The organism is Salinibacterium sp. SWN248 (assembly GCF_015864575.1).
Taxonomy (GTDB): Bacteria; Actinomycetota; Actinomycetes; order Actinomycetales; family Microbacteriaceae; genus Rhodoglobus.
On record NZ_JADYWW010000001.1, the window covers coordinates 1875364 to 1933034 of the forward strand.

General features: G+C 60.1%; 58 protein-coding genes (2 of these 58 only partly in view). 10 read left to right on the forward strand and 48 right to left on the reverse strand.

Features of this window, described 5'->3' with window-relative positions; genetic code table 11:
- From dnaE to I6E73_RS09075, 19 genes are all read right to left on the reverse strand, one after another.
- Positions 1-2726, reverse strand: partial view of a DNA polymerase III subunit alpha gene (gene dnaE, locus I6E73_RS08985; RefSeq protein WP_197125244.1) — the 5' portion only. It extends 793 nt beyond the left edge of the window; 2726 of the gene's 3519 nt are visible here — the first part of the coding sequence; its start codon is at positions 2724-2726; the stop codon falls past the left edge of the window.
- A gap of 67 nt (positions 2727-2793) precedes the next feature.
- The gene (locus I6E73_RS08990; protein WP_197124679.1) at positions 2794-3714 is read right to left on the reverse strand and encodes an RluA family pseudouridine synthase; all 921 of its coding nucleotides are present in this window, start codon (positions 3712-3714) and stop codon (positions 2794-2796) included.
- 141 nt (positions 3715-3855) lie between these two features.
- A complete protein-coding gene (locus tag I6E73_RS08995) occupies positions 3856-4671 on the reverse strand; it encodes a DivIVA domain-containing protein (RefSeq protein WP_197124681.1) in 816 nt (271 codons plus the stop codon).
- Positions 4672-4797: 126 nt separating this feature from the next.
- Positions 4798-5091: a YggT family protein gene (locus I6E73_RS09000; protein WP_197105530.1), complete on the reverse strand. Its 294-nt coding sequence runs from the start codon at positions 5089-5091 to the stop codon at positions 4798-4800.
- 44 nt (positions 5092-5135) lie between these two features.
- Positions 5136-5597, reverse strand: a complete 462-nt coding sequence (locus I6E73_RS09005; protein WP_197105529.1) for a cell division protein SepF — start codon at positions 5595-5597, stop codon at positions 5136-5138.
- A 36-nt stretch (positions 5598-5633) separates the two neighbouring features.
- The gene (locus tag I6E73_RS09010) at positions 5634-6320 is read right to left on the reverse strand and encodes a YggS family pyridoxal phosphate-dependent enzyme (protein WP_197124683.1); all 687 of its coding nucleotides are present in this window, start codon (positions 6318-6320) and stop codon (positions 5634-5636) included.
- A 5-nt stretch (positions 6321-6325) separates the two neighbouring features.
- Positions 6326-7483, reverse strand: a complete 1158-nt coding sequence (gene ftsZ / locus I6E73_RS09015) for a cell division protein FtsZ (RefSeq protein WP_197124685.1) — start codon at positions 7481-7483, stop codon at positions 6326-6328.
- Positions 7484-7660: 177 nt separating this feature from the next.
- The gene (locus tag I6E73_RS09020; RefSeq protein ID WP_307784269.1) at positions 7661-8662 is read right to left on the reverse strand and encodes an FtsQ-type POTRA domain-containing protein; all 1002 of its coding nucleotides are present in this window, start codon (positions 8660-8662) and stop codon (positions 7661-7663) included.
- The gene (murC, locus tag I6E73_RS09025; RefSeq protein ID WP_197124690.1) at positions 8649-10094 is read right to left on the reverse strand and encodes a UDP-N-acetylmuramate--L-alanine ligase; all 1446 of its coding nucleotides are present in this window, start codon (positions 10092-10094) and stop codon (positions 8649-8651) included. The genes I6E73_RS09020 and murC overlap by 14 nt, the downstream gene beginning before the upstream one ends.
- Positions 10091-11185, reverse strand: a complete 1095-nt coding sequence (locus tag I6E73_RS09030) for a glycosyltransferase (RefSeq protein WP_197105524.1) — start codon at positions 11183-11185, stop codon at positions 10091-10093. The genes murC and I6E73_RS09030 overlap by 4 nt, the downstream gene beginning before the upstream one ends.
- Complete coding sequence (gene ftsW / locus I6E73_RS09035) at positions 11182-12579, reverse strand: putative lipid II flippase FtsW (RefSeq protein WP_197124692.1); 1398 nt, start codon at positions 12577-12579, stop codon at positions 11182-11184. The genes I6E73_RS09030 and ftsW overlap by 4 nt, the downstream gene beginning before the upstream one ends.
- Positions 12536-14080 (reverse strand): UDP-N-acetylmuramoyl-L-alanine--D-glutamate ligase, encoded by a 1545-nt coding sequence (murD, locus tag I6E73_RS09040; RefSeq protein WP_197124694.1) that lies wholly within the window; start codon positions 14078-14080, stop codon positions 12536-12538. Before murD ends, ftsW begins: the two co-directional genes overlap by 44 nt.
- Positions 14065-15162: a phospho-N-acetylmuramoyl-pentapeptide-transferase gene (gene mraY, locus I6E73_RS09045; protein WP_197105521.1), complete on the reverse strand. Its 1098-nt coding sequence runs from the start codon at positions 15160-15162 to the stop codon at positions 14065-14067. The genes murD and mraY overlap by 16 nt, the downstream gene beginning before the upstream one ends.
- Positions 15159-16562 (reverse strand): UDP-N-acetylmuramoyl-tripeptide--D-alanyl-D-alanine ligase, encoded by a 1404-nt coding sequence (gene murF / locus I6E73_RS09050; RefSeq protein WP_197124697.1) that lies wholly within the window; start codon positions 16560-16562, stop codon positions 15159-15161. The genes mraY and murF overlap by 4 nt, the downstream gene beginning before the upstream one ends.
- 36 nt (positions 16563-16598) lie before the next feature.
- Complete coding sequence (locus I6E73_RS09055; protein ID WP_197124699.1) at positions 16599-18332, reverse strand: penicillin-binding protein 2; 1734 nt, start codon at positions 18330-18332, stop codon at positions 16599-16601.
- Positions 18333-18360: 28 nt separating this feature from the next.
- Entirely contained in the window at positions 18361-18969 is a 609-nt protein-coding gene (locus tag I6E73_RS09060) for a hypothetical protein (RefSeq protein ID WP_197124701.1), read from the reverse strand.
- Positions 18966-19919, reverse strand: coding sequence for a 16S rRNA (cytosine(1402)-N(4))-methyltransferase RsmH (gene rsmH, locus I6E73_RS09065; RefSeq protein ID WP_197110008.1), 954 nt, complete (start codon positions 19917-19919; stop codon positions 18966-18968). Before rsmH ends, I6E73_RS09060 begins: the two co-directional genes overlap by 4 nt.
- Before the next feature lie 99 nt (positions 19920-20018).
- A complete protein-coding gene (gene mraZ / locus I6E73_RS09070; RefSeq protein ID WP_129071303.1) occupies positions 20019-20450 on the reverse strand; it encodes a division/cell wall cluster transcriptional repressor MraZ in 432 nt (143 codons plus the stop codon).
- Between the two features lie 244 nt (positions 20451-20694).
- The gene (locus I6E73_RS09075; RefSeq protein WP_197105516.1) at positions 20695-21078 is read right to left on the reverse strand and encodes a DUF3040 domain-containing protein; all 384 of its coding nucleotides are present in this window, start codon (positions 21076-21078) and stop codon (positions 20695-20697) included.
- A 73-nt stretch (positions 21079-21151) separates the two neighbouring features.
- Between I6E73_RS09075 and I6E73_RS09080 the strand changes: the two genes are divergently transcribed.
- On the forward strand, positions 21152-22270 hold the full coding sequence (locus I6E73_RS09080; protein ID WP_197124703.1) for a polyprenyl synthetase family protein: 1119 nt from the start codon (positions 21152-21154) through the stop codon (positions 22268-22270).
- Positions 22271-22359: 89 nt separating this feature from the next.
- On the opposite strand, the gene I6E73_RS09085 is transcribed toward I6E73_RS09080, so the two are convergent.
- Positions 22360-22701: an Rv2175c family DNA-binding protein gene (locus tag I6E73_RS09085; RefSeq protein WP_197124706.1), complete on the reverse strand. Its 342-nt coding sequence runs from the start codon at positions 22699-22701 to the stop codon at positions 22360-22362.
- A 204-nt stretch (positions 22702-22905) separates the two neighbouring features.
- Between I6E73_RS09085 and I6E73_RS09090 the strand changes: the two genes are divergently transcribed.
- Both I6E73_RS09090 and pknB read left to right on the forward strand, forming a co-directional pair.
- Positions 22906-24366: a LysM peptidoglycan-binding domain-containing protein gene (locus I6E73_RS09090; protein WP_197124708.1), complete on the forward strand. Its 1461-nt coding sequence runs from the start codon at positions 22906-22908 to the stop codon at positions 24364-24366.
- Between the two features lie 58 nt (positions 24367-24424).
- Complete coding sequence (gene pknB / locus I6E73_RS09095; RefSeq protein ID WP_197124710.1) at positions 24425-26398, forward strand: Stk1 family PASTA domain-containing Ser/Thr kinase; 1974 nt, start codon at positions 24425-24427, stop codon at positions 26396-26398.
- Between the two features lie 115 nt (positions 26399-26513).
- Here pknB and I6E73_RS09100 read toward each other — a convergent pair whose 3' ends face one another.
- Positions 26514-27884, reverse strand: coding sequence for a class II 3-deoxy-7-phosphoheptulonate synthase (locus tag I6E73_RS09100; RefSeq protein WP_307783887.1), 1371 nt, complete (start codon positions 27882-27884; stop codon positions 26514-26516).
- Between the two features lie 141 nt (positions 27885-28025).
- A complete protein-coding gene (locus I6E73_RS09105; protein ID WP_197105512.1) occupies positions 28026-28709 on the reverse strand; it encodes a 1-acyl-sn-glycerol-3-phosphate acyltransferase in 684 nt (227 codons plus the stop codon).
- 161 nt (positions 28710-28870) lie between these two features.
- Between I6E73_RS09105 and I6E73_RS09110 the strand changes: the two genes are divergently transcribed.
- The gene (locus I6E73_RS09110) at positions 28871-30694 is read left to right on the forward strand and encodes a long-chain fatty acid--CoA ligase (protein ID WP_197124712.1); all 1824 of its coding nucleotides are present in this window, start codon (positions 28871-28873) and stop codon (positions 30692-30694) included.
- Positions 30695-30833: 139 nt separating this feature from the next.
- On the opposite strand, the gene I6E73_RS09115 is transcribed toward I6E73_RS09110, so the two are convergent.
- From I6E73_RS09115 to I6E73_RS09125, 3 genes are all read right to left on the reverse strand, one after another.
- The gene (locus tag I6E73_RS09115) at positions 30834-31325 is read right to left on the reverse strand and encodes a peptide deformylase (protein WP_197124714.1); all 492 of its coding nucleotides are present in this window, start codon (positions 31323-31325) and stop codon (positions 30834-30836) included.
- A 4-nt stretch (positions 31326-31329) separates the two neighbouring features.
- A complete protein-coding gene (locus tag I6E73_RS09120) occupies positions 31330-32655 on the reverse strand; it encodes a MinD/ParA family protein (RefSeq protein WP_197105509.1) in 1326 nt (441 codons plus the stop codon).
- Positions 32656-32763: 108 nt separating this feature from the next.
- On the reverse strand, positions 32764-36168 hold the full coding sequence (locus I6E73_RS09125) for a pyruvate carboxylase (protein ID WP_197105508.1): 3405 nt from the start codon (positions 36166-36168) through the stop codon (positions 32764-32766).
- 121 nt (positions 36169-36289) lie between these two features.
- On the opposite strand from I6E73_RS09125, the gene I6E73_RS09130 reads away from it, so the two are divergent.
- Positions 36290-37096 carry a ParA family protein gene (locus I6E73_RS09130; protein ID WP_197105507.1) on the forward strand — a complete coding sequence of 269 codons (807 nt, stop codon included), beginning with the start codon at positions 36290-36292 and terminating at the stop codon, positions 37094-37096.
- Between the two features lie 99 nt (positions 37097-37195).
- Here I6E73_RS09130 and I6E73_RS09135 read toward each other — a convergent pair whose 3' ends face one another.
- From I6E73_RS09135 to I6E73_RS09150, 4 genes are all read right to left on the reverse strand, one after another.
- Positions 37196-37744 carry a MerR family transcriptional regulator gene (locus tag I6E73_RS09135; RefSeq protein ID WP_197105506.1) on the reverse strand — a complete coding sequence of 183 codons (549 nt, stop codon included), beginning with the start codon at positions 37742-37744 and terminating at the stop codon, positions 37196-37198.
- 225 nt (positions 37745-37969) lie between these two features.
- The gene (locus tag I6E73_RS09140) at positions 37970-38668 is read right to left on the reverse strand and encodes a MerR family transcriptional regulator (RefSeq protein ID WP_197124716.1); all 699 of its coding nucleotides are present in this window, start codon (positions 38666-38668) and stop codon (positions 37970-37972) included.
- Entirely contained in the window at positions 38668-39177 is a 510-nt protein-coding gene (locus I6E73_RS09145; RefSeq protein WP_197124718.1) for an FHA domain-containing protein, read from the reverse strand. The genes I6E73_RS09140 and I6E73_RS09145 overlap by 1 nt, the downstream gene beginning before the upstream one ends.
- A 44-nt stretch (positions 39178-39221) precedes the next feature.
- Complete coding sequence (locus I6E73_RS09150) at positions 39222-39806, reverse strand: CDP-alcohol phosphatidyltransferase family protein (protein WP_197105503.1); 585 nt, start codon at positions 39804-39806, stop codon at positions 39222-39224.
- An 83-nt stretch (positions 39807-39889) separates the two neighbouring features.
- Here I6E73_RS09150 and I6E73_RS09155 point away from each other — a divergent pair, with 83 nt between their 5' ends.
- Both I6E73_RS09155 and I6E73_RS09160 read left to right on the forward strand, forming a co-directional pair.
- Positions 39890-40333: a hypothetical protein gene (locus I6E73_RS09155; RefSeq protein WP_197105502.1), complete on the forward strand. Its 444-nt coding sequence runs from the start codon at positions 39890-39892 to the stop codon at positions 40331-40333.
- Positions 40333-40740, forward strand: coding sequence for an RNA-binding S4 domain-containing protein (locus I6E73_RS09160; protein WP_197124720.1), 408 nt, complete (start codon positions 40333-40335; stop codon positions 40738-40740). Before I6E73_RS09155 ends, I6E73_RS09160 begins: the two co-directional genes overlap by 1 nt.
- Here the strand turns inward: I6E73_RS09160 and I6E73_RS09165 are convergent.
- The 8 genes from I6E73_RS09165 to I6E73_RS09200 form a co-directional block, all read right to left on the reverse strand.
- On the reverse strand, positions 40737-41624 hold the full coding sequence (locus I6E73_RS09165; protein WP_197124722.1) for a cytochrome c biogenesis CcdA family protein: 888 nt from the start codon (positions 41622-41624) through the stop codon (positions 40737-40739). The two genes, I6E73_RS09160 and I6E73_RS09165, sit on opposite strands and share 4 nt — an antisense overlap.
- Positions 41625-41626: 2 nt before the next feature.
- A complete protein-coding gene (locus tag I6E73_RS09170) occupies positions 41627-42388 on the reverse strand; it encodes a thioredoxin domain-containing protein (RefSeq protein WP_197124724.1) in 762 nt (253 codons plus the stop codon).
- A 256-nt stretch (positions 42389-42644) separates the two neighbouring features.
- Positions 42645-43130 carry an SRPBCC domain-containing protein gene (locus I6E73_RS09175; protein ID WP_197124726.1) on the reverse strand — a complete coding sequence of 162 codons (486 nt, stop codon included), beginning with the start codon at positions 43128-43130 and terminating at the stop codon, positions 42645-42647.
- 15 nt (positions 43131-43145) lie between these two features.
- Positions 43146-43541, reverse strand: a complete 396-nt coding sequence (locus I6E73_RS09180; RefSeq protein WP_197124728.1) for a helix-turn-helix transcriptional regulator — start codon at positions 43539-43541, stop codon at positions 43146-43148.
- Positions 43542-43622: 81 nt separating this feature from the next.
- Complete coding sequence (locus I6E73_RS09185) at positions 43623-44408, reverse strand: thioesterase family protein (RefSeq protein WP_197124730.1); 786 nt, start codon at positions 44406-44408, stop codon at positions 43623-43625.
- Between the two features lie 75 nt (positions 44409-44483).
- On the reverse strand, positions 44484-44750 hold the full coding sequence (locus I6E73_RS09190; RefSeq protein ID WP_197124732.1) for a Rho termination factor N-terminal domain-containing protein: 267 nt from the start codon (positions 44748-44750) through the stop codon (positions 44484-44486).
- A 190-nt stretch (positions 44751-44940) separates the two neighbouring features.
- On the reverse strand, positions 44941-46032 hold the full coding sequence (locus I6E73_RS09195; RefSeq protein ID WP_197124734.1) for an Rv2578c family radical SAM protein: 1092 nt from the start codon (positions 46030-46032) through the stop codon (positions 44941-44943).
- A gap of 52 nt (positions 46033-46084) precedes the next feature.
- Positions 46085-46648, reverse strand: coding sequence for a TetR/AcrR family transcriptional regulator (locus I6E73_RS09200; protein ID WP_197105493.1), 564 nt, complete (start codon positions 46646-46648; stop codon positions 46085-46087).
- 82 nt (positions 46649-46730) lie between these two features.
- Here I6E73_RS09200 and I6E73_RS09205 point away from each other — a divergent pair, with 82 nt between their 5' ends.
- Entirely contained in the window at positions 46731-47087 is a 357-nt protein-coding gene (locus tag I6E73_RS09205) for a sulfur reduction protein DsrE (RefSeq protein WP_197124736.1), read from the forward strand.
- A gap of 76 nt (positions 47088-47163) precedes the next feature.
- On the opposite strand, the gene I6E73_RS09210 is transcribed toward I6E73_RS09205, so the two are convergent.
- The gene (locus tag I6E73_RS09210) at positions 47164-47634 is read right to left on the reverse strand and encodes a hypothetical protein (RefSeq protein ID WP_231600611.1); all 471 of its coding nucleotides are present in this window, start codon (positions 47632-47634) and stop codon (positions 47164-47166) included.
- Between the two features lie 124 nt (positions 47635-47758).
- On the opposite strand from I6E73_RS09210, the gene I6E73_RS09215 reads away from it, so the two are divergent.
- Complete coding sequence (locus tag I6E73_RS09215) at positions 47759-48367, forward strand: GNAT family N-acetyltransferase (protein WP_307784270.1); 609 nt, start codon at positions 47759-47761, stop codon at positions 48365-48367.
- A gap of 32 nt (positions 48368-48399) precedes the next feature.
- Here the strand turns inward: I6E73_RS09215 and I6E73_RS09220 are convergent, their stop codons facing one another.
- Positions 48400-49770, reverse strand: a complete 1371-nt coding sequence (locus I6E73_RS09220; RefSeq protein WP_197124738.1) for an LLM class flavin-dependent oxidoreductase — start codon at positions 49768-49770, stop codon at positions 48400-48402.
- Positions 49771-49914: 144 nt separating this feature from the next.
- Here I6E73_RS09220 and I6E73_RS09225 point away from each other — a divergent pair, with 144 nt between their 5' ends.
- Complete coding sequence (locus tag I6E73_RS09225; RefSeq protein ID WP_197124740.1) at positions 49915-50499, forward strand: flavin reductase family protein; 585 nt, start codon at positions 49915-49917, stop codon at positions 50497-50499.
- 9 nt (positions 50500-50508) lie between these two features.
- Here the strand turns inward: I6E73_RS09225 and I6E73_RS09230 are convergent, their stop codons facing one another.
- The 9 genes from I6E73_RS09230 to I6E73_RS09270 form a co-directional block, all read right to left on the reverse strand.
- On the reverse strand, positions 50509-51054 hold the full coding sequence (locus I6E73_RS09230) for a hypothetical protein (RefSeq protein ID WP_231600613.1): 546 nt from the start codon (positions 51052-51054) through the stop codon (positions 50509-50511).
- 103 nt (positions 51055-51157) lie between these two features.
- Positions 51158-52003 (reverse strand): fumarylacetoacetate hydrolase family protein, encoded by an 846-nt coding sequence (locus tag I6E73_RS09235; protein ID WP_197124742.1) that lies wholly within the window; start codon positions 52001-52003, stop codon positions 51158-51160.
- Positions 52004-52005: 2 nt separating this feature from the next.
- On the reverse strand, positions 52006-52383 hold the full coding sequence (locus tag I6E73_RS09240; protein ID WP_100389123.1) for a RidA family protein: 378 nt from the start codon (positions 52381-52383) through the stop codon (positions 52006-52008).
- A gap of 36 nt (positions 52384-52419) precedes the next feature.
- Positions 52420-53235: an ABC transporter ATP-binding protein gene (locus tag I6E73_RS09245; RefSeq protein ID WP_197124744.1), complete on the reverse strand. Its 816-nt coding sequence runs from the start codon at positions 53233-53235 to the stop codon at positions 52420-52422.
- Complete coding sequence (locus I6E73_RS09250) at positions 53232-54074, reverse strand: ATP-binding cassette domain-containing protein (protein WP_197124746.1); 843 nt, start codon at positions 54072-54074, stop codon at positions 53232-53234. The genes I6E73_RS09245 and I6E73_RS09250 overlap by 4 nt, the downstream gene beginning before the upstream one ends.
- Positions 54071-55642: an amidohydrolase family protein gene (locus I6E73_RS09255; RefSeq protein ID WP_197124748.1), complete on the reverse strand. Its 1572-nt coding sequence runs from the start codon at positions 55640-55642 to the stop codon at positions 54071-54073. The genes I6E73_RS09250 and I6E73_RS09255 overlap by 4 nt, the downstream gene beginning before the upstream one ends.
- Positions 55639-56517 (reverse strand): ABC transporter permease, encoded by an 879-nt coding sequence (locus I6E73_RS09260; protein WP_197124750.1) that lies wholly within the window; start codon positions 56515-56517, stop codon positions 55639-55641. The genes I6E73_RS09255 and I6E73_RS09260 overlap by 4 nt, the downstream gene beginning before the upstream one ends.
- Positions 56514-57464 (reverse strand): ABC transporter permease, encoded by a 951-nt coding sequence (locus I6E73_RS09265; RefSeq protein ID WP_189621809.1) that lies wholly within the window; start codon positions 57462-57464, stop codon positions 56514-56516. The genes I6E73_RS09260 and I6E73_RS09265 overlap by 4 nt, the downstream gene beginning before the upstream one ends.
- A gap of 62 nt (positions 57465-57526) precedes the next feature.
- Positions 57527-57671 carry the final stretch of an ABC transporter substrate-binding protein gene (locus I6E73_RS09270; protein ID WP_197124752.1) on the reverse strand. 1364 nt of this gene lie beyond the right edge of the window, so only the last 145 of its 1509 coding nucleotides appear in the window; its start codon lies off the right edge, out of view; its stop codon occupies positions 57527-57529.

Consider the following 57671-nt stretch of genomic DNA (forward strand, 5'->3'; position numbering starts at 1 on the left):
GAATCGAAGGCTCCCGACTTGATCAGAGACTCGACCGTGCGCTTGTTGGCGACTTGGATCGATACCTTCCGCAAGAAATCGTGGAACGATTCGAAGCGCTCCTTTTCAGTGCGCGCCCGAACGATTTGCTCCACAACCGCAGCGCCCACGTTGCGCACTGCTCCGAGACCGAATCGGATGTCGCCAGCCACAGCGGTGAAGTTCACTGTCGACTCGTTAACGTCTGGCGCCAGAACCTTGATGCCCATGCGACGGCACTCGCTCAGGTACATGCCCAGCTTGTCTTTGGAGTCACCAACACTCGTCAACAGCGCTGCCATATATTCGGCGGGATAATTCGCCTTGAGGTACGCCGTCCAGTAGCTGAGCACGCCATAGCCGGCGCTGTGCGCCTTGTTGAAGGCGTAGTCGGCAAAGGGCATCAGGGTTTCCCAGAGGACCTTTACTGCCTCTTTACTGAAGCCGTTGTCGAGCATTCCGGTTTCGAAGCCGATGAACTGCTTGTCGAGTTCTTCCTTCTTCTTCTTACCCATTGCGCGACGCAAAACGTCGGCTTGACCCAGCGTGAAGCCCGCGACCTTTTGCGCCACAGACATCACTTGCTCTTGGTACACGATGAGGCCGAAGGTCGTGCCGAGAATTTCTTTCAGCGGCTCTTCAAGCTCGGGGTGGATCGCATCGATCCCTTCCAAGCCGTTCTTACGCAGCGCGTACTTGGTGTGGGAGTTCATTCCCATAGGACCCGGGCGGTACAGCGCAATTACAGCCGAGATGTCTTCGAAGTTGGTGGGCTTCAGCTGCTTGAGCAGCGCTCGCATGGGGCCGCCATCGAGCTGGAACACCCCAAGAGTGTCACCTCGCGCCAGCAGATCGTAGGTCTTCTGGTCGGCATCGAGATCGAGGTCTTCAATGATCAAAGGTGAACCAGTATTGGCAGCGATCATTTTGAGAGCATCTTCGATCACCGTAAGGTTACGAAGACCCAAGAAGTCCATCTTGATCAGGCCGAGGCTCTCCAGCGGCGGCTGATCAAACTGGGTAATGATCGCGCCGTCATCTTCACGACGCATGATGGGAAGCACATCGAGCAATGGCTCTGCAGACAGCACAACACCGGCGGCGTGCACGCCCCACTGGCGCTTGAGTCCCTCGAGGCCAACAGCGGTTTCGAAGACCTTCGCCGCTTCATGGTCCGTATCGAGAATTCCCCGGATGTCGGCGGCTTCTTTGTACCGTGCCGCATCTTTGTTGCGCACATCGCCGAGGGAAATATCCTTTCCCATGATGGCGGGAGGCATCGCCTTCGTCAGCTTCTCGCCGACCGAGTACGGCATTCCGAGCACGCGAGCGGAGTCTTTGAGAGCTTGCTTGGCTTTAATCGTTCCGTAGGTGACGATCTGCGCAACCCGGTCGTCACCATACTTGTCGGTGACATAGCGAATGACTTCGCCGCGGCGCCGGTCATCAAAGTCGACGTCGACGTCGGGCATCGACACACGCTCGGGATTGAGGAAGCGCTCGAAGATGAGTCCGTGCGCAAGAGGGTCAAGTTCTGTGATGCCCACGGCATAGGACGCCATCGAGCCGGCGGCGGATCCACGCCCTGGTCCGACGCGGATGCCCTGGGACTTTGCCCATTCGATGAAGTCGGCGACCACTAAGAAGTAGCCGGGAAACCCCATCTGCTGAATGACATCGACCTCGTATTTCGCCTGGGCGAGGTGCGCGTCAGACGGTGCGTTGTTGAACCGTTTGTTCATGCCACGGGCGACCTCTTTCTCGAACCAGGTCGCCTCGGTCTCCCCCTCGGGAACGGGGAAACGTGGCATGAGGTCGCGGCCTTCGAAGCTAATTTCACTGCGTTCGGCAATGAGCAGCGTGTTGTCGCAGGCTTCAGGATGTTCGCGGAACAGCGACCGCATCTCAGCAGCCGTCTTGAGGTAAAACTCGCTCGAGTCGAACTTGAAACGGTTCGGGTCGTCGAGCGTTGACGCTGACTGAACACACAGGAGCGCGGCGTGGGCCGTGGCGTCATGGGCATGCGTGTAGTGCAAGTCGTTCGTTGCGAGCAGAGGCATATCGAGCTCTTTAGCGAGCTTCAGAAGATCGAGCATTGTGCGGCGCTCGATATCGATGCCGTGATCCATGATTTCAGCGAAGAAGTTTTCTTTGCCGAAAATGTCTTGGAACTCAGCCGCGGCTATTTTCGCCTCGTCGTACAGGCCAAGACGGAGCTTCGTCTGAACCTCGCCACCGACACAGCCTGTCGTTGCCGTGATGCCCTTCGCATACTGGCTCAGAAGTTCGCGGTCCATACGCGGCTTGAAGTAGAAACCTTCAATAGACGCTCGCGACGACAACCGGAAGAGGTTGTGCATGCCCTCGTTGTTCTGGGCAAGCAACGTCATGTGGGTGTAAGCACCGCTACCACCGACGTCATCACGAACCTGGTGGCTACCGCCCCAGCGCACGCGAGTCTTATCACTGCGCGATGTGCCCGGCGTGATGTACGCCTCGGTACCGATAATCGGCTTAATACCGCGGGCTGTCGCCTGTTTCCAGAAGTCGTAAGCACCGAACATGTTGCCGTGGTCGGTGATGGCGATCGCGGGCATGCCCTGCTCAACAGCGGCATCCAGCAGCGGACCGACACGGGCCGCTCCGTCGAGCATCGAGTACTCACTGTGAACGTGCAAATGCACAAACGAGTCGTTATTGGCAGCCAAAGACACTCCGAATTCTTTCGAAATCCAGCCTAAGCCAGCGGGCCGATGAGACTATAACTGACGCGCCCTAGTCGGCTCGAAGCACCTCAAGTGCTGCCTGAAGGTCGGCCGGATACGGCGACTCGAACGAGACCTGTTCGCCCGTTGCGGGATGCGCAAAACCGAGGTTGTGGGCATGCAACCACTGGCGAGTCAGACCCAAGCGAGATGAGATCGTAGGGTCGGCACCGTACATGGTGTCCCCAACACAGGGATGCCGTTGCGCGGCCATATGAACACGAATTTGATGCGTGCGCCCGGTCTCCAGGTGCACCTCGACCAGAGCGGCCGACGGGAACGCTTCCAACGTTTCGTAGTGGGTAATCGAGTCCTTACCGCCCGAGACAACCGCAAACTTCCAGCTCGAGCCCGGATGACGCCCGATCGGCGCATCGATGGTGCCGGCGAGCGGATCAGGATGTCCCTGTACGACGGAGTGATAGATCTTGGTGACCTCGCGGTCATGGAATGCACGCTTGAGTCCGGTGTACGCGAGTTCAGATTTCGCGACGACCATCAGGCCACTTGTTCCAGCATCCAGACGGTGAACGACTCCCGCACGCTCCGCGGCGCCCGAAGTCGAGATGCGGTAGCCCGCGCCGGCTAGTGCGCCAAGAACTGTAACGCCATCCCAGCCAATTGATGGGTGGGCCGCTACTCCGGCCGGCTTATCGACAACAACAATGTGCTCGTCATCGTAAATAATGCCAAGAGAGTCAAGAACTACGGGAACGATCTGAGGCTCGGTCTTGGAAACCCACGACACTTCGAGCCAGGAACCGTCAACGAGGCGGTCAGACTTGCCGACCGCAACACCATCCATCGTCACCCCGCCACCGGCCGCTACCTCGGCGGCGAAAGTGCGGGAGAAACCCAGCAGTTTGGCGAGAGCAGCGTCAACGCGCTGCCCCGCAAGGCCCTCAGGAACCGGCAAGCTTCGGGTTTCCATGATGCTCCTTGATAGTGATGCTCTTAAACGGACGTGTCGCACTCCCCCAGCGCGGCTGGGATTGGTGCGAACACAGCAAAAGCCGCCAGCGGCGGCGGAGCCGAAGCTCTCACCGACCGACTGACGGCCATTGCAGAAAAACTAGCTACCGGAGAATCCCGAGAAGCTGGCGGGAGGCTGCTGTGCCGACTGGGGCGTAGCGAAGTCTTCCGGAGTCAAGTGACCAGAAGGCTGCGATGCCGGAGCCTGGCCCTGCTGAGCTGCGGAACCACCAGCGGTGACGAGGCTCGAAGAATCGAGATCGTGAAGCTGGCCCTCAATGTAGCTCTTGAGCTTCTCGCGGTACTCACGCTCGAAGCTGCGGAGGGACTCGATGCGACCCTCAAGAGCTTCACGTTCGCGTTCGAGAGTGCCGATCTGCTCGCGCTGCTGCGCTTCAGCCTCGGCAACGAGCTCAGCGGCTGTTGCCTTGCTTGCAGCCACAACTTCGGCGGCAGATGCCTTGCCCTCAGCGAGAATCTCGGCAGCGGATGCCTGACCCTCAGCGATAAGAGCGTCGCGCTTCTGGACGCCTTCGCGGACGTGCTCTTCGTGCAAGCGACGCGCAAGCTGAAGAAGATTGTTGGTGCTACTAGCGTCGTCGAGAACCGACGAAGCCGGCTCGATGGCGGCGGGTGCAGCAGGAGCGGGCGCGCTTTCAATTGCAGCGGGCGCCGGAGCGGCAATCGCGGCAGGAGCAGCGGCAGCAGGAGCGCTACTCGCGTTCTGCTGAAGTTCAGTTGCGCGAGCCTCTGCAGCGCTCAAGCGCTGACGGAGCTCGTCGTTCTCTTGGTTAAGACGGCGCAATTCAACAACAACCTCGTCGAGGAAGTCATCGACGTCATCTTGGTCGTATCCCTCGCGGAATTTAGTTGATTCAAACCGCTTGTTGACCACGTCTTCTGGAGTCAAAGCCATTTCCGCCACCTCTAACACTTTCTTTCAACGTATACACAACGTTCAACGTTCGCATCACATCGTAGTAACGAAACCTGATTAGTTGCCGCATGCTCTCCGATAAGAGTACATCTGTCGCGGCTAGTTCTAAAAGCCCCGCAAAATGGAGGTAAGGATGATGCATACGAGCATGACCAGCATCCACGATAAATCGAGTGCTCCGTTGCCGATTCGAATCATCGGGACAACTTTGCGAACCGCCTTGATCGGAGGATCAGTGATCGTGAACACAAGCTCAGAAAGAACTAGTCCAATGCCGCTGGGGCGCCATCCTCGAGCGAAGACGACGACGAGATCGAGAATGAACCGAGCCCACATCGCGAACATGAACAAAGTGATGGCGTAGTAAGCCACCAGGGCGATAACAGAAACGGGATTCACCCCTCTAGATTAGCGGGCTTCACATCACCCGCCGTGCAGTGTGGCTACTGAGCGAAGAAGGAAGCGTCGACGTCAGACTCAACTTCAGCCTGCTCGCCGCTCACGGCAACGTGTGCCGGAGAAAGCAAGAAGACCTTGCTGGTGACGCGCTCGATCTTGCCGTAGAGGCCCTGCGAGAGTCCGCTGGCGAAGTCCACGAGACGACGAGCATCCGGCTCGCTCATCTGAGACAGGTTGATGATCACGGGGATGCCCTCGCGGAAGTTCTCAGCAATGAGCTGAGCATCCTTGTACTGGCGCGGGTGCACCGTCAAAATCTCGTTCATCTCTGCCTCCGCAGTGCTGGGTGCAGCGCGACGCAACGGAGTAACCGGGGCACGGTTAGAACTCGCTGGTGCGGGTGCTGCTGCAACAGGAGCAGCCGGCGCGGCTGGTCCCTGCTCGTACTCGTAGTCCTCATCGGCGAGGCCGAGGTAGACCATTGTCTTGCGCAGTGGGTTGGCCATGATAATCCTCCGAATGGTGAAGCTTCTGCTTCGAGATTAACCATGGTCGGGTCGTTTTCCCGTGATTGCCGTGCCAATTCGTAGGTGTGTCGCGCCTTCGGCAATAGCCTCGGCGAAGTCTCCTGACATGCCCATAGACAGTGCTGCGGCATCCGGATGGTTCACCTGCACGCGCTCGGACGACGCCCGCAGAGCGGCGAAGGCAGGCCGTGGGTCGCCGTTGAGCGGCGCAACGCCCATGAGGCCGCGTAACCGCAGCCCTGACGCGTCAGCGACGCGGTCGGCGAAGGCTTCCAGCTCAACGGGCACCACGCCACCGCGACCGGAATCATCGGTGAGGTTGACTTGAACGAACACATCAAGCGCAGTGTCAGCGTCGTCATTGGCCAGCGCGGTGATCAATGAATCACGATCTACGGAGTGCACCGCCTGACAATAGGCGCGCACCTGGCGTGCTTTTTTGCTTTGCAACTGACCGACAAAGTTCCACCGCAAATCGAGGTCAGCCAACTCGGCAGCCTTCGGTTGCGCTTCCTGATGACGATTCTCGCCAATGTCACGAACGCCCAATCCGTGCAGCTCTCGCACGAGGCTCGCCGGATGGAACTTGGTGATGACGATGCGTGTGATCGACGACAGATCGCGGGATGCCGCGCGTGCGGCATCCGCGATCGTGTCGTCGACCGCTGCGAGTCGTTCGCCTAACGGAGTCAGGTCGACCATTGCGACTACTTCAGGAAGTCAGGAACGTCGAGATCGTTGTCGTTCTCGTCGTCATCATCGAAACTGCGATCGATCGGTGTCGCGGGAACCGCACTGGGCTGCGACTTCCAATCGGCTTCCTTGGTCGGAGCCTTCTCGTCAGCTGCGATGTGCTCGGCCGGGGGCTCGGGAACAACGTAATTGGTGCGGCGACCCTCAACAGGCTTAGCCGAGGGCTCTCCCCCGTCGAAGCCAGCGGCAATGACGGTGACGCGAACCTCGTCGCCCAGGGTGTCGTCGATGACGGCACCAAAGATGATGTTGGCCTCACGGTGAACGGCTTCTTGAACGAGACGAGCGGCATCGTTGATCTCGAAGATACCGAGGTTCGATCCGCCCTGAATCGAGAGCAGCACGCCGTGCGCTCCGTCAATGCTGGCTTCGAGCAACGGTGACGCCACAGCAAGTTCTGCTGCTTTTATCGCCCGGTCGGCCCCGCGTGATGAGCCAATACCCATCAGTGCAGAACCGGCACCCTGCATGACCGACTTGACGTCGGCGAAGTCGAGGTTGATCAGACCCGGGGTCGTGATGAGGTCGGTAATGCCCTGAACGCCAGCAAGCAGAACCTGGTCGGCGGTCGAGAATGCTTCGAGCATGCTGATGCCGCGGTCGCTGATCTCAAGGAGGCGGTCGTTGGGAACGACGATGAGGGTGTCGACCTCGTTCTTGAGGGTCTCTACACCGATCTCTGCCTGAGACGAACGACGCTTGCCCTCGAAACCGAACGGCTTCGTGACAACACCAATCGTGAGCGCGCCGATCGACTTAGCGATGCGGGCGACGACGGGAGCACCACCGGTGCCCGTTCCACCACCCTCGCCCGCGGTAACAAAGACCATGTCGGCGCCCGCAAGCGCCTCTTCGATCTCTTCGGCGTGATCCTCGGCAGCACGACGGCCAACCTCAGGATCGGCGCCGGCTCCAAGTCCGCGCGTGAGTTCGCGACCGACGTCGAGCTTGACGTCTGCATCGCTCATGAGCAGCGCCTGGGCGTCGGTATTGATCGCAATAAACTCGACGCCTCGCAGGCCGAGCTCGATCATCCGGTTGACAGCGTTCACGCCACCGCCACCGATGCCGACTACCTTGATGACTGCGAGGTAGTTCTGGTTTGATGTCACTTTTCGGCCTCCACTGGAAACTATCAACCTCGACTTGAGGTTTAAAGTTATGCTCAGTATGTATTTCTTTTGTTGAGAGTATGCGGACAGCACCCCACACGGATGCACAACTGGCCGCGTGTCGGAAAGTGTTCTGGCAATTAGCGGCCTTGCCTCACGCTCAGCGCTCGCGAAGGGCTAGCTGGGACGGAAAATGCCATTGCTGGGAGCCGACACGTCGAACTCGCCCGCTTCATCCGACGATCGAGTAGAGATGAGTGCTTCGAGCAAAGCTGCCTTTTCGTCCGAATCGCTAGCGCTTCCCCACACCACACGCTGACCGACTCCGGTCAACACAAAGGACACGTCATCCTTGGTGGTCGCAGAAACGCTTTCGACCCGCGCTCGAAGCTCGGTTGGCAGAGATAACAAAACCTCCGTCGCCGCGGTAAAGGCAGAACTCGAGACATCCGCTCCCCCAATATCGATCAGCGGCACTCCGGGAATCCGTTCTGCTGATTCCTGGATGGTGATTCCAGCGGGATCGAGCAACGTGAACACTCCGTCGATCTTCACTGACCCGATCGGTTCGCGTTCAACGATGTGCACGAGCAAAGTATCGGGCGGCACAATTTCGGTGACATAACTGCGGATCAACGGGAAGACCGACAGTTCTTCGTTGATGGCATCAAAGTCTAGGAGCGCGAGCGGCGTTCCCTGTTGGGTCTCCACGGCAGCTTGCACCTCAGCGGGATCGATGCGGTTCGTTCCGTCAACAACTACCGTGCGCAACGCCAGAATCGGCGAGAACACAGCGACCGCGATGAGGGCGAGCAACACGGCGACGAGCCCAGAAACCGAGAGCCACACAAACTTACGCGTGCGTGCGCGACGCGTAAACCGGCGAAGCTCCGCTTTTTCTGCACGCTTGCGAGCCCGCGCAGCACGACGAAGCTGTCGCTTCGCGTGAGCTTCAGGATTGGGTTCTCTGCGCTGCTTTGTGGGGCGCGGACGCGGGTCGGCCGCGGGCTTCGGCGCCGCTGTGGGCTTCGCTTCCGGCTTCGCTACGGATGGCCCGGGCTTCGGCGTGCGTGCGGATGTGGCGTCTTTCGCCGGCTGCGGCGAACGCTTTCGGCGAGACTTCGCCGGGGGCGGATCCGGCTGGGCAGCAGACTTATCAAACCCTTCAGGCCTCTTCACTCGGCACCTGATCTGCGACCGTCTCGGATGCCTCGACAACGGGATAACGATCGATCGCTGCGACAAGCTGCGGGATGATGCGATAAACATCACCACAGCTCAGAGTCATGACAATGTCACCCTCCTGAGCAATCTCTGCGACACGTTGCGCCGCCAACTCCCAGTCGGGCTGGTAGTCAACCCGCGAAGGATCAACAAAACCGGACGAGACGAGTTCTCCGGTGACACCAGGAATCGGGTCCTCACGCGCACCGAACACTCCGAGAACAACGGTGTGGTCTGCCAAGCGTTCGTAAACCTCGGCAAATTCAGGTGCCATGTCGCGGGTGCGGCTAAAGAGATGCGGTTGATGCACAGCGATCAATCGGCCGCTGCCCAGCACACTGCGGGCACCGCTGAGGGCTGCTTCGACCTCGGTCGGGTGATGAGCGTAGTCGTCGTACACGCTCACTCCATCGACAACAGCATGCAGCTCGAAACGGCGCTGCGTGCCCGCAAAAGTGGACACCGCGTCAATAGCGGCTCCCAGTTCATGCCCAAGACCGATCAGTACAGCGATCGCTCCTGCAGCGTTGAGGGCGTTGTGGTGCCCAGGCACAGCAAGTTGCACACGCTCTTCGCGACCGTCGACTACGACGGTGAATGCCACGGGCCCGAGAGACGTGACGGAATGGATGCGCACGGTCGCGTCATCCGCTTCACCGAACGTCACCACATTGTCGTGCGTGAGTCGTTTGGTCACCCGAATTGCGCCAGCATCGTCGCTGGAGACGACGACGGCTTCAGTAGCCCGCGACGCAAACTCGACGAAAGCGTCATCGAAAGCCTCGTGGGAGCCGTAGTGGTCGAGGTGATCCGCATCGACGTTGGTAATCAGGGCGACAGCGGTGGAATAGAGCAAAAATGAGCCATCAGACTCATCAGCTTCGACCACAAACAAATCATCGGTTCCTGAGCCCGAACTAGTGCCCAAGCCCTGAATTACGCCGCCGTTCACAAAGCTCGGAGACGTGCCCAGTTCGCGCAGCGCGGTGATGATCATTCCTGTCGACGTTGTCTTACCGTGGGCGCCGGCGACGGCAACCAGACGAGTCGAGCCCACGAGCCACGCGAGAGCTTGCGAGCGGTGGAGCACAGGAATGCCACGCTCAAGCGCAGCGAGGTACTCGGGGTTATCGGGCCAGAGCGCCCCCGTGTACACCAGCGCTTCCGCTTCACCGAGGTGAGCGGCGTCGTGGCCGATCGAGATCGTTGCACCCGCTGCGTTCAGCGATGCGGTGTTTGCGTTCGCGGCCTTGTCGGAACCGGTGACCGTAATTCCGGCATCCAAAAACATCTGGGCGATGCCGCTCATACCCGCGCCACCGACACCAACGAAGTGCGCCGAACGCAATGGTCCGGGCAACGGCATAGACAAGTCGGGAAAGATCATGATGTCAATGGTAGATCGCGGCCGAGGGCCAGATCGACGAGTTCAAGCATCCGGTCGGTTCCGTCGAGTGAACCAACGCTCGAGGCGCGGGCAGCCATGTCCGCAATAAGGGCACGTTTGCGCAGCATCGGAACGAGTTCGGAACTGACCCATTGGGGCACGAATCGGGAATCCGTGACGAGCACTGCGGCTCCGGCCTCTACTGCTGTACGAGCGTTGTATTTCTGCTCGCCATTGCCGACAGGGTACGGAACGTAAATCGCGGGGACGCCGAGCCCGGTGAGTTCGGCGACAGTTGATGTACCCGCCCGCGCAATCGCAAGATCGGCCGCCGCGAGGGCGAGCTCCATGCGGTCGCAGTATTTGACCACGATGTAGCCAGGGAGTTGCTGATCATCGACAGCGTCTCGGTACTCCCCCGTAATGTGAAGCACTTGCCAGCCCGCGCCCAAAATGCGCGTGATCGACGCGGAAATAGTGTCGTTGATGCGTTTCGCTCCCGAGGAACCACCCGTCACCAAGAGGGTTGGCTTCTTGGGATCAAGGCCGAAAAAGGCATCCGCCTCGGTGCGCGCCGCAAAGCGGTCGAGATTCTCAATTTCGGCTCGCAGCGGCATCCCGACGACGACGCCCCCACGAATCGGAGTGCGGTCGAAGGCTGTGCCCACAAACTTCGTAAAGAAAGAGCCGAGACGGTTCGCGATGCCCGGGCGACTATTGGCCTCATGGATGACGAGAGGAACCCCCGCCTTTCGCGCACCCAAATAGGCCGGCGCCGCAACGTAGCCACCGAACCCGACGACCACATCCACGCCGCGCTCGGTAATGATCGAGACGACCTCGTCGATAGTGGCGCGCAGCCGAGCCGGAAACTTTAGTGCAGCGCGGTTTGGCCGACGCGGAAACGGAAGCTTCGCGATCGTGAGAAGCTCAAAGCCGCGGGCCGGGACCAAGCGGGCCTCTAGCCCCTCCTTCGTGCCCAGAATCAACACCTCAGAGTCGGGTTCGCGCAGGCGAATCCGTTCGGCTACTGCGAGCAAAGGATTAACGTGGCCGGCGGTACCCCCACCGGCAAGGAGGTAAGTAGTCATCGGCGTCCTCGTGCTCGATTAGCCGCCAGCATGCGGGAACGGTCAGCTGCAGTTTGAGCAGGAGCAGCAGCGGGGGTCGCGGCACTCGGGGCCGCCGTAGGAGCACTCGCCGGCCCCGAAGGCCGAGGCGCAGCGGAGGCCGCCTTGTGGTCAGACCTCGCGAACGACAGCACAATTCCGATAGCCAGCAGCGTCGCGATGAGCGCAGAGCCACCCGTGGATATCAAGGGCAACGGAACTCCAAGAACGGGAAGAACTCCCAACACCACCGCAAAGTTGACGAAAGCCTGACCGACCGTCCACACCATAACGCCCGCAGTCGCGATGCGAACGAAGCTGTCGTTGGTGGTGCGGATAATGCGGATAAAGGCAACTGCCAGCACGACGAACAAGAGCAGAACGACGATCGCGCCAATAAGCCCGAGTTCCTCGCCGATGATCGCGAAAATATAGTCGTTGTCGGCGTGAGGCAACCATCCGCGCTTGGCAACCGAGTTGCCAAGCCCGCGACCAAAGAGACCGCCGCCCGCGAGAGCCCAATTCGCGTGATCGATTTGCCAGCACGAATCCTGATAGTCGAGCTCGGTGCATCCGTTCAACCAGATATCAATTCGCGAGGTACGAGAACTACTAGTGGTGGCGAACAGCAGCGCCCCGACAACAACGGCAAGGACACCGATCGACAGGAACTTCAGCCGCACACCGGCGAAGAAAAGGCACGCGAAGACGATGAGAAGCATGATGGATGCTGTTCCCAAGTCATTACCGATAAGCACGAACCCGATAGCGGCGCCGGCAACCGGCACAACAGGCAGCACTACCTGACGCCACTCACTCAGCACGTCTTGCTTGGTCGAGAGCACCCAGGCCACCCAGATGATCACGGCGACCTTCACGAACTCAGACGGTTGTGCGCTGAACGATCCGATTTGAATCCAGTTTCGGTTACCTCCGTACTCCAAACCGATACCGGGGACGAAGACGAGAAGCTGCAAGACCGCGCCAAGCACAAGCCCAGGGAACGCCCACCGCTTCCAGAATCTCGTCGGCGCGCGTGACGCAATGAGCATCAGCGGGATGCCCAAAAGAGCGAACAACCCCTGACGCAAGAAGCTGCCGAAGAATCCTTGATCGGCGGCGTAGGACTCCACCGATGACGATGAGAGCACCATCACGAGCCCGAAGATTACGAGGAAGAGCGTTGTTCCCAAGAGCAGGAAAAAGTTGCTCGATTCTCCCGAAAAAATGCGTTTTACCGGCACGCGAGCTGCGACAGGCTCCTGCTGCTTCGGAGATGCGTCCGCGGATGCGGCGGCAGGTTGCGAGGCTTTCGGCCCGTTGGTCGGCCCGCTACTCGGCCGCTGGGGTCGGTGTGGTCGCTGAGGAGGCGTCATCGTCGTTCCCTCCTACTCGTTCGAGCACTGCTGCTGCGAACTTGTCTCCGCGATCTGCGTAACTCGTGAATTGATCCATGGATGCTGCCGCTGGCGCCAACAAGACGGTGTCGCCTTCGGCAGCGATTCCGTGCGCCATCTCGACAGCACGGGGCATCACGTGATCAGTGTCAGTCGAGTCAACCTCGAAGACCGGAATCTGGGGCGCGTGTCGCTGGAATGCGGCCTGTATTGCCAGCCTGTCGTTACCAATGACAATTGCCGCCTTGAGCCTCGGTGCATGTTTTGCGATCAGCGGTGCGACATCAATGCCCTTGAGCAGGCCGCCCAGAATCCACACCACAGGGTCGGCCGCGGAAAGCGATGCACTCGCGGCGTGCGAATTAGTGGCCTTGGAATCGTTGATCCACGTCACTCCCCCGCTGACGAGCACAACCTGGTTACGGTGGCCATCGATTTCGAAACTAGCTACGCCCTCACGCACTGCTTCGATGCTTACGCCAGCGGCTCGAGTTAGTGCACTCGCCGCGAGAATATTGGCGACCATATGAGGCGCCGCAAGGTTGCGCTGGCGCAGCTCGTCGAGCGTGAAGAGTTCGAGGGCAGCGTTGTGGCGGTCATCGCCGAACGCGCGGTCAGCGAGCAAGTTGCTCACTATCCCGAAGTCGCTGGGACCCGGCGTATCGAGTCCAAAACCGATCGCCCGGCATCCCTCGACCACTTCAGCATTTTCGACCATGGCGAGCGTCTCGGGCACCGCACGATTGTAAACAGCGGCAATCTTGGTGTTGGCGTACACAGTCGCTTTTGCGTGCGCATACGCGTCGCGAGAACCGTGCCAATCGAGGTGGTCGTCGGCAAAATTGAGACAGACACTGGCGAGCGGTGAGATCGCACCAGCGCCCGCTCGCGGCATCCCATGAAGTTGAAAACTCGAGAGCTCAACGACGAGAAAGTCAAAGCCATCGGGGTAACGAATAGCGTCAAGTACCGGGATCCCAATATTGCCGACTGCACCAGCCCGGAAGCCTGCCGTTGTCAGAATGTGGGCGGTCAGCTGAGCCGTGGTCGTTTTGCCGTTGGTGCCTGTGATGGCGATCCATTCGGCAGGCGTGCCTGTTTTGTCGCGCAGACGCCAAGCGAGCTCAATTTCGGTCCACATCGGCACAGCGTTTGTGCGGCACCACTCCACGAGAACGTGATCGAGCGGATAGCCAGGTGACACGATGACGACGTCCGGGGCGTGAGCGGTGAGCGCGGCCAGTTGTTCGTCGGCACTTCCGCCAAGTGCCAGCTCGGCACCGATGACCTGCGTCATTTCAACGCGGTTCGCGGATGCGGCGTCTGCGACCACCAACACGCGAGCCTTGAGTTCGGTGAGGGTGTCAGCCGCCGAGAAGCCGGTTGCACCCAGCCCGAGGACCGCGACGCTCAGTTCGCTCCAGGCCGAGTTCCAGCTGGTGAGTGAGGTGAGATCGCGCACGACTACTGATTGATCCATTCGAGATAGAAGGTTCCGACGCCGGCCGCGACGAAGAGCGCCGCAATCAGCCAGAAACGCACCACAACAGTGACTTCTGCCCAGCCTTTGAGCTCGAAGTGATGATGCAGCGGGCTCATGAGGAAAATACGCCTACCGCCGGTGATCTTGAAGTAAGCCCGTTGCAGAATCACGGAACCGGTGACGATAAGGAAGAGTCCACCGATCAGGATGAGCAGCAGCTCGGTGCGGCTCATGATTGCGAGAGCAGCAAGCGCGCCACCAAGGCCAAGTGAACCGGTGTCGCCCATGAAGACCTGTGCCGGTGACGTGTTCCACCAGAGGAAGCCGATGAGAGCACCAACGATTGCGGCAGCGATGATCGCGAGGTCGAGCGGGTCGCGAACTTCGTAGCACTTGTACAGCACTTCGCGATCAATGGTGGGGTTGCTGCACGACTGATTGTTCTGCCAGAAACCGATCACAATGTACGACGCGATCGCGAAGATCGCTGAGCCGGTCGCGAGACCATCAAGACCATCGGCCACATTCACACCGTTAGACGTGCTGACGATGATGAGAGTCACCCAAATCGCAAAGAGAATCGCGCCGGTAACCACACCAAAAGTGGCGAGGTCGAGCCAGCTGATGTCACGTAGTCCCGAGATCATCGATGATGCTGGTGTGAGTCCGCCAGGATCGGGGAAGTTGAGAGCGAGAGCAGCAAAACCTGCGGCGACGATGACCTGCCCAGCGACCTTTGACCAACCGCCAAGGCCGAGACTGCGCTGCTTGCGAGTCTTCATGAAGTCATCGATAAAGCCGATGATGCCGAGGCCAACCATGAGGTAAATAACCAGGAGGCCCGACAGCGTCACGTCCTCGCTGGCGACCCAGTGTCCGACGAAATAACCGATCGTCGCGCCCAGAATGAAGACGATTCCGCCCATCGTCGGGGTGCCACGCTTAGTGTGATGGCTCTCCGGACCGTCGTCACGAATGAATTGGCCCCACTTGAGGCGCACAAAGAGCTTGATGAAAAGTGGCGTGAGCAGCAGCGTGAAGAAAAGGGAGAAGCCCGCTGCAACAAGAAGCGCGATCATGCGGTCACCCCGGCGATCCGGTCACCCAGGTGCCGCAAGCCAGCAGAGTTCGACGATTTCACTAGCACGACGTCGCCCTCTCGCAGTTCTTCACGCAGCACAGCGTATGCCTCTTCGACGCTATCCACGAGGACCGACTCTCCATCCCACGAACCTTCGAGACCCGCTGCATTGTGGATGTGGCGCGCTTCGTGCCCGACAACAATGAGCTTCTGTACGTTCAATCGCACGATCAGTCGACCGATACGGTCATGCTCGTCGTTCGCATAGTCGCCGAGCTCAGCAAGCTCACCCAGCACCGCGACGGAGCGATTTTCGGGGCCAACGATCTGAACAAGCGTCTTGAGCGCGGCCGCCATCGAGTCAGGACTCGCGTTATAGGCATCATTGATGACGGTGATGCCGCCGGGAGCCTCCAACAGCTCCATCCGCCAGCGTTCCGCGCGCTCGATGGATTCGAGCGCCGCAACCGCACGCGCGGGATCGATGCCCAGAGCGCGTGCTGCCGAAATCGCCGCCAGAGCGTTCGTGACATGGTGTTCGCCGAGAATGCGCAACTGCACCGGAATCGTCGCGCCTCCGACGTGCAACTCAAACGCGGTTCCGTGGACCGTAGCCTGAATGTCGTCAGCCCACACCTCAGCACTCGAGTCGAGCCCGAACAGGGTGACCTTGGCCTCCGTCTGCTGCGCCATGGCTTTGACGCGACCGTCGTCGTTGTTCAAGACGGCAGTCGCGGATGAAGGCAGATGGGAAACCATCTCGGACTTTGCTTGGGCCGTGACTGCGGCATCACCGAATTTGCCAATGTGGGCCAGACCCACCATCAGGACGATGCCGACGTCGGGCGTGACAATCGACTGAAGGCGCGTGATGTCGCCAAGGCCGTCTGCTCCCATCTCAACAACGAGAAACTGAGTGGAATCAGCAACGTTGAGCATGGTGATGGGCGCACCGACATCGTTGTTAAACGAGCCCTGAGGCGCAACAGTTTCACCCACGTGCTCCAGAATCGCGCGCAGCATGTTCTTCGTCGTCGTTTTACCGTTGGAACCGGTCACCGCGACAACTTTGAGATCGCCCTTGCTTCGCACAGAAGCAACGACAGTGCGCGCGAGAGCTTGGAGAGCGGTTACCCCGTCGGCCACAATGATCTGCGGAACGTCAAGGTCGAGTGGTCGTTCGGCGACAACGAGCGTTGCGCCATTCGCTACTGCGGTGGCCGCGAAGAGGTGGCCATCAGTGCTTTCGCCGCGCAGAGCAAAGAAGACAGAGCCCGCAGTGCTGAGGCGGGAGTCAGTCTGCACACTGCTCGCAGGGAGGCGTTGCTGACCGTCGCTGCCATCACGGAGTTCTCCGCCAACAGCGGTGGCAATCTCGGCAATGCTCAGTTCGATCACGTGATGTGCTCCAGGGGTAGGTGACGCGGGGGAAGCTCACCAACGCAGCGGCAGATCCGGTCCCGAAGTGTTTGACGGGGTGACACGGTAGGTGGTGAGGGTTTGGGCCATAATGTCGCGGAAAGTCGAGGCAATGGCGCCGGAATATATGCTATCCGGGATACCGGCCGTCGCGATCACAATGTACTCAGGGTCATCTGCTGGGGCGAGCCCCGCATAGGAAATGACTACGTTACTGCCATAGGCACCGTTCTCGGCAACCTGCGCTGTTCCACTCTTAACGGCGACCCGATAGCCGGGAATCTGAAGATTCGGAGCCGAACCACTAGAGCTGTACACCATCTCCATCATTTGGAGAGTCTGATCAGCAGCCGTCTCGGAAATAACCCGAGTGCCTTCAGTTGACGGCTTATCGGTGACCGTGCCATCAGGCCAGGTGCAGCCCTCAACAAGAACGGGAGGAAGTCGAACACCATCGTTGCCGAGCGCCTGGTACGCGCTCGCCATCTGAATGGATGTCGTGCTGAGACCTTGGCCGAATTGAACGGCGTAGTTCGTACGCGCGTCCCAATCCTTGGCTTCGTAAAGAGTGCCGCTCGATTCACCGTTGAAGCCGATACCGGTTGCTTCACCGAGCCCGAACTTCTGAAGGTAATCATGTCGAGACGCGGCATCGAGAAGATCCGTGTACTGAGCGATGGCTGTATTGGAAGATTCCACAAGTGCTCCCGCGAGAGTCAACTGTTGGTCTTCGTGGTAGAAGGAATCGCTGATCGTTCCGCCGCCGTTGGTCAGCTCTAGCGCGTAGGGCGAGACAACTTGCGTTTGCTGGTTAGCCACCCCCGCATCGATCAGAGAGGCAGCGGTCAGTGCTTTCACGGTCGAACCGGGCTCATAGGGCGTACTGAATGCTCGCGAGCCCAGGGCTCCACGCTCAGCGAGGTCGACGTTGTTGGGGTCCACGGTCGGCCAGTCGCTGACGGCAAGAAGGTGAGCATCACTGACGCGCATCACGACTCCCGTTGCCCACGTAGCGCCGAGCGACTCCGCGGTCTGCGCCATCCGCTGCTGAACGTAGAACTGAAGATCTCGGTCTATCGACAGCGCGAGCGTGCCACCGTCTTGGGGTTCGATCGATTCCACCGCGCTTCCGGGCAACGCGACGCCATCTTCACCACGCGCGTAACTCGCTTCAACGTCTTGACCGGCGAGGCACTCATCGCCTGTCAGCTCGACGCCCGCCTGCGGGCCGTCGGTACCGATGAATCCCACGAGGTTGCCGGCGATTTCGCCGTTCGGGTAACTGCGTTCTGGACTCAGTTCGTAGTAAAGCCACGTGATGCCTAGCTCGCCAACGGTCTGATACTGCTCGAGAGTGATGCCCTTCGCCAAGTACTCGAAGTCTGACTCTGGGTTGTCCAGAATCATGGCGAGCAATTCATCGGGATCTCCCCCAATGATGTCCGTGATCTTCGTCAAGTCCTCAAGCACGACCACAGAAGCGTTCTCACGCAACAGGGTCACCCGTGGTGAGATGACGATATCGAAACGTTCGACGCTGTCAGCGAGAACGGCGCCCTTCGTATCAACGATGTCCCCGCGCGTTCCGTACGTCACCCGAGTCAGGGTTCGTTTGGTATCAGCTTCAGCGTTGAGCGTTTCTGCCTGCACGATCTGAAGGTCGACGAGACGAACCATGAAGACACCCGTCAACACCACGATGGTGAGGATGACAAATGCCACTCGCGCGCGAGTTGAGCGTGGTTTCATCGAGTCTCCCCCAGAAGGTTCATCTCAATCATCGCGTGACAGGTGCCGGAATCGCGTTATTGGAAGGCTGTGGCGCGGCGGTAGCCGAATCCGCAACAGCAGTTCCTGACGTGCTAGCAGCAGTCGTTGCGGCAGCAGTCTCGGCTGCGGCGGCGGCGGCAGCATTTTCCGCACTCACGAGCGGAACATCAGAAAGCAGCGTGTTGCCGACAAGGCCACAGTTGCCACCACATCCGGTGGGATCCGCGCTGCCCGGCAGTCGGAACACCGAACCATCCGAGATGTTCAGCGAATATGGCGTCGTGTTCGGAACCATGCCGAAGCCTGCTGCCTGAGCAGCGAGATTCTGTGACGACGACTGCAACGAGAGCGACTCAAGCAAGCTTTGCTCGGTGCGGATCAGCACCTTCTGCTCGTACTGCAACGAGTCGATCTGGTAGGCACCCTGGGTTACCACGATGCTGAGCAAGAGCTGCGCCGCAAGAATCACGAACAGGCTGCCAACGGTCACCACGGCGTAGAGCATGCGCGGTCGAGCTTTGCGCTGTGCCTTCGTCGTAACGATCTCGATGTGAGACGGGCGTTCCGTGGGCTTGTAAAGTGGCTGTGGCTGCGCATAAGCGAGGTTGGTGCTCATGAGATGACTCGCATTCGTTCTATTGCTCGCAGTCGTACGGGCTTTGCTCGAGGGTTAAGGGCTTGTTCTGCTTCGCTCGCTTGCTCAGATCCACGAACAAGGAGTTTGAGCTCCGGCTTGTGCTCCGGAAGTTCAACCGGAAGCCCTGCCGGCGCAGTGGACTTGGAGCGGCGCTGTAGCTCACGCTTGACGATGCGGTCTTCCAGCGACTGATAGGCCAGCACGACCATTCGTCCGCCGAGGGCGAGCGAGTCGACGGCAGCGGGAATCGCCCGCTCGAGCACCGAAAGCTCTTGATTGACTTCGATTCGCAGCGCCTGGAACACGCGCTTTGCGGGATGTCCCGCACGCTGTGCTGCCGCCGGCGTAGCCGCAATGACCAGTTCCACCAGTTGAGCGGATGTCGTCAAGGGCTGCTGCTCACGAAACTGGACGATGCGGCTGGCGAAACGCGGCGCTAGCTTCTCGTCGCCATACGCGTAAAAGATGCGGCGAAGTTCGAGCTCGCTGTACGTTGCGAGGATGTGCTCGGCCGTGACCGGCGTCGAGGCATCCATCCGCATGTCTAGCGGAGCGTCTTGAGAATAGGAAAACCCGCGCTCAACACGGTCGAGTTGGAGTGAGGAGACTCCGAGGTCGAAGAAGATGCCCTCGACTGACGAGATTCCCAACGTAGCGAGTGCCTGCGGAATTTCGTCGTAGACAGCATGAACAAAGTGCGTGCGGCTAGCGAAAGGCTCAAGCCGGCGTCGAGCGATAGCAAGAGCGTCCTCGTCTCTGTCGATGCCCACGAGCGTGAGGTCCGGGAAACGCTGCAGGAAAGCCTCCGCGTGCCCGGCCATGCCGAGGGTGCCGTCAACAAGAACGGCTCCAGGAGCGTTCAGCGCCGGCGCGAGCAACTCAATCGAGCGCTCAAGGAGTACTGGGGTGTGGATGGTGTTGTCAGCCATGGCGTAAGGGCCTAGTTCTTGGATGCTGATCCCCATCCGATTCGACCTGATATCGGGGAAGAAAATCAGGGCGTTCGGCTGGGAGTCAGCGTCGAAGAGCTAGAAGAGTCCCGGAATCACCTCCTCGGTGGTGTTGACGAAATCGGCCTCGGTGGCCTCGTAGTAGTTGTTCCAGGCTTCGGTGTCCCAGATTTCAGCGCGGTTACCCGCACCGATCACAGTCAGGTCTCGCCCTAATCCGGCGTACTCACGTAGCCCAGCGGGGATCGTTACCCGGTGCTGCTTGTCAGGCGTCTCTTGGTTTGCACCAGAAAGAAAGAGACGCAAAAAATCGCGCCCCTGCTTGCTCGTGACAGGCGCCTTGCGAATCGCCTCGTGCATTACTTCGAACTCGCGCTGGCTGAAGACGTAGAGGCAACGTTCTTGGCCACGAGTCACCACGACGCCGGACGCGAGCTCCTCGCGAAACTTCGCCGGAAGGATGATGCGGCCCTTGTCGTCGAGCTTGGGGGCGTAGGTGCCTAGAAACACGGCGCCCTCCCCTCAATCTCCGGCCCGGATTCTGGTTGCCTCCACTTTACTCCACTTTCAACCACATATCTAAGGTTTTCGCGCACATTGCGTAAAAGTTATCCACAGAGGCCAGTGAATACAAGGAAACTAGGGGTGGAGGAAAATGGAGCAAAATCGACCGAATACACGTTTCCAACCCCGTTCTGGGCACAAAAAAAGGACCAGCCCGAAGGCTGGTCCTTGAAAGTGGAGAAGGTTGGAGTTAGCTATTGCCGTCCTGGCGGCGATCCCAACGCTGGTTGATTGTGTCCATAAATGACGTGCCGCGCTTGGCGGAGCGGCCCGATGAAGCCGACGACGGCTCCGGTACTTCGTGGTCGTCTCCGGCACGAGGAGGCGCCACGAAAAGCAGAACACCAACGAACATGACGACGAACCCAAGCACGCCCACGAGAGGCTGCTGAATGATCACGCCTGTCAACAATGCAATGATTCCAGCGACCCCGACTAGGACGCCAACAACCATCATTCGATAGTTGGGCTTGCCTTTGCGAGGGCTGACTGCGCTGACGAAATCGGCGTCGTTTTGATAGAGGCTGCGCTCCATCTCATCGAGGGCCCGCTGCTCTTGCTCTGAAAGCGGCATTCCGTTCCCCTCTCTCTGGGATTTACGGCTAGGTCTCTATAGTACGCCCCCATTCACTAGGTAGGCTAGACGAGTGCCTGAGAGTAACCAGTTAGTTGACCTTGTCCAGCTGAAAATCGATGAATTTCTCGCCGAGAAGCGCAATGAGCTTGACGCAATCGCCCCCGAGTTGACCGCCCTCACCGACGTTGGTAGCGCGCTCTTGTCTGGCGGCAAGCGTTTTCGGGCGCTCTTTTGCTACTGGGGATGGCAGGCAGTCGCCGGGCTCGCCTCGTCTGATGACCCGTTTGCTGAGAACTCCGTGAGTAAAGACCTCACGGGCGTATTGCTGTCAGCCTCCGCCCTCGAGCTCTTCCACGCCGCAGCGCTCGTTCACGACGACATCATGGATCGCTCCGACACCCGCCGCGGTGCGCCTTCAGCCCATCGTCGCTTCGAGAAGATGCACCTCGACGGCGGATGGAGCGGCAACGCCGAGGCGTATGGAGAGTCATCCGCTCTCCTGCTCGGTGATCTACTCCTGGGCTGGAGCGACGAGCTCTTGGGCCGTGGGATCGCGACACTCCCCCGCCCTTCGGCTTTGGCCGCGCGTAAGGAATTCATGACGATGCGCACGGAGGTCATGGCCGGGCAGTTCCTGGACATCCATGATGAAAGCGCATGGGCAAGCTACCCCGAGTCAGAAGCCCTTGACCGTGCGCAGCGCGTCTTGATCTACAAGTCTGCGAAGTACAGCGTTGAGGCCCCCCTTGCGCTTGGCGCCAGCCTGGGCGCCGGCACTGACGAACAAATGGCAACGCTTCGCGCCTTCGGTTTACCTCTCGGTGTTGCTTTCCAGCTGCGCGACGACGTGCTAGGTGTTTTCGGTGACCCGGAAGTGACGGGCAAGCCCGCCGGCGACGATCTTCGTGAAGGCAAGCGCACCGCCATCATCGCAATCGCTCGCGAAAAGCTCTCGAAGAGCGCCAACGCCATTCTTGACGAGCTGCTGGGTGACCCCGATCTCAGCGATGAGCAAGTGAACATGATTCGTTCGACGCTCGAAGAGTCGGGCGCCGTCACGAAGGTGGAGAAGGCGATCTCGCGCAATCTCGAACGTGCGTGTGAGGCAATCGAGAACGCGGACCTTGCACCGACAGCGCGCGCACGCCTACTCGAGCTGGCCGAAGCGGCGACCACGAGATCGTTCTAGCTGCGCTGGTGCGCAAGCGCACCAGCGCAGCTAGCGAGCCAGCGCAGCTAGCGAGCCAGCGCAGCTAGCGAGCCAGCGCGCTTCGAAGTTTAGAAGCCGAGGGCCTGAGCGACGCGGCGAACTTCGGCCTTGCGGCCAGCCCGGAGCGCTTCAACGGGTGAGACGCCCAAACTCGGCTCGCTAGAAAGCAACCAGTTCATTGACTCATCGGGCGAGAAGCCCGCGTCAGAAAGCACGACAACGGTTCCCCTGAGTTCGCGCAGCGGCGCTCCGTCGACGATGAACACGTCGGGAACCTGCCACACTCCATCGATTTTGCTCGCGAGGAGAGCGCTTTCTTCAATGAGGCGACGCACTTGGCTCACCTTGAGCCCGAGAAGCTCGGTGAGGTCTGGAACAGTAAGCCAGTTGATGGTGGGTGATTCAGTCACACCTTAAGACTGCCACGACACTGGAGTTAAACCTGACAGTTCGCACGGCATACCCAGAATATTCATTAGTGAACTTAGGTAACACCAGTCACATCAGCAACACCAGCCACAATGGTTGACACTAATAAGCTTCTGTGACAGCGTTGAGCCGGTGATCTCAGTGATCGCATGTACCTTCTCGGGGCCGGGAGCAGGAAGAACGCTATGACACACTTCATGATGGACGACACAGACAGCATTGCTGCGACCGTTTTTGCCGGGCTAGTGCCCGCACACGCAGTCGACACGCCTGATCGCGCTCGACGGATCGCCCAGCAGCGCTCCCGCATGAACCGCAGCGTCATGAACACGGTTCCTGTTCTCCTGGTTGGGTCCCTTGCCGCTGCGACCTTCAACCTCACCGGGCCCGTCGAACCGGTCAACGCCAAGACGCCTGATGACCCCCGGCTCTCCACTGAACGTGCCACCAAGCCTTCACGTGTGACGACTCCCACGATCAGCGAGGCTTCGACAACGATCATCGGCCCCGCTCCGGCGAGCTACCGCGTTGCCGAAGGCGACACCGTCAGCGACATCGCTTCTCGCTATGGCCTCTCTACAGCATCCGTTCTGGCGCTGAATGGGTTGAGCTGGTCGTCAATGATCTTTCCCGGCCAGGAACTCAAGCTGACCAAGGATGTCGTCAACACCGTTCCCAGCGTGAACCACGTCAAGACCACCAATGGTCAGTACACAATCGTCGCTGGTGACACGATCAGCGGCATCTCCCACAAATTTGGCGTCTCGACGACCTCGGTGATGTCGGCAAATGGCCTCGGCTGGTCGAGCATCATCTACCCGGGTCAATTGCTGATTATTCCCGGAAACTTGAGCTCTCCCTCGCAAGAAACCGAAGAATACGATTTCACTGCGGATGAGGACGACGCCCCGAGCGACAGCGCTTCTTCTGCAGAGAGCGAGGATGCCGCAGCGGATGTCGTTGAGGCTCCAACCGAAGTCGTGGTTGAAGCGCCGGCCCCGGTTGTTGAACCTGAGCCAGCACCGGTAGCCGAAACTGCTCCTGCTCCCGTCGAAGGAAGCACCTACCTCGTTGTTTCTGGAGACACCGTATCGTCGATCGCATCACGCGTCGGCATCTCGACTCAAGCGTTACTCGACGCGAACGGTCTGACATCGTCAACCGTTATCTACATCGGCGACACGCTGACGATTCCCTCATCGAGTTCTGTGCCGGCCAGCACAGGTGGAAGTGTCACCTATCTCAACTCAGAGATGCGTGCGAACGCCCAAGTAATCATTCAAGTCGGTCGTGATCTTGGCGTCTCCGACTATGGCATCACTATTGCCCTCGCGACTGCGATGCAAGAGTCGAGCCTACGCAACCTCACCTGGGGCGATCGCGACTCTGTTGGGCTCTTCCAGCAGCGCCCGAGCTCAGGCTGGGGAACTGTCAGCCAACTCACGACACCTTCCTATGCTGCGAAACTATTTTACGGCGGACCGAGCAACCCAAATAAGGGAATCACGCGCGGATTGCTGGAGATCTCAGGCTGGCAGAACATGAGCGTGACGAAAGCGGCACAGGCCGTGCAGATCTCAGCTCACCCAGATGCTTACGCAAAATGGGAGACTTCCGCCCGATCTTGGCTAGAACAGCTCGGCTAAGAGCCAGAACAGCCGTGTCTAGCGGCACTCTCGAAGCTCAGAACTTTAGACTCTGAAGGTGAATGCGAACTCTACTGATCCGATGATCGGCCGTCTGCTCGACGGTCGGTATCAGATTCGTTCGCGGATCGCGCGCGGCGGCATGGCAACCGTGTACCTTGCCACTGACCAACGTCTCGAGCGCAAAGTCGCCATCAAGGTAATGCACGGTCACCTTGCTGACGACAGTAAGTTCAAGGAACGCTTCGTTCAAGAGGCTCGATCCTCAGCGCGGCTAGCCCACCCCAACGTCGTCAACGTCTTCGATCAAGGTCAAGACAGCGATATGGCCTACTTGGTGATGGAATACCTGCCTGGCATCACGCTGCGCGACCTGCTGCTCGAACACCGCATCCTCACTACCGAGCAGACGCTCGACATTATGGAAGCCGTGCTCGCCGGCCTCGCCGCCGCCCACAAAGCTGGCATCGTTCACCGCGACCTCAAACCAGAGAACGTCTTGCTCGCCGACGACGGCCGCATCAAGATCGCTGACTTCGGACTAGCGCGCGCCGCTAGCGCCAACACCGCCACCGGCGCCTCATTGCTCGGCACAATCGCGTATCTCTCCCCCGAACTTGTGACTCGTGGACTGGCAGACACCCGCAGCGACATCTACGCCGTCGGCATCATGATGTACGAAATGCTCGTAGGCGAGCAGCCATTCAAAGGCGAGCAGCCCATGCAGATCGCTTACCAGCACGCCAATGACGCCGTGCCGAGCCCGAGTTCACGCAACCACCTGGTGCCCGCCGAACTCGACGACCTCGTACTGTGGGCTACCGCGCGCGAGCCGGACGACCGCCCCAAAGACGCACGCGTGCTGCTCGACCAGCTGTACCAAACGCACAGCTCGCTCATGACCGCCCTGCCGCCCACGGCATCCACCGCAGTACAGCGAACGATGGTGCTCCCGAGCGCGCCGGCGGAAGAACCACAGAACTCGACGGCAGACACCCAGGTGTTCGGCGCAGAACTTCAGCAGGTTGCAGCTCCGGCTCCTACCCAAGTGTCCGAGAACACCACCACCCTGTCGACACGTGCCACGAAACGAAAGTCACGCGGCTGGTGGCTGCTCATCCTCATCGTTCTACTCGTCGGCGGTGCAGCCGGTGCTGGCTGGTACTTCGGGGCTGGCCCAGGCTCACAAGTCACGATTCCTGACAGCATCCGCAACGCAACGCCTGAAGAAGCCCAAGCAATCTTGGAAGATCTCGGACTTGTTGTCAGTGATGAACTTGGCGAAACCTTCGACCCCGTGGTCGCGGTCGATCTTGTGGCGAACTCAGCCCCAGAAGTAGGTGCGAGTGTGCCGAATGGCTCTCCCGTGCAGCTACTGATCTCGCAAGGTCCGCGCCCGCTCGCTGTGCCTGACTTCGCTGGAATGACGGAAGAAGAAGCGCGCGCTGCTATCGAAGCAGCCCCCTTCACTCTCGTAGAGCCCATCATCAAACAGTTCGACAGCGATATCGCCGCGGGCCTAGTCGTTGATGTACTTGGTGCAGACTCCGCATCAATTCTCGGAGCCGAAAACTACGGTGAGCTTCAAGACGTAACCCTCGTCATCTCCGCAGGCTCGCTGCCCGATGTCACGTGCTCTACCGTCGACGAAGCAACGCAGACCCTTGCCGGCGTCGGGCTGAACGCGGAGACCGGCATCGAAGTGTTTAGCGATTGCCAAGAAGGCAGCGTCGTAGCCATCGACTCAGAAAAGAATGCGGAGGGTGTTCCCCGCACATTCCGCGAAGGCGACACTGCGACTCTCATCACCTCGAAGGGCCCTGACCTCGTGCAGGTTCCCGACGTTTCCGGAGAGACAATCAACGGTGCCATCGCAGAGCTCGAGGAACTCGACTTCATCGTCAACGTCGAGACCGACCTGCCTCAGGGGTTCTGGGGTTCCGGCCTCGCCATAGTTTCCGGCACTGACCCGTCGGCGGGCGAGGCGATCAAGCGCGGCTCTGAAGTCACCGTTTACGGTCCGCAGATCTAGCTAAGGTTCCCGCCACTGCGCCAAGTGGGCTGTGGCTCGCTACACCACGAAAAACGCCCGCCACCCGTGACGCTCTCCTGAGAGAGTGTGGGGATGGCGGGCGTTTTCAGTGATGCTAGAAAGCGCGAAGCTCCTCGGCTACCAAGAAAGCGAGTTCAAGCGACTGCATGTGGTTGAGTCGCGGGTCACACAGCGACTCGTAGCGAGTTGCGAGAGTAGCCTCATCGATCTGCTCCGAACCGCCCAGGCACTCCGTGACATCGTCGCCGGTGAGCTCAATGTGGATACCGCCGGGGTAGGTTCCCGCAGCGCGGTGCGACTCAAAGAAGCCCTTGACCTCATCAACAACATCGTCAAAGCGACGTGTCTTGTAGCCAGTGGGTGTGGTGAGCCCGTTGCCGTGCATCGGGTCGGTGATCCACAGCGGCGTCGCGTCCATCTCCTTGATGGCCTCAAGCAGCGGCGGAAGCGCATCGCGAACCTTGCCAGCACCCATGCGGGTAATGAAGGTCAGACGGCCGGGCTCGCGCTCAGGGTCAAGCTTGTCGATGAGCTGCTTCATGGTCTCGGGCGTCGTAGTCGGACCGAGCTTGACGCCGATCGGGTTACGCAGTCGCGAGAAGTAGTCAATGTGAGCACCATCGAGGTCGCGCGTGCGCTCCCCGATCCACAAGAAGTGGGCGCTCGTGTTGTACGGCGTGCCAGTGCGCGAATCAATGCGCGTCATCGGACGCTCGTAGTCCATGAGGAGGCCCTCGTGACTCGAGTAGAACTCGGTGCGCTTGAGCTCATCGAAGTCAGCGCCTGCCGCCTCCATGAAGCGCACAGCCTTGTCGATCTCTTTAGCGAGACTTTCGTACTGGCGATTCGCCGGGTTAGCAGCGAAGCCCTTGTTCCACGAGTGCACCTGGCGAAGGTCAGCAAAGCCACCCTGCGTGAACGCACGGATAAGGTTCAGCGTCGAGGCTGCCGTGTGGTAACCCTCAACCAGACGGGCGGGGTCAGCAGTGCGAGACTCCGGCGTGAAGTCGTAACCATTGACGATGTCGCCGCGGTAGGCCGGCAACGTCACGTCGCCGCGCGTCTCAGAATCACTCGAGCGAGGCTTAGCAAACTGGCCAGCCATGCGGCCCATCTTCACGATGGGCTTCGAAGCGCCATACGTGAGGACAACAGCCATCTGCAGAATCGTTTTAACACGATCGCTGATCTGCTGCGCGGTCGCGCCTGCGAAAGTCTCGGCGCAGTCACCGCCTTGCAGCAAGAACGCCTCACCCTGAGCGGCGCGCGCGAGACGCGTACGCAGACGATCTACTTCGCCCGCGAAAACGAGGGGCGGCAGCGACGCAATCTTGCTGGAGGCTTCGCCTACGGCGTCGGCATCCGGCCATTGCGGCTGCTGCTTGATGGGGAGGGTGCGCCAGTTGTCTAGCCCCGCAAGCACGGCGGGATCAGCGAGCACGACTGGTTCTGACGGGTCGACCACGAGGAGTTTCCTTCATACAATTACTGCGAAAATGAACGGGTTTGTGACCCACTACGAGCCTACCGGCACAAGTGGGTGCTGAGTGTCACCGTTACGGCACCGCTCCACGGCGAGGTGTTGCAGCGCATAACCGACCGGCTGCTACCGACGAGCGGCGCGATCCTTCACTGATGTTGCGTAGACATCGACGTACTCTTGACCGCTGATGCGGTTGAGTTCATACATGATCTCGTCAGTAATCGAACGAAGGATGAACCGGTCACCCTCCATCCCTTCGAAACGGCTGAAGTCGAGGGGCTCACCGAACACAATTCCGATGCGGCCCATACGAGGGATCTTCGTGCCGATCGGCATCACTTTTTCGGTGTCGATCATGGCGACGGGAACAACAGGCACGTGGCCTTCAAGAATCATGCGTGCGACGCCGGTGCGGCCGCGATACATCTTTCCGTCGGGGCTGCGCGTTCCCTCGGGATAGATGCCGAGCACCTCTCCGCGAGCCAAAACGGCCAAGCCCGTGTTCAAGGATGCTTCCGATGCTTTTCCACCGGAACGGTCGATCGGCAACATGCCCGTGCCATTGAAGAAGGCACGCGAGAGCCAGCCCTTGATGCCACGGCCAGTGAAATAGTCACTCTTGGCGAGAAAGAAGATGCGGCGGTCCATGATGAGCGGCAAGAACACCGAGTCGATGAACGACAGATGATTGCTAGCCAGAATGACGCCACCCTTGCGCGGGACGTTCTCCAGACCGGAAACCCACGGACGGAAGACGGTCTTCAAAATGGGACCGGCAACCAGATTCTTCATAAACCAATAGAACATGGCACCTCAATTCCTCGTCGCGGGACTCCCCACTCTACCGTTTGCCGGAACGTACCCCACAAACAGGTGCAAATTTTCTCCCGCGCCAATGCGCACGTGGTTAGGCGTGCCTGACCTCGCTAGAGTGGAGTAGACCACCTACCGGTGCCAAAGGAGTTGCCGTGAAACAGTTTGATGTACCAGCCCTAGTTGAGGCTGACCCGGAAGCAAACGCCACCGATCTTTTGATGGATCGCGTTGCGGCCACACCCAATAACGCGTTGTTCTCGCTCCCCACCGCCAATGGCGGCTGGAGCGATGTGACTTCGTCAGAGTTTCTTACCCAAGTGAAAGCCCTGGCCAAGGGACTCGTCGCTGCTGGCATTGAGCCCGGCGACAAAATTGGCCTCATGTGCAAGACCCGCTATGAGTGGACGCTCATTGACTTCGCGACTTGGTTTGCGGGCGCAGTGCTCGTGCCAATTTACGAGACCAGCTCGCCCAGCCAGATTCTGTGGAACATCACGGACTCCGGCGCAACAGGGATGATCACGGAAACGCCCGATCACTTCGCGCGCTTCGACGAGATTCGTGCCGACGTGCCGGACATCGCCAATCTGTGGCAGATCGATTTGGGAGACCTCGACAAACTCGCCAAGTCGGGTACCGACGTTAGTGACGACGAGATCGAACGTCGCCGCAATCTGGCCAAGGGCTCCGATCTCGCGACGCTGATCTACACCTCGGGAACTACTGGAAAGCCCAAGGGCTGCATCATCACGCACTCCAACTTTGTTGAGCTGTGCCGCAACTCGCAAAAGGCGATCCCCGAGGTCGTCAACCCCGATTCGAGCACGCTGCTCTTTATTACGACAGCGCACATCTTTGCTCGCTTCATCTCGATCCTCTGCGTCCACGGCGGCGTCAAGGTCGGCCACCAGCCTGACACCAAGTTGCTGCTGCCCTCGATGGCGTCGTTCAAGCCGACGTTCCTCCTGGCTGTGCCGCGGGTATTCGAAAAGGTCTACAACTCTTCCGAGCAGAAGGCCGAAGCTGGCGGCAAGGGCAAGATCTTCCGCAAGGCTGCCGATGTCGCGATCGCACACTCGAAGGCACTCGATGAGGGACACGTGCCTCTGGGTCTCAAGATCCAATTCGCTGTCTTCGACCGTCTCGTGCTCTCCAAGATTCGCGCAGCACTCGGCGGGCGCGTCAAGTACGCGGTCTCCGGATCCGCGCCTCTCGGATTGCGTCTCGGTCACTTCTACCGCAGCCTCGGCCTCACGATCCTCGAGGGTTATGGGCTCACCGAGACCACCGCGCCGATTTCGGTGAACAAGCCGTCGAACTTCAAAATCGGCAAGGTCGGCCCGCCGCTCCCCGGCGTTTCGGTGCGGATTGCCGAAGACGGCGAGATTCAGGCCAAGGGCGTGTGCGTCTTCGAGGGGTACTGGAACAACCAGGCTGCCACCGACGACGTCTTTGAAGACGGCTGGTTCAAGACCGGAGACATCGGTCAGTTCGACGAAGATGGATACCTCGAGATCACCGGTCGCAAGAAGGAAATCATTGTGACCGCCGGAGGTAAGAACGTTGCTCCCGCAGCACTCGAAGACCCCATCCGCGCAAACCCGATCATCGGCCAGGTAATCGTCGTGGGTGAACAGCGTCCGTTCATTTCGGCCCTTGTCACTCTTGATGAAGAAATGCTGCCCGTGTGGCTCGCCAACAATGGGCTCGACGCAACCTGGACGTTGGAGCAGGCGGCGAAAAATCCCGCCGTCCTCGCCGAAGTCCAGCGTGCGATCGACGTGGGAAACTCCCGCGTCTCTCGTGCCGAGTCGATTCGTAAGTTCCACATCCTCGATGCGGACCTCACCGAGGAGAGCGGTCACCTGACGCCCAAGATGAGCATCAAGCGCAATGTGATTCTGGCTGACTTCGCCGATGTGATCGAGTCACTGTACTCAAACTCGCCGGCGACAGAAGGAATCTCACTGAAGTAGCACGACAAACGTTGAAGGCCCCGTCATACGCAAGTATGGCGGGGCCTTTGTCGCGTAGATCCCCCACAGCATGCGCTAGCGGGCGCACTCGATTACACGCCCTTTCTCGAAGCGAGAGGGCGCGTGACGCGGGCGAGGTTTAGTACCAGGGTGCCTGACGGATGGCGCGCATCGCTTCGCGCTTAGCCTCAGGTTCGAGGCCCTCGATATACAAATGGCCATCGAGATGATCGGTCTCGTGTTGCAGCGCCTGAGCCATAAGCCCTTCGCCGCTGAGCTCAACAGGCTCGCCCGCGAGATTGACTCCGGTCACTCTGGCGAAGGGATAGCGGCGACGCAGGAAATAGAACCCGGGCACAGACAAGCAGCCCTCATCCACCAGCTCCGACTCCCCCGAGACTTCGGCAAGCACCGGGTTGATGATGTAGCCGATATCGCGATCGATGTTGTAGCTGAATGCACGCAAGCCGACGCCGATTTGGTTAGCGGCGAGCCCGGCGCGGCCGGGCAGCTTGACCGTCTCAATGAGGTCGTCGATGAGCGCAGCGGCACGGGCATCACCGATAACAATGGGATCGCATGCTGAGCGAAGGACGGGATCGCCAAACAGGCGAATCTCACGAACAGCCATAGTGTCAGTTAGCCCGAACTGCGGGAAGACCGTCCATGACAACCGCCGCGAGTTCGCGAGCAGCAGCCTTGGTCAACCGGTTGAGGTCACGGTAGTGAACGACCGATCCCGTAGCCAAGCTGGGGTCGTAGGGCACGCGAACGATCTCACGAACGCGCGACTTGAAGTGAGCCTCGATCTCCTCAAGCTTCACCAAGTTGGTGCCCTGAGTGGCGGTGTTGATAGCCACGACAGCGTTCTTGACGAGATCTTCGTGCCCATTGGATTCGAGCCACGTGAGAGTCTCTGATGCGAGACGCGCTTCGTCGACGCTGCCACCGGAAACGATGACAATCGAGTCAGCACGCTGCAGCGTTGCCCGCATAACCGAGTGAACAATTCCGGTTCCACAGTCAGTGATGGCGACCGAATAGAAACGTTCGGCCATATCGGCAACGACGTTGTAGTCGTTTTCGTCAAACGCCTCTGACACGTGCGGGTCAGTGTCGGAGGCCAACACGTCGAGACGAGTCTCGTCACGAGACACCACTGTTTGGAATTCGCTAAACGTGTGGAGCGACTCCGCACGCATCACGACATCGCGAACCGTTGCACGGGTTTGCTTATCGATTCGCTCGGCAAGCGTTCCGCGGTCGGGGTTGGCGTCGATCGCAATAATGCGGTCCTCGCGGGTATCTGCCAACGCCATTCCAAGAAGGGCTGTGATGGTGGTCTTACCCACCCCGCCCTTGCGGGTGAGAACAGGGACGAAACGCGTTCCACCGACGAAAGTCTTGGTAACACGAGCCTCAAGAGCCTTGCGCTCTTTCACGCGGTACGAATCGCCGAGGTTCACAAGATGGAACGTCGCAGCGTAAACGAGTTCTTGGAAGAATCCCTCGGGTGCTGCGGTGCGATTCTTCTTGCCAGGCTTGATGAGGCGCTCAGCGGTCAGCATGGTCGCCGTCTCTGGCGTCGTCGCGCGAACCTCGGTGCGCTGGCGACCGCGACGAGTCGTCGGGCGGTCTGCCGGTGGCAGCTCCGGAATAACGGCCACCTCGGGCACGGACTCGGGCGGGATAGTCACGACCGACTCCGGCGCAAACGTAATTGTGGTGGTTGCCATGGTTGCGACATCCACTTGATGAGCGTTGACAGCAACATCGTCGATCGCCACGGCAGCTTCATGCTCGGGCGTCTCGCGAACAGCGACCGGCAGCGAGAGCGTGAACGTCACGTTATCGGGGTTCGGAGCCTGCTCGACTGTCGACTCCTTCGCATCGTGATCGGTCGACGTATCGCGCTCGTCGACGGACGGCTGCACATCAGGTTCATTGCGCTTCGTAGTCACGTATCGATCCCCTCCAGAAAGCAAACACACCACTTTACCGCGTTAACGAGCGAGACGTGACCGATGTGCTTACAACGATCACGTCCCTACCCTACAAACTTCTGCGGATTAGCTGGGTTCGATTTCCACAAGCAAGTCGCCGCCGTCTACCTGCTGCGTCTTCGGAATGGCCAATCGCTTGACCGTTCCGGCAACGGATGCCGTGATTGCGGCTTCCATCTTCATCGCTTCGATCGAAGCCACAGTGTCGCCAACGGCAACGGTTGCGCCCTCTTCTACCTGCAACGTGACGACACCGGAGAACGGTGCCGCGACGTGTCCAGGCTTAGACGCATCAGCCTTCTCAGCCGCGGTCGAGTCGACCTTGATGCTCTGATCGCGAATGAACACCGGACGCAACTGGCCATTAAGGGTCGCCATTACTGTGCGCATACCCTTCTCGTCAGCTTCACCGATCGCTTCGAGACCGACGAACAATTGCACGCCCTTCTCGATCTCGACAACGTGCTCGTGACCCTGCTGGATGCCGTAGAGGTAATCCTTGCTATCGAGGGCCGACAAGTCGCCATAGGTTTCGCGCGCCGTCTCAAAGATCTGGGTGGGCCCAGCGAACAGCAACCGGTTGAGCGCTGAGCGTCGTTCCTGAGGTTCACCATCGAGCGCGGCCTGATCGTCAGCACTGATTTCCTCAATGCCGATCTTGACGTTGCGCCCCTTCAGCACCTTCGAGCGGAAGGGCTCAGGCCAGCCACCGGGCAGTTCGCCCAACTCGCCAGCCATGAAGCCAATCACCGAATCAGGGATGTCGTACTTGTCGGGGTTCTCTTCGAAGTCAGCAGGATCGGCGTGCGCCGCTGCTAGAGCCAGCGCAAGGTCACCGACGACCTTCGACGACGGGGTGACCTTCGGCGGACGGCCGAGCATCTTGTTGGCCGCAGCGTAAAGGTTCTCGATTGTCTCGAACTGGTCAGCGAGACCCAGCGCAATCGCTTGCTGACGCAGGTTCGACAGTTGACCACCAGGAATTTCGTGGTGGTAGACCCGCCCTGTCGGACCGGGAAGGCCCGATTCGAACGGCGCGTAGGCGTGACGCACTGCCTCCCAGTAGGGCTCAAGATCGGAGACGGCGTCAAGCGAGATGCCCGTGTCGCGTTCGGTGTGGGCGAGAGCCGCGACCAAAGCCGACATGGATGGCTGGCTTGTCGTTCCTGCCATGGGAGCGCTCGCGACATCCACTGCGTCTGCGCCGGCACGGGATGCCGCCAGCAGGGTAGCCAGTTGGCCGCCTGCCGTGTCGTGAGTGTGAACGTGCACCGGAGCATCGAAACGCTCACGCAAGGCCGTTACAAGCTTCTCAGCGGCTTCCGCCCGCAAGAGACCAGCCATGTCCTTGATCGCGAGCACATGGGCGCCGCTCTCCATGATCTGGTCGGCAAGCGTGAGGTAGTAGTCGAGCGTGTAGAGATCCTCATTCGGGTCAAGCAAGTCACCCGTGTAGCAGAGGGCAACTTCAGCAACAGCAGTGCCCGTGTTCAGCACAGCATCGATCGCCGGTCGCATCTGCGAAACATCGTTGAGCGCGTCAAAGATGCGGAAGATATCGACACCGGTATCGGCGGCCTCACGTACGAAGGCATCCGTAACTTCGGTCGGATACGGCGTGTAGCCAACCGTATTGCGACCGCGCAACAGCATCTGGATCGCCACGTTCGGCAGAGCTTCGCGCATGGACGCGAGACGCTCCCACGGGTCTTCAGCGAGGAAGCGCAGAGCCACGTCATACGTTGCTCCACCCCATGCTTCGACCGAGAGCAATTCTGGCGTCATACGAGCTACGTGTGGCATTACCGCGACAAGGTCACGAGTACGCACTCGAGTGGCGAGCAACGACTGGTGGGCGTCGCGGAAAGTGGTTTCGGTCACGGCAAGCGACTTCTGCTCGCGGAGAGCCGAGGCGAACCCGGCCGGGCCGAGCTCCAACAAACGCTGACGCGACCCCGCCGGAGCTTCTACCGAAAGATCGACCTCGGGCAGCTTCAATTGCGGGCTGATGATGCCAGCGCCATCGCCATTGGGCTGGTTGACCGTCACATCGGCCAACCACGTGAGGATCTTTGTTCCGCGGTCCTTGGAGCGATGCGAGTTGACGAGCCACGGGCGCTCGTCAATGAACGCGGTGCTCAAATCGCCCGCAATGAACTCGGGGTCATCGAGCACACCCTGAAGGAACGGGATGTTCGTGGTCACTCCGCGAAGGCGGAACTCAGCGAGTCCACGGCGGGCGCGACGCACAGCCGACGCGAAGTCGCGTCCACGGCACGTCATCTTGACGAGCATCGAGTCGAAGTGCGGAGAAATCTGTGAACCAGCAGAAACCGTTCCACCATCCAGACGGATGCCGGCACCGCCAGGCGAGCGGTAGGTCGTGATTTTGCCGGTGTCGGGTCGGAACCCGCTGGCCGGGTCTTCGGTCGTGATGCGGCACTGCAGCGCCGCTCCACGCAGCTTGAGCTCGTCTTGACGCAGCCCCAGCTCGTCGAGGGACTCCCCAAACGCGATTCGCATCTGCGATTGCACGAGGTCAACATCGGTGACTTCTTCGGTCACCGTGTGCTCAACCTGGATGCGCGGGTTCATCTCGATGAAGACGTGCTCGCCCTTGCGCTCCCCCGCCGTGTCGAGCAAGAACTCGACTGTGCCGGCGTTGACGTAGTCAATTGACTTCGCAAAAGCGATCGCATCGCGGTACATCGCTTGACGCGTGTCTTCGTCGAGGTTTGGTGCCGGTGCGATCTCGACAACCTTCTGGTGACGACGTTGAACCGAGCAGTCGCGCTCGAACAAGTGGATGGTGCCGCCATGGGCATCAGCGAGAATTTGGACTTCGATGTGGCGAGGGCGAACAACCGCCTGCTCAACAAACATCGTGGGGTCACCGAAAGCGCTGTCAGCTTCACGCATTGCCTCTTCGAGGGCGCCGCGCAAATCTTCCTTCTTCTCGACACGGCGCATACCGCGCCCTCCGCCGCCGGCTACAGCCTTGGCGAAGACCGGGAAACCAATCTCGTTGGCACCCGCGATGAGTTCATCGAGATCGGTGCTGGCCGGAGTGGACTTGAGAACGGGAACTCCCGCTGCAATTGCGTGTTCCTTGGCCGTGACCTTGTTGCCGGCCATCTCGAGCACCCGGGTTGGCGGTCCGATGAAAGTGATTCCCGCTTCCGCCGCAGCGCGAGCGAGGTCAGGATTCTCCGAGAGAAAGCCGTAACCGGGGTAGATCGCGTCAGCGCCGGATTCTTTGGCGACGCGAATAATCTCCGAAACATCGAGGTATGCGCGGACAGGATGCCCCTCCTCACCGATCTGGTACGCCTCATCAGCTTTCAGACGATGAACCGAATTTCGGTCTTCGTAAGGGAAAACGGCCACAGTTCTTGCCCCGAGCTCGACAGCCGCACGCATTGCGCGGATAGCAATCTCACCTCGGTTGGCAACGAGAATCTTCTTAAACATTCGGTCCTTCCTGACAAAAACCAAGCCTAGAGTGATTGAACTCTGGCAGTTTCCTCAAGGGTGCGCAAAAGTTGGCGGTGTTTTAGGTTTCTTAACAGTAGTGAAGGTATCGTCGTTACTCGTGCACGTACTTAGCGTTAGCTCCCTCAAGGGGGGCGTGGGAAAGACGACCGTCACGCTTGGGCTCGCTTCGGCAGCTTTCGCTCGCGGTCTTCGAACTCTCGTCGTCGACCTTGATCCCCAGTCCGATGTTTCGACCGGAATGGACATTGATGTCGCCGGTCACCTCAATGTGGCTGACGTGCTCGCGTCTCCGAAGGAGAAGATCGTGCGTGCCGCGATCGCGCCGAGTGGCTGGACCAGGGGCCGTCCCGGCAAAGTGGATGTGCTGATCGGTTCACCGTCCGCCATCAACTTCGACGGACCGCACCCCAGCATCCGCGATATTTGGAAGCTTGAAGAAGCCCTTGCCAATGTTGAAGCTGACTACGACCTCGTGCTCATTGACTGTGCACCATCTCTCAACGCGCTCACCCGCACCGCGTGGGCTGCCAGCGATCGTGTAGCGATTGTTACCGAACCCGGCCTGTTCTCCGTTGCGGCTGCCGACCGAGCCCTCCGCGCGATTGAAGAAATCCGCCGCGGACTCTCCCCTCGCCTTCAGCCGCTCGGCCTCATCGTGAACCGACTGCGTTCGCAGTCGCTTGAGCACCAGTTCCGCATCAAAGAACTACGCGACATGTTTGGACCGCTCGTGCTGTCACCACAGCTCCCCGAGCGCACATCGCTTCAGCAGGCACAGGGTGCCGCAAAGCCGCTCCATGTGTGGCCAGGCGAGAGCGCTCAAGAAATGGCACGCTACTTTGACCAGCTCCTTGATCGCGTCATGCGTGCGGCACGCATGGGCGAATACAGCAACGGCCAGTAGCGCACATTCGGCTCCACCGAAGCCGGCGTAAGGCCGCGGCTGTTATAGCGAGCCCAAAGAGGCTCTGGCGAGCGCTGTCTAGGCTCTGGCGAGCGCTGTCTAGGAAGCGCGGGAGGCGCGGCGCTTAGCCAACTCATCCATAGGGTCTTCACCCTTGACCGTGTCGAGGTCGATGAGGCTTGTTTCGACCTCACGCAGGACCTTGCCTACTGCGATGCCAAAGACACCCTGGCCGCGGCTGACGAGGTCAATAACTTCGTCGTTTGACGTGCACAAATAGACACCGGCACCGTCACTCATCAGAGTGGTCTGCGCGAGGTCGTGAATGCCTGACTCACGAAGTTGGTTGACGGCGATACGGATCTGCTGAAGCGAGATTCCCGTGTCGAGAAGGCGCTTAACAAGCTTGAGCACCAAGATGTCGCGAAAGCCATAGAGTCGCTGCGAACCTGACCCTGCCGCGCTGCGGACTGTGGGTTCAACGAGCTGGGTGCGAGCCCAGTAGTCGAGCTGACGATAGCTAATACCGGCCGCACGGGCAGCGACGGCGCCACGGTAGCCAGAGTTGTCGTCGAGGTCTGGCATTCCGTCAGTAAAGAGGAGCCCAAGATCGTAGCGTGACTCTTCGCTACGGTTCACTTCACTCATGGCTTTGCCCCTTTAGTTCTGATTGATCAGCACGAAAACAACGAACCTTCATGTTGAAGTTGACGCTTAGTGTTTCGTGTTACCCCACGGTAGTCACGCGCACTGCCTCTATCAACGACATTCGCAAAAAATCGGCGGCGTGTCGGAATCAGTCGGGTAAAACTGGGCCAACCTCGCGAAACCGCGTTCGGTGCGAGCCGAAAAACGGTCAACAGATCGACCGTACTACGAATCCAACCGGCTGAGTGCGGATCGGATAAGACTGCTTCGAACAATCTCCAACTGGCCCGCAATTTCTCGCGCCATCTCCGCTGCACGAGCACGGCTCGACGCATCCTTGCGACGAGCAACCGGCATAAGAGCACTCTCGATCAGCCCCAGCTCCCGCTCTGCCGCCGCGCGGAAGCCACGAAGGTGTCGCGGCTCAATACCGCTGCGTTGGAGCTCTACAAGCGACTTGAGAACCGCAAGGGCATCTTCACCAAAAACGTCGGAGGCCACAATGAGAGAGGACGAAATAGCATCGCCCAACAGCATGGGGCTGGCGCCGGCTTCGCGGATCAGCTCCTCACGCGTGAGCTTGCGCTCGGCCGACAACATGGATGCGGCAGCAACCGCCCCGCCAGGAAGCTCAGGCGTGCGCCCGGCATCCATCTCTTCTAAATAGCCACGAATGATCTTCAGCGGAAGATAGTGGTCACGCTGCATCGTAAGAACGAAGCGCAAGCGCTCCATGTCTGCCGAAGAAAACTTGCGGTAACCCGAAGCAGTACGCGCCGGGGACACCAACTTGCGCTCTTCAAGAAAGCGCAGTTTTGAGGGAGTTAGATCTGGAAACTCAGGACTGAGCTTGGCAAGAACCTGCCCAATGCTCAGAAGCGCTGGTGCAGGAGTTGAACGCGTTTGACGCGCGACCCCAGCCACTAATTACCAGCCGCCGGCGCAAGATCGCGACGCGAAGGATAAAACGTGAGCTTGTACTTGCCGATCTGGACCTCAGCGCGGTCGCGAAGAACAGCAGTGGACTCAATGCGGTCGCCGCCAAGATAGGTGCCGTTGAGTGAGCCGAGGTCTTTGACCTCAAAGGCTGTGCCCGCACGCAAGAACTCGACATGACGACGGGAGACCGTGACATCGTCAAGAAAAATATCGGCCTCAGGGTGACGGCCCACCGTAGTGACGTCAGCGTCTAAGAGGAAACGGGCACCCACATTCGGGCCGCGACGGACAATCAACAGCGCAGAACCCGAAGGCAAGGCCGCGATCGCGTCTTGCTCGTCGACGGAAACGTCAACACCCATAGCGGCTACCTGCGCCGCAAACTCGTGACTGTACGTAGCAGTGGTGTCGATCCGCTCGACAATAGGCTGCGCGGACGTCTCATTTGCCGACTCTACGTCGGCGCCGTGACCATTATTCATTGACTCAACCATCGCAAACCTCCCTGACTGACCAGCGTATCGGATCAGAACACAACTCAGACCCTCGGAAGACGAGAAATACGGACGGATTGCGCAACATAAATGAAGCCAGCCCACCAATACAAGAACGCGCCCCAGAGCGCGAACGCCCACCCGATTGGATCAGTGACCCCGGCGATAGCCGGGAAAGCTTGGCCCAGCATCAGAATCGGCAACGCATAGAACAGTGCCGCCGTGGCAACTTTGCCCAAATGGTGCACCGGTAGCGGGCCAAAACCGTAGTTCGCCGAGATGATTCCCAAAATCACCAGCATGATGTCGCGCCCGACGATAACCAAGAACATCCACCAGGGGATGACGTCGCGCGCGGCGAGACCAATCAACGCGGCAAAAATAAACAGTCGGTCGGCGGCCGGATCAAGCAACTGGCCGAGCCGCGTGATTTGGTTGAAACGACGAGCAATCACGCCATCGAGGTAGTCGCTCAGACTGGAGAACACAAGAACGATCAAAGCCAAGGCGTCTTGGGCAGAAATGATCAGATATAAGAAGACCGGAACCAACGCGAGCCGGATGAAGCTCAAGACATTGGGCACAGTCCACACACGATCGCTGATCTCGGGTGAACTACGGGTGGCCACCCTCTGAGTCTAGCCAGCATCCGCACGCAAAATGCCGCGAATGCAACGCAAACTTGTCGCGACGCAGGCGTACCCTTGAATGCATGTCATGCATCCGCTTCAATACCCCAGCCCAGCGGGAACAAATGCGAGCAATGGCCCCCTCGATGCTCACGGCCGAGGAAGCAGCGGAACTTCACCCTGCGCCCGAGGTAACCGCGAGCAAAATCGCGAGGATCCGCATACTGGCGGCCGACCCGAATCCGAAAATTCGCGAGAGTGCCGCGAGTAACCACAACACGCCCATCGACGTGTTCGAAACGCTCGCCCGTGATACTGACGACGGGGTGCGCGCCTGTGTGGCTCGTAACGAATACGCTCCCTGCGACGTTCTTCGGATGCTCGCCGACGACCCCTCGGAGACCGTGCGCGGTTTCTTAGCAATCAACTTCTTTGTTCCCGAAGACACCATGCTCACACTCGCCGCGGACACCAGCGCCACTGTGCAGCGACTCGTGCAGTGGAAAACTGAACTCGCCTCCGTCTAATGGCTGCCGGAACAGTTCGCGTTGACAGCTGGTTGTGGGCGGTGCGCGTCTACAAGACTCGTTCTCAAGCGACCACCGCGTGCCGTGCTGGCCACGTAAAGATTGGTGGAGCGAGCGTAAAGGCAGCGCAAGCTGTAAAAGTCGGTGACCAAGTGCGCGTTCGTATCGCCGGATTCGACCGCATGTTGGTCGTCAAACAGACCATCGTGAAGCGCGTTTCGGCGGTGACCGCTGCCGAGAGCTATGTCGACGAGACTCCCCCACCGCCCACTCGCGAAGAGCGTGCCTTCGCACCGATGCGTGATCGCGGCGCCGGTCGTCCCACCAAACGTGAGCGACGCGAGCTCGAGAAGCTACGCGGCCGAGACAGCGCAGACACCGGCGACGAATGGATGACCGAGCTTTAGCTCGCCTCAGTCCGATCCTCGGGCGCCCCCGCGTGCGCTTGAGCCTGATGTTGCGCCTCCGAGCGAGCCCGATGTGACACTAGCCACACAACTACAGCGGCAGAGGCAGACACCGCAACCACCCCGAGCAAGAACACCACGTTATCGATGCTCGCGCCCGTTGTGGCGGCCCATGACTCTGCACGGTACTGAGCGGTAATCGGGACGAAACCGCCCAGCGACGCGGTTCCGTCGCTGACCAGCAGAAGGACGCCGATCCCGATCGTGAGCGCGCCAGAAATAATCATGGTCCACGAGTGTGACCAGTTGCGGATCGTGAGCGTGCGCGGACGCAGCCAGGAACGCCCACGAGATCCCACCCGCTTCCACACCGCAGCAAGCACGAGTAGAGGCACCGTGAGCCCGAGCGCATAGAGCGTTAGCATGATGGCGCCGTAGGCAGCGTTTCCACTCAGAGCCGCAACCGCAAGCACCGAACCAAGGATGGGGCCAGCGCAGACACCGGCGACCGCGTAGACCATGCCGAGGGCGAAAACGGAAACTGCAGAGGTTCGATCCGTCGCGGCATCCGCTTTTTCGGTTCGGCTGAAACCGGGAATCGGGATGCCGAACAGCTGAATTGCTCCAGCGACGATCACCACGATTGCAGCGCCAACCACGAGAGCACCGCGATGCTCATTAACGAGTGACCCCAGCGTGGCCGAGAACACTCCCAGCGGAACCAACGTGGTCACTAAACCACCAAAGAACAACCCCGTTCGGGCGAAAAGCTTTGCCGCTGAACCAAACGCATAGGCAAAAAACGCCGGCAGCAGCATGACCGAGCACGGGCTCAAGAGCGCAAATAACCCGCCGATGAACGCCCCGGCGTATCCGATGTCCACCGTTACTGGCCGGCCAATCGGAGTTGCTCATCTATCACGTCACGGAACACCTGAAGAGGCTGAGCACCCGCAATCGGCACATCGTCGATCACGATGGACGGCACACTCGAGACACCAATTTGCTGCGCTTCGGAAACGTTCGCTTGAACCCGAGCAATCAGAGCCGGACTGCTGAGGTCTGCCTCAAACTGAGCAAGGTCAGGAACCCCAATGTCGCGGGCGTACGCAAGAAGCTTTTCTCGGTCAATCTCGAGATGTCCCGTTTCGGGCGCCGATTCATACACCGCTGTGTTGTATTCCCAAAAAAGACCTTGCTCGCCCGCCGCGTGGGCTGCAACAGCCGCCATCACCGAGGTTTCACCAAAAATGGGGTAATCGCGCCATTCGATGCGCAGCTGCCCAGCGTCGACGTATTCGCTGATCAGCTCAGGGAGCGTCTCGCGCGACAACACACCGCAGAACGGACAGCGATAGTCCGCATATTCGACGAGCACGACGGGAGCATCAATCGCTCCCATTGCCGTGGGGTCTCCTTCGATTCGACGCGCCAAGTCGATCGTGGGCTCGCTGCCCTCTTCGGCGGAGACCGACGGCAATGCCTGAGGCGTTGACGATCCGGAGTTTGCCTGGGCCCCGGCTACGAACGCGACGGTGAGCAGCACCAGCGCGCCGAGACCGCCGAGCAACATGCCGAGTTGCTTGCGAGAATACTTGCGGCGGCCCCGTGGAGCTCGGTTCGACTGTGGCTGGCCGCTGTTTTTCACGCTACAAATCCTCTCGGGGCACTCAACTACCCTGCTGCTCGACCCCAAGAAGAGTCATCCTCCACCCTACCCAGTGACGGCACACCGGAGCGCCAGAGCACTGCCCATCGGCATGCCCAGACCGCGCGGTTAGTCCAGTTTGCTCGCAGCACGGGCGAGCTACAGGCTGTCGGATTCATCGTGGTGCGTCCTCGAAGTGCCGACATTCTTGGGGCCGATACGAACACTGTTTCTTGATGACCCGAGAAGCCTCCTCTTAGTCTGCGGCGAGCAGGGCGTCGATCTGGCCGATAGCCTCTCGCATGCCTTCTTCCATACCCATCTTCACCATCTCTTCGAGCTGCTCTGCTGACTCGAAGCCTGACAGGATCGTCAGCCGGGTGCCGCCGTCAATGGGCTCGAAGGTAAGGAGAGCGGTCGTGACACCGATATCCCCAGAGGGTTCGCCCTGGTCATCCGCAAACTCATCTTCGATGGAAACTTCGCGCGGCTCGGTAATCGACAAGATGCGCCACATACCGTGCATTCGCTCACCATCAGGACCTTGCATGAAGTAATGAGCGCGCCCACCCGGCACAAACTCGTAGCGCACGAAAGTTGCCGGCCACTCGGGCGGCCCCCACCAGCGCTCGAGCTGACGCGGATCGCTCACCAGCTGCCAAGTGCGTTCAAGAGACGCGGCAAGTTCGGTGGTCGTCGTCAGGGTGAGTGCTTCAGGATCAGTGTGAGTTGTGACGTTCATTGCTTCACCATTTCTTTAGTCGTGAGGGATATCGACCCGAGTCCCTGAACTCGTGGGGCTCGGTGGTGCCTCAGTGGTTGCGTCATCCCGCAACACGTCAGCCATTTGCAGTGCACGCTGCTTCCACACCGCTTCGAAGTGAGAAAGAAGCTTTTGGATGTGATGAATGGACGCGAGATTGCCGCTGACAATCTGCTCGCGACCCTGTCGGGACTTTGTCACCAACCCTGCTGCCTGCAGGACGGCCACGTGCTTTTGCACTGCGGCGAAACTCATGTCGTAGCGCTCGGCGAGACGCGACACTGAAGCATTTTCGTGCAACACGCGATCGACGATGTCACGTCGGGTGGCATCGGCGAGGGCGCGGAACATCGCGTCAACTTCGGAGTCTGTCAATTCATATACAACCATTTGGTTGCATATTATGGCAGCGGGAAAATCAGCGCAAGGGGTAGCGAGAAAACTCTCGCCGCAGGCGCGCGCTCGGGAACGCTAGACCTTACGCAGCGTCAAGATTTGCTCGGCGCGACCGAACGGCCCCTGCTCGTCGTGGAGCACCGTGGAGGTTAGGCCAATGCCATCCGAGCCAAAGTTCACCGCATTCTCGAGACCAAGCCACTCACCAGCCGGCAGTCGGTACAAGTGCACCTGCAGGTCGACGTTGGGGAAGGCATATCCACCCGCCCCCGGCTTAACGCGAGTTGCGATGCCGTTGCTTGTGTCAACGAGGCCAGCCAACCGAGCAAAGTCGCTCACCGGCTCATCAGCGAGCAAGGGATAAGGGGTGCGCAACCACACCCGGCCGCTGCCGGCGACATGTTCGGAGAGCGCCCGCGCTTCAATCGATTGGATGTAGCCGCCGGGCCACTCGGAGAGGTTCACTGGCTCCCCCGCGAGCTCACGGCCGGGCATCCGTTGGTCAACGATTCCCTCAACCTCTGAGGTATCCGAAATTTGGAGACGCCACGCCGTCGCGCGCACGGCAACGCGGCCGCCCGCACTGAGCTCCGCCTGCACTAGTTCAATTGTTCGCCCTGGTCGCACCACCGACGCCACGATCTCGAAGTCGCCGGCAGGGATGAGACCCAAGATCTCGTAACTAATGCGAGCGATGCGGAGGCCTTCGCGTGCCTCAAACGCTTCAAGGACGTGCGCCAGAATACCGGCGACCGGAGCCATGTGCTGCTCGTGCGGATTCCACGCACCCTGCGCGTGAATCGTCGACTCGAAATGGGTGGAATCGTGTCGGAGATAGTAAGACTCTGCTTGTGGGGTCACTCCCCCAGACTAGTTAGCTCGTCGCGCGCCGGCATCATTTCGCTGCCTGCAGCATTTCGTTGCCCTGCAGGGTTGTCAGTGCGAACGAAGTAACTCGATCAATTCAGCCTTCCTGAGCGCCGAATACCCCTGGAGTCCCAGCTCGCGGGCTCTCTTCCTAAGATCTGCCACGGTCCAATCGTCATAGGAACCTGCCTCTCCCCCGCGGTGTCCCACCTCGGAACGCCCGTCCCGCGCGGCAGCGTTAGAGATGCGAGCCGCCTTCTCCGCGGAAGCGCCGTCATCCCTCAACAACTCGTACAGTTCAGGATCCTTGAGACCGGAGTTTTTGTTCTTAAGCATCTGCCTTCACCTTCCTGACGTTACCGACCACGGCGATAGTGAGTAAGTCGCGCGCTCCGCCGCACGCCGCCGTTCGTGTTCTGCGAAACATTACGCACCGCATTCGGCGTTGTTGACGATTGTGCGAGAACGCTCAGCGACCGCGGGCCGAACACCCAGCAAGACTGAGACGACAGCGACGAAGACGGCGCTAAAAAAGCATGGGTTGCGGCATTGCACGTGCCGCCAACTCTGGCGGCATTTCTTCCGCGATTAACGATCGGCCGATGAGACCAGAATGAACCGGGGTGTGGGCACGGGAACCGACGATTCCTGTCGCAGGATCGAGCAGTGTTCGCTCCAGCCGGTGACGACGGATGATCGGCTTCAGTTTGGCTGCCAGCCACTGGCGATATTCCTTCGGGGCATAGTTGCCTCGCGAATACATCGAACGATATTTGCCGAGCAGTTCAGGATGCGCCTGCTCAAGCCAGCCGAGATACCACTCCTTTGTTCCCGGCTTCAGATGCAGCGCCGAGTACGCAATCGAGGTTGCCCCGGCCTCTTTAGCCTGAGAAACGGCACGCTCAAGATGGTCTCGCGTGTCGGTCAAGAACGGCAGAATTGGCATCAGAAAGACAGCGCAATCGAGTCCAGCATCGCGCACAGCGCTCACCGTCGCCAAGCGAGCCTTCGCGGTAGGCGTGCCAGGCTCGACGGACTGCTGTAGCTCGTCGTCGTAAATCGCGATCGACATCCCTACATCAACAGGCACATGCTGGCTTGCCTCGGACAAGAGGGCAAGATCGCGCCGCAACAACGTGCCTTTCGTCAAGATTGACAGGGGCGTTCCGGATGCCGCGAGGGCGGCAATGATGCCGGGCATCAGCCGATACCGGCCCTCCGCGCGCTGGTACGGATCCGTATTCGTGCCGAGCGCGACCGGATGCCGCCCCCAACTGGGTTTGCTGAGCTCCTTAGCCAGAACCTCAGCCACGTTCACCTTGACGATGATCTGCGTGTCGAAGTCTTTGCCCGCGTCAAGATCGAGGAACTCGTGGGTCGGACGAGCGAAGCAATACGTGCACTGGTGCAGGCATCCGCGCATCGGATTGATCGTCCAACCGAAGGGCATATCGCTGGCCGTTGGCACTTTGTTGAGGGCGCTCTTGGCAAGCACTTCGTAAAAGGTGACGCCATCGAACTCTGGGGTTCGCACCGTGCGCACCAAGTTGTTGAGCTTGGCGAGACCAGGCAGCGCGTCGGGGGCCTCGCTATTGACCTGCTGCCCACTCCATCGCATACCGTTTATTCGAACACATGTTCGAATAGTGCGCAAGCCGACGCGCGCGAGCCTAGGCCGCAGACACCAGCTCCCGCGCGAACTGTGCGATATCGCGAACCTGGGCCGAATCTCTCGTGAGCTTGGCCGTCGTGAGCGCGCCGTCGTAAAGAACAATGAGCCGCGTGATCACGCCCTCGGCCGCATCCGGCCCCATGATGTGGGTCACATGAGTGCGAAGCACCCGACGGTAGCGGGCAATTGATGACTGAACGTCAGCCATGTCGGGGCACTCGATGGCCGCATTAGTGAAGGGGCAGCCGTAGAAAGTGCCCTCGTCGACTTGATCGGCGACCGCGGTGAAGAGACGCGCGACGCGTTCTGCGGTCGAGGCGCGCTCGTCGTCGAACTCCGTCACCCGGTCCAACCAGGCATCCGCCTCTTCATCGAGGTAGGCCGCGATGAGAGCTTCTTTGCTCGGGAAGTGGTGATACATGCTGCCTTTGGCAACTCCCGCTTTCGCGATCACCGTATCGATTCCCGTCGCATTGATGCCATGCGTGTAGAAGAGATCCGCCGCAGTAGCGAGGAGTTTCATTCTCGACGTCACGCGGATCTGAGGAGTTTCTGAGGCCATGTTGCAATTCTAGACGAACCCGTCTATATTTTCTAGACGGATCCGTCTAGAAACGCTGGATGGCCAACACAAGGAGTTTTCAATGTCAGACCTCAAGATCGCCGTAGTCATTCTCGAGACGCTCGAGAACAACAACGCTCGCGTCTACCGCGGACTCAAGACCGCCCTCGAGTTCAAGGCCGCCGGCGACGACGTCATCGTCATGTTCGACGGCTCAGGTGTTGAGACCCTCGCAAAGATCGCCGACGCTGGCCACCCCATGAACGGCCTTGTCGCCGCCCTCGGCGACACGATCATCGGCGCCTGCGAATTCTGCGCCAAGTCGCACAAGGTATTCGAACCCATCCGTGACGGCGGCTTCCCCCTGCTTTCCGACAACGGCGGCGAAGCCAGCGTTCGTAAGCTCGTCGTCGACGGCTACCAGATCTTGAACTACTAGCGCCAACTCCCCCGAGCAGCGCAACGGCCCGGCGTGACCCACCACGACGGTGGGCACCCGGGCCGTGCACAGTTGTTCATCGACGTGAAGCGAGAACGCGCACTGCAACCAATCCGAGGATGACGCCGAAGATCATGTGGCCCATCAAGGACAAGAGCGCAGCGGTATCGATAGCGAAGAGGGCTCCGCCGAGCATGAGCGGCATCATCATGAGGGGCCCAAGGACCCACCAGATCGCGCCGTAGACGAAACCTACGACCGCACCACGGGCGTAGTTCGCGAGAAGCAGATTGCCGAATAGGACCGTTAGCCCGATTCCGATCATGATTGAAATCATGAGGTGGACAAGGAATCCAACGACGGCCGATTCAGAGCCAACCATCATGGCGAGCGTGGGCAGCATGCCCATCATTGCCATCATCATCCCGAAGACGAGACCGCCGGCAACACCGCCGACGACACCCGCCAGAATGCGGCGACCGAACGATGCGGAAGGGTGAGGGGTGACGGATTTCTTCGCAGTGGTGGAGTCATTTGTTGCAGTCATTGAACTACCTTTCCGATAGGTGTTGCGTGTAATTGGCGACACTACGGAAGGGCTGAGACGAGTTCAGCAATCTCGAATACACAGCGGCGATCGAAACCGCGTCCGGTGTTGTCAACACCGAGGGATGGCGATAATTCGCCCCACGATTGAGCACCGCTGGCTCGCGGGCAGTGCTAGCGCTGCTATCGTCGTGGGAGTGTTTTCTAAAGTGACTGTTCCGACAACTCTCCAGACGCGAGACGGCGAAATGATTCTTCGCTACTCCGCTCTTGGCGACATCGACACCATTCTGCAGCTCCTCGCAGACGACGCGATTAGCGCGCTTCGAGGCGACAACGCACGACCAGAAGACCGCCCCGCCTACGAAAAGGCGTTTCACGCCATCGCCACGACACCCGCGAATGCGCTCCTCGTCGTCGAAGCACCCTCAGGGGATGTCGTCGCCACCATGCAGTTGACCGCCATTCCCGGAATGGCCCGCCGCGGCTCGCACCGCCTCCAAGTCGAAGCCGTGAGAGTAGCCGCGAGTCAGCGTTCGAGTGGAATCGGCGGCGCGATGATGCGGTGGGTTATCGACACCGCAGCGCCCACGCTTGGTGCCACCCTCATCCAGCTCACTTCTGACGAAGCCCGCACCGACGCCCACCGGTTCTACACGAAGCTTGGCTTTGAGGCGTCTCACATTGGTTTCAAATACGCCGTCGACCTGCACCGCGAAACCCCAGCGCCGTAGCCCCAGGGTCGCGGCGCAACAGCCGTGACGCGCTAGCCCCGACGACGATAACTCGCTCCTGCGTGCTCGTCAGGGAGCCTGTTGCCACGCCCGTGCAGCTTGTGGCGCAGCGTACCTTCCACGTATTCCTCAGGATAGGTTCCGCGAGCTCGAAGCACCGGAATGACGTGCTCGACGACATCCTCAAACGTGCCCGGCGTGATCGCGTAGGCAAGGTTGAAGCCGTCGACATCCGTCTCTGCCACCCACTCCTCGAGCTCATCGGCGATCTCTTCGCCAGAACCGATGATGAACGGCCCCAAGCCACCAATCGCACCAAGCCGCGCGATGTCCCGAACCTTCCATTCGCTGCCGTCGTCATTGGCCTGCTGAAAGTTCGCCACCGTCGACTGGATTGCGTTGCTCTTGACATTGCCAATGGGCTCATCGAGGTCGTACTGCGAGAGGTCGATGCCCATCCATCCCGACATGAACACCAGCGCACCTTCCTCGCTGGCATAGCTCAAGTAATCGGCATGCTTCGCGTGAGCTTTCTCCGTTGTCTCATCCGTGATGATCGTCAGAAGCGTGTAGATGCGCGCCGAGTAGCGATCGCGCCCAGCCTCTTCGAGAGCATCCCGGATGCGACCCACCGTTGCCTTGAGCCCTGCCTTGGTCGATGCCGCCACAAAGATCGCTTCAGCGTTGCCTGCGGCGAACTGGATTCCTCGCGGCGAAGCACCGGCCTGGTAAATGACCGGTGTTCGCTGCACCGACGGTTCTGACAAGTGGATGCCGGGAACGGTGAAGTGTTTGCCCTTGTGCTCGATGTCGTGCACCTTGCTGGGGTCAGTGAACACGCCGGACTCCCGGTCACGAATCACAGCATCGTCTTCCCACGACCCCTCCCACAACTTGTAGAGCACCTCAAGATATTCGTCAGCGTGGTCGTAGCGATCATCGTGTTCGAGCTGATCGTCGTTGCCCATGTTGCGCGCAGCCGAGGGCAGGTAGCCGGTCACGACATTCCAACCGATCCGGCCCTGCGTGAGGTGATCGAGCGTCGACATACGACGAGCAAAGGGGTAGGGATGCTCGTAGGCGGTTCCCGCCGTGATGCCGAATCCGAGGTTCTCGGTGACATGCGCCATGGCCGAGACGAGCAACAGCGGATCGTTCACCGGAACCTGGGCACCGTGGCGAATGGCGGCCTCATTCGAGCCCGCGTAGACGTCATAGGTGCCGAGGACATCCGCGATGAAGATGCCGTCGAAGGTTCCCTTTTCGAGCAACTGTGCGAGCTCGGTCCAATAATTGAGGTCTTTGTAGCGCCACGACTGATCGTCGGGGTGGCGCCACATTCCGGAGGACTGGTGAGCGACGCAGTTCATATCGAAGGCGTTGAAGCGAATTTGTCTAGGCATGCCCTTATGGTGCGCCGCAGCATCCGATAGTGCACCCGAGGACGAAACAATCGGTGAAACAGAAGGACACATATCGACATATTCTCGCTTCGTCGCGTGCTCGGGTGCACGCTTGTCCGCATCCCCGAAACATTGGATGGACGAATGCACACGACAGCCCCCACTGCGCCTCGCACCGTCGAGCGCGCCCACCGCACCGATGACGATGCCCTGCCCGCCACCGGCCTGAGTGCAGCCGAGTTTGCGGCTGCCTTTCGCCAGCATCCAGGTGGAGTTGCGATTGTGACGGCCGACTCTCCCCTCGGCCCTGTCGCCCTCACCGTGACGTCAATTGTCTCGGTCAGTGCGGATCCCCCGCTATTTGCGTTCTCCATTGGACATCAGGCATCCACCGCTACGGGGATTCGGAATGCGGACTCCTATGTCGTTCACTTTCTCAGCAGCGAACAATTGCCGATCGCGGAGCTGTGCGCGACAAGTGGCATCGATCGGTTCGCCGACCGCTCGCTGTGGTCGCGGCTGCCGAGCGGCGAGCCATACTTTCCGAGCGCTCCTGTGCGGATTGTTGGCCAGCGGGTCGATCAACTCGACACGGCGTCCGCGTCGTTGATTCTGGTTTTGGCGCAGGCGTCTCATGTGGGAAGCGAAACGGATGCTGCTCCCCCGCTGGTCTACCACGACCGCGGCTGGCACGAACTCGGCGAGCACTCGCAACTCGGGAAACGCTAGCTCCAGACTTTAGCTTGCAGTCGTTCCTGCTGCGTGGGCAGGCGCAACGTCCTTGTCATCGCCCCAGCTCTCGACGAGCGTGATGCGGCCGCGGGATTCCTTGACCGCGAGCACCAGCGCGATGATACCGGTCGCTATTCCGATGACTCCCAGCGGGTTCGCGATACCGATGGCAATGCCGAGAGCAGGTTCGTTCGGCCCGCTCACGATTGTTTGCAGACCTTCTGGGGTGTTATCCGGAATCATTAGGCCCAGCAGGAACGCACAAACGCCGGAGGAGATGAGCATCGCGTGGGTGATGGGTCGAGTGCCAAAACCGCGAATCTGCGTGCGCCGCATAGCTAGCCCGACGAGTACAAACAAGACGCCGAACAGTATTCCTAGCGTTGTCGCATAGACGATGGTGAGATCTCCACCGATGCCAAAAAGATGGCGACCGAAAGAAACCCAGCCAGCCACCGCGATCCCGAAGACAGTCACAGCGACACCGGTGCGGCCAGAGGCCGGCTCTCCCGGAGTCTCTCGAACTCGAATGGCGCTATACGTCACTGGCATTCCTTAATCTTGCGGCGTCTCATCAATCGTAGCGATGACAAAACAGAAGGCGCGCCTCTCCCCACGAGAGACGCGCCTTCGTCACAGAAGCAACGAGTGTGACCTACGGAGCCACGCACTCCTGAGACATCGTTCCCAACCCGGTAATTGCGCTCCGCACAACTTCGCCCGCGCGCAAATAGCGGGGCGGGTTCTGTCCGAAGCCGACGCCGGGCGGTGTGCCAGTGAAGATCACATCACCGGGGCGCAATTCGACAATGGACGAGAGCTCACTGACGAGTCGTGGCACAGAAAACACCATGTCGTTCATCGGTGCGCTCTGCACGAGAGCATCGTCGATCCAACACTCGAGAGTGATCTCTGACTGCTCAAGAAAGCTTTCCGTGTCAACGAACACTGGCCCGAGCGGTGCGAACCCTGCGAACGATTTGCCGAGCGAAAACTGCGGTGGCACTCCTCGCATCTGCACGTCGCGCGCCGAGTAGTCCTGGCCAATGCAGAAGCCTGCGATCGCCGCGAGTCCGTCGGCTTCGGCGATGTTGCGACCGCCCGAGCCCACGACAGCAACCAGCTCGACTTCCCAATCGACGCTATCGGTCGGCAATACGAGCGGTTCGAACGGACCCGAGATCGACGACGCAAACTTCGTGAAGACCATCGGATGCTCCGGAACGTTAAACCCGGACTCCGCAGCGTGATCAACGTAGTTGAGCCCGACCGCAAAAATCTGCTGCGGGGCGTGCGCGAGCGCACCCCACTGAGCAGGTTCAAGTTCGGACTCGCTGCGGTCGCTTGCTACAGCATCCGCCTCCCACGCCTGGAACGGCGCCCAGTCGCGGTAGAGCTCGTCGACCGTGGCCGAGAATCGACCAGCACTCGCACGCTCGATATCGACAACGGTGCCGTCGACGAGGAGCGACGCTCGCCCGTCAATGACTGCGAGACGCATTGCTACTTCGCGGGAAGCGCGACGATCGCGTCGAGCTCGACGTCGAAGCCACGAAGGTTGGCCTGAATCGTCGTGCGCGCCGGGAGCGGTGCCGTGAGGAACTCTGCCGCGATCTCGTTGAACTCAGCGAAGTCATCGAGCGTCTTGAGGTATACGCCGTAGCGCACGGTGTTCTCAAGGCTCGTGCCGGCAGCCTGAGCAACGGTCTCGAGGTTGCGGAAGGTCTGGCGAACCTGCTCAGCGAAGGTCTCGCCGACGCGGTTGCTGTCTTTATCGAACGGGCCCTGGCCGGCAAGGAACACGAGCGAGCCTGCGACGACGGCAGAGCTGTATGTGCCGGCGGGCTGAGGAGCGTCTGGGGTGGTGATTGCGTGGAACATTGATGCCTTTCTTTGGGGTTGGTTGGGGTGCCCGCACTAAGCAGTGCGGGGCTGATCGCCGTGAAGGCGAGGAACTGACGCAAGAAGTTTCTTGGTGTAGTCGTGCTGAGGTGAGGTAAGGATGTCGGCGGCCGCGCCTGATTCGACGACTTCACCGTGATACATCACGTAGACGTAGTCGCAGAAACGCGCGACAACGCCCATGTCGTGAGTGATCATGAGCACCGCCATTCCGCGATCGTCGGCAAGAGCACCGATGGTCTCAAGCACGGCAGCTTGCACGGTCACGTCGAGCGCACTCGTCGCTTCATCCGCAATAAGCAGTCGGGGTGACGATGCGATCGCCATCGCGATCATGATGCGTTGGCGCATTCCACCACTGAGCTCGTGAGGGTACTGACGGTAGACCGCGGCGGGGTTGCGGATACCGACCGCATCCAAACTCTCGATAACGAGAGCCTTGGCAGTCTTTCGCAGCTCGGGGCGGTGCGCCACGAGAACGTCGCGCACCTGATGTCCGACCCGGAACACCGGATTGAGCACCGACATCGGGTCCTGGAAGATCATCGAGGCTTGCGCACCGCGCACGCCCTGGATCGCCGAGAGCGGCGCTTTGAGAAGTTCACGGCCATCAAGAGTGATGGATGACTCCTCGCCATAGTGCGCGATTCGTTCATCGTTCAGCCGCAAGACTGACATCGCGGTGACCGACTTGCCGGAGCCTGATTCCCCAATGATCCCCACGCGGGTTCCCGCCTCGACGCGAATGGAAACACCGCGCACAGCAGGCGGGGCGGATGCCGAGAACCGTACCGAAAGATCCCGAATTTCTAGGAGTGGTTGGTCGCTCATGCGCGGCTCCTCATCACGTTGATCGGGCTAGTGAGATCGGGGTCGATCGACAGCGGACGATGCCGCGACGCAGGATCGGGCTCAAGAACCGCTTCGATCAGGGCACGAGTATAAGGATGCTGCGGGTTGCTGAAGACTTCGTCAGACGTTCCGTACTCCACGATCTCGCCCAAATACATAACAGCGACGCGGTGCGACATGGCCCGCACAACGCCCAGATTGTGGGCGATAAACAGGTACGCAATTCCTTGAGTGCGTTGGAGCTCTTGAAGCAGTTCGAGCACTTGGGCTTGCACCGACACATCGAGCGCGCTGGTTGGTTCGTCGCAGACGATCAGCGACGGGCTAACACCGAGCGCCCGAGCAATCGCGATGCGCTGGCGTTGACCACCGGAAAACTCGTGCGGGTACCGTCCCGCCATCTCCGCCGACAGCCCGACTTGCTCGAGCAGCTCGCCCACGCGGGCGGCGGCGCCTGAGCGCGGCACAATCTTGTGCACCAGCATAGGCTCCGCGATTTGCCGGCCGACCGTCATCCGCGGGTCAAGTGTGGCGTACGGGTCTTGGAAGATCATCTGCAGGTCGCTGCGAATAGCGCGCATGCGGGTCGGCGTCACTTCGGCAAGATTCTCACCTTGATAGGTGATGGTGCCTTCGAAGGGCATCAACCCGAGGACGGCGCGCGCGACGGTCGACTTGCCCGACCCTGATTCGCCCACAAGCCCGACCGTCTCGCCGGCGGCGAGGGACAGCGAGACGTTATTGACGGCGGGCGTAGCGTTACCCGCGCCATAACGAACCGTGAGGTCTGAAATTTCTAGTAACGGTGAAGGGGTCATGCTGTTCTCCTTCTCAAGACGTGGCCAGGCAATTCGTGGGTGTGACGGCCGTCGCGCACTACCCGGACGCCGTTCACAAAAACGTGGGCGATTCCCTGCGGTGTTTCAAGTGGGGACGCGTAGGTTGCCCGGTCCGCAACGGTTGACGCGTCGAAGACCGTGACGTCAGCGCACGCACCAACAGCGAGCACGCCGCGGTCAGTGAATCCCAGTCGAGCTGCCGGCTTCGCCGTCATCTTGTGCACGATCTCCTCGGTGGTCATGCCAGCACGCGAGAGTTCGTCGAATGAACGCGGGAAGGTGCCGATCGACCGCGGATGAGGCAGATTGGCATCGTGGGTCAGGCTGAGGGCGAGCCCATCCGATGCCACAGAAACGAGCGGGTGCTGCAGCACCCGGAGTGCGTCGACGGGACGCGTGCCGACGATAATCACGTCAACGTTGAGATCGTTCGCACTGAGGAGTCCCACGGCGAGAGAACCCCACGACTCGTGGGCTGATTCAGCAACCAATTCGGCGAGCGTCTTGCTAACCGCGAGCGGATTTGCTGAGGCCTTAGCCACCGTAATGGCCTCCGGTGGGAACCCTGCCGCCGACTCCAGCATCTCGGCGACGGCAGCCGGAGCATCCGCAATGCGTTGGGCGATCTCAGCCACGGGAAGTGCTCGCAGCGCGGTCGGCAACAGTTGAAGCATCGTGGTGTGACCGGCCAGATACGGATACGCATCGGCTTGCACATCACCGTTCGCGTTTTCGACGAGGGCGATCGCGGCGTCGAGGGCGCTGCCGTCGTCGTCACGGATCGAGCGAAAGTGCGAAATTTGCAGGCGAGCTCCCGCGGTCTCAGCAATCTGCAGGGCCTCAGTCACCGCATCCGCCAGTCCATCGCCGTCATAGGCGCGCATGTGCATACTGAGCAAAGCATCGTGTTGAGCAACTGAACGCGCGAGCTCAGTGAGTTCGTCGACCGGGCTGAGTTCGCCCGGCGAATACATGAGACCCAAGCTCAAACCCCACGCGCCCGCCGCTAGCGCCTCCTGCAGCTCGGCAACCATGGTCGCGCGGCGATCGTCATCGTGATGAGGGTCGACCCCAACTCTGGTTTGAGCGGCAAGCACGATAGTTCCGTGCCCCACGAGCGGTGCCACGTTCGTCGCCGCCGGTGTGGCATCGAGCGCGGCAAAGTACTCACTCACCGAGTTCCAGCTCACCTCGACATCGGCGACGATGTCCACGGGCCCGATAATCGCCCGAACGTCGTCGGGGTTGCCGCGAATCGGCGCCGGACTCAATCCGCAATTGCCAATCACTTCGGTGGTGATGCCCTGCAGCACTCGTGATTCACATTCCGGGTACGCAAAGCGGGTGAGATCGGAGTGCGTGTGGATGTCGATGAATCCCGGTGCCACGATGAGGCCGGCGCAGTCGACCACCACGTCGGCATCGCTCTCGAGGAAGTTGCCAATGCCAGCGATCTTTCCGTCGGCGAGCAGTACGTCGGCGTTTAGCAGTGGGGCGCCGGTTCCGTCAGCAACCTGACCTCCGCGCAGCAGCGTGACGCGGGTCATGAGCGACGCCGCCGTCTCATGGGGTTCGCTGATTCGGCGATAAGTTCGCCAGCGAACATCAGCACGGCAGCGACGAAGGTGATGACAAGGCCAGCCGAAATCGCATACCAGGGTGATGTGACGTAGTAGTTCTTCGAGGCCTCGAGGATCGTGCCCCACGTGGAGGCTGGCAAGTCGACGCCCAGACCGAGGTAGCTCAGACCTGCTTCGATCAGGATGGCTTCCGCCATGAGCGTGGGGATCAGCGTCAGCAGTGGGCCGGCGGCGTTAGGAAGCACGTGGAGGCCCAAGATTTGAGTCGGTCGCACTCCCCCGACCCGCAACGCTGTGACAAACTCGCGCTCCTTGAGACTGCGCGTTTGCGCTCGCATCAGGAGAAATACGCGAGGGAAGAAGAGGAACCCAATAATGACCGTGAGCGAAAGGCTCGTGGTGCCGAAGCTCGCGACCATCAAAATGGCGAAGAGCACGAGAGGGAAAGCGAGCGTCGCCGAAGCGACACTCGTGAACGCGCCATCCACAAACCGTCCGGCGTTTCCGGCGATGAGGCCAGTGGGAAGACCGATGACGAGGGCGACGAGAACACTGCCCGCCGCGATGACGAGCTCGAGTTGAGTGGAGTACACGAGTCGAGCCCAGACGTCGGCTCCCGCTTCATCCGTTCCCAACGGATGCGCAAAACTCGGAGATAACAGGATGGACGACGCGTCAATCGCCGAAGGCGAGTACGGGCTGAAGAGCGACGGCCAGACCGCCATGAAGAGCGCCACTACGCCGATGACAATGAGCGAGAGTCTCGCGGGGCCGACGGCGGCAATAGCAGCGAAAGTGCGCGACACGGGTGTTCCGCTCGTGCGGGGTTCTGTGAGTGTCATTCTGTGATCCTCGGGTCGACGAGACGGTAAGCGAGGTCTGCGAGGTAACCAACGAGCAGCACCACAATCGTGGTGAGCAAGACGGCACCCTGCACTACTTGGTAGTCACGGTTGAGAACGCTCGAGAGTAGGAGTTGGCCGATACCCCCGAGGCCAAAGACGGCCTCCACGAGCACGGCACCTCCGACGAGCGCTCCGATCTGTACTCCTACGATCGTGATCATCGGGGTGACGGCGTTGCGCATGGCGTAGACGAAGACGCGGCGCGGTGTCGAAATGCCCATGGCCAGCGCCGTGCGCATGTAATCCTGGCGGAGAACGTCGGATGCTTCGGCATAGACGAAGCGCGTCAGCACTCCCCCGAGGAAGATCGCCAGCGTCGTGACCGGCAGAATCATCTGGATGAAGAACTCTCCGAAGTCATCGAAGGGGCTGGTGAATCCGCCCGACGGCAGGATGTCGAGCGTGACCGAGAAGATGATGATGAGGAACAGGCCGAGCCAGACCGCGGGAATCGCGATCGCCAATGTCGTCACCAGACGCACTGCCCGGTCGACGATTCCGTTGCGGAAGTACGCGGCGGCCATTCCGAAGATGATGGAGAGCGGTACCGCAATGAGCACGGCTCCCAGAATGAGAAATAACGTGGGCGGAACAGCGCCCGCTACGAGCTCGACTACGGCGACCCCGCTACGGCTGGAAACTCCGAAGTCTCCGCGCAGGATGTCTCCGAGCCAAATGCCGTACTGAACGGGCCAGGGCTGGTCGAGCCCCATTTCTGTTCGCAACCGGGCCAGCGTTTCCGCCGCATCCGGCCGCCCCGCCTGGGGACCGAGCAGCAGAACTGCTGGATCCCCAGGGGTGAGCCGAAGAGCGAGGAAGGCGAACACCGAGACGAACCACAAGACCACGGCGAGCTTTGCCGCCTCTATTCCTGCGCGTCGCATGATTTTCACGATGCTGCCTCCCTCGTTCCTTCGTGTTGTTGCGTGCTGTGTCGTGCGCGGTGTTACTGGCTGACGGTGACCTGCGAGAGCAGAGCCCAGCCGAGCGGGTTGACCTCATAGCCCGAGACATCCGGACCAGCGATCGAAGCAACCGGGGTCGACTGCACGATCATGATGGGGAGTTCGTCAACGAGAATCTGCTGGAGT

Bases quoted from the DNA above. Each gene is read 5' to 3' on its own strand.
- I6E73_RS09030 (WP_197105524.1), bottom strand. From the start codon at position 11,185: ATGACTACTTACCTCCTTGCCGGTGGGGGTACCGCCGGCCACGTTAAT.
- I6E73_RS09220 (WP_197124738.1), bottom strand. From the start codon at position 49,770: ATGCCTAGACAAATTCGCTTCAACGCCTTCGATATGAACTGCGTCGCT.
- I6E73_RS09175 (WP_197124726.1), bottom strand. From the start codon at position 43,130: ATGAACGTCACAACTCACACTGATCCTGAAGCACTCACCCTGACGACG.
- murC (WP_197124690.1), bottom strand. From the start codon at position 10,094: ATGATCTTTCCCGACTTGTCTATGCCGTTGCCCGGACCATTGCGTTCG.
- I6E73_RS09005 (WP_197105529.1), bottom strand. From the start codon at position 5,597: ATGGCCAACCCACTGCGCAAGACAATGGTCTACCTCGGCCTCGCCGAT.
- murD (WP_197124694.1), bottom strand. From the start codon at position 14,080: ATGGATCAATCAGTAGTCGTGCGCGATCTCACCTCACTCACCAGCTGG.
- I6E73_RS09215 (WP_307784270.1), top strand. From the start codon at position 47,759: ATGGCGATAATTCGCCCCACGATTGAGCACCGCTGGCTCGCGGGCAGT.
- I6E73_RS09225 (WP_197124740.1), top strand. From the start codon at position 49,915: ATGCACACGACAGCCCCCACTGCGCCTCGCACCGTCGAGCGCGCCCAC.
- mraY (WP_197105521.1), bottom strand. From the start codon at position 15,162: ATGATCGCGCTTCTTGTTGCAGCGGGCTTCTCCCTTTTCTTCACGCTG.
- I6E73_RS09265 (WP_189621809.1), bottom strand. From the start codon at position 57,464: ATGCGACGCGCAGGAATAGAGGCGGCAAAGCTCGCCGTGGTCTTGTGG.
- I6E73_RS09205 (WP_197124736.1), top strand. From the start codon at position 46,731: ATGTCAGACCTCAAGATCGCCGTAGTCATTCTCGAGACGCTCGAGAAC.
- I6E73_RS09235 (WP_197124742.1), bottom strand. From the start codon at position 52,003: ATGCGTCTCGCAGTCATTGACGGGCGAGCGTCGCTCCTCGTCGACGGC.
- rsmH (WP_197110008.1), bottom strand. From the start codon at position 19,919: ATGGCTGACAACACCATCCACACCCCAGTACTCCTTGAGCGCTCGATT.
- I6E73_RS09260 (WP_197124750.1), bottom strand. From the start codon at position 56,517: ATGACACTCACAGAACCCCGCACGAGCGGAACACCCGTGTCGCGCACT.
- I6E73_RS09135 (WP_197105506.1), bottom strand. From the start codon at position 37,744: ATGAGTGAAGTGAACCGTAGCGAAGAGTCACGCTACGATCTTGGGCTC.
- I6E73_RS09075 (WP_197105516.1), bottom strand. From the start codon at position 21,078: ATGCCGCTTTCAGAGCAAGAGCAGCGGGCCCTCGATGAGATGGAGCGC.
- I6E73_RS08995 (WP_197124681.1), bottom strand. From the start codon at position 4,671: ATGGCTTTGACTCCAGAAGACGTGGTCAACAAGCGGTTTGAATCAACT.
- I6E73_RS09200 (WP_197105493.1), bottom strand. From the start codon at position 46,648: ATGGCCTCAGAAACTCCTCAGATCCGCGTGACGTCGAGAATGAAACTC.
- I6E73_RS09195 (WP_197124734.1), bottom strand. From the start codon at position 46,032: ATGCGATGGAGTGGGCAGCAGGTCAATAGCGAGGCCCCCGACGCGCTG.
- I6E73_RS09190 (WP_197124732.1), bottom strand. From the start codon at position 44,750: ATGCTTAAGAACAAAAACTCCGGTCTCAAGGATCCTGAACTGTACGAG.
- I6E73_RS09250 (WP_197124746.1), bottom strand. From the start codon at position 54,074: ATGACCCCTTCACCGTTACTAGAAATTTCAGACCTCACGGTTCGTTAT.
- I6E73_RS09055 (WP_197124699.1), bottom strand. From the start codon at position 18,332: ATGAAACCACGCTCAACTCGCGCGCGAGTGGCATTTGTCATCCTCACC.
- I6E73_RS09245 (WP_197124744.1), bottom strand. From the start codon at position 53,235: ATGAGCGACCAACCACTCCTAGAAATTCGGGATCTTTCGGTACGGTTC.
- I6E73_RS09180 (WP_197124728.1), bottom strand. From the start codon at position 43,541: ATGGTTGTATATGAATTGACAGACTCCGAAGTTGACGCGATGTTCCGC.
- I6E73_RS09090 (WP_197124708.1), top strand. From the start codon at position 22,906: ATGACACACTTCATGATGGACGACACAGACAGCATTGCTGCGACCGTT.
- I6E73_RS09240 (WP_100389123.1), bottom strand. From the start codon at position 52,383: ATGTTCCACGCAATCACCACCCCAGACGCTCCTCAGCCCGCCGGCACA.
- I6E73_RS09010 (WP_197124683.1), bottom strand. From the start codon at position 6,320: ATGGTCGACCTGACTCCGTTAGGCGAACGACTCGCAGCGGTCGACGAC.
- I6E73_RS09060 (WP_197124701.1), bottom strand. From the start codon at position 18,969: ATGAGCACCAACCTCGCTTATGCGCAGCCACAGCCACTTTACAAGCCC.
- I6E73_RS08990 (WP_197124679.1), bottom strand. From the start codon at position 3,714: ATGGAAACCCGAAGCTTGCCGGTTCCTGAGGGCCTTGCGGGGCAGCGC.
- I6E73_RS09145 (WP_197124718.1), bottom strand. From the start codon at position 39,177: ATGGTTGAGTCAATGAATAATGGTCACGGCGCCGACGTAGAGTCGGCA.
- I6E73_RS09125 (WP_197105508.1), bottom strand. From the start codon at position 36,168: ATGTTTAAGAAGATTCTCGTTGCCAACCGAGGTGAGATTGCTATCCGC.
- ftsW (WP_197124692.1), bottom strand. From the start codon at position 12,579: ATGACGCCTCCTCAGCGACCACACCGACCCCAGCGGCCGAGTAGCGGG.
- I6E73_RS09115 (WP_197124714.1), bottom strand. From the start codon at position 31,325: ATGGCTGTTCGTGAGATTCGCCTGTTTGGCGATCCCGTCCTTCGCTCA.
- I6E73_RS09155 (WP_197105502.1), top strand. From the start codon at position 39,890: ATGTCATGCATCCGCTTCAATACCCCAGCCCAGCGGGAACAAATGCGA.
- I6E73_RS09230 (WP_231600613.1), bottom strand. From the start codon at position 51,054: ATGCCAGTGACGTATAGCGCCATTCGAGTTCGAGAGACTCCGGGAGAG.
- I6E73_RS09160 (WP_197124720.1), top strand. From the start codon at position 40,333: ATGGCTGCCGGAACAGTTCGCGTTGACAGCTGGTTGTGGGCGGTGCGC.
- I6E73_RS09255 (WP_197124748.1), bottom strand. From the start codon at position 55,642: ATGACCCGCGTCACGCTGCTGCGCGGAGGTCAGGTTGCTGACGGAACC.
- I6E73_RS09105 (WP_197105512.1), bottom strand. From the start codon at position 28,709: ATGTTCTATTGGTTTATGAAGAATCTGGTTGCCGGTCCCATTTTGAAG.
- I6E73_RS09210 (WP_231600611.1), bottom strand. From the start codon at position 47,634: ATGACTGCAACAAATGACTCCACCACTGCGAAGAAATCCGTCACCCCT.